The organism is Serratia sp. LTN-2 (assembly GCF_059740205.1).
In genome coordinates, this window is the sequence record NZ_JCAXDO010000016.1 from 1 (window position 1) to 52,383 (window position 52,383).

The 52,383-nt window shown below is 58.9% G+C and carries 51 protein-coding genes and 1 pseudogene; 24 read left to right on the forward strand and 28 right to left on the reverse strand.

The genetic code is table 11. From position 1 onward, the window contains the following. Positions 1-62: 62 nt before the first annotated feature. Positions 63-581, reverse strand: coding sequence for a molybdopterin-guanine dinucleotide biosynthesis protein MobB (gene mobB, locus AC6BYQ_RS22520; protein WP_019452171.1), 519 nt, complete (start codon positions 579-581; stop codon positions 63-65). Next, positions 578-1,168 carry a molybdenum cofactor guanylyltransferase MobA gene (gene mobA, locus AC6BYQ_RS22525; RefSeq protein ID WP_498057559.1) on the reverse strand — a complete coding sequence of 197 codons (591 nt, stop codon included), beginning with the start codon at positions 1,166-1,168 and terminating at the stop codon, positions 578-580. Before mobA ends, mobB begins: the two co-directional genes overlap by 4 nt. Positions 1,169-1,316: 148 nt before the next feature. On the opposite strand from mobA, the gene AC6BYQ_RS22530 reads away from it, so the two are divergent. From AC6BYQ_RS22530 to dsbA, 3 genes are all read left to right on the forward strand, one after another. Beyond that, positions 1,317-1,586 (forward strand): YihD family protein, encoded by a 270-nt coding sequence (locus tag AC6BYQ_RS22530; RefSeq protein ID WP_004931268.1) that lies wholly within the window; start codon positions 1,317-1,319, stop codon positions 1,584-1,586. Between the two features lie 98 nt (positions 1,587-1,684). Then, entirely contained in the window at positions 1,685-2,671 is a 987-nt protein-coding gene (locus tag AC6BYQ_RS22535) for a serine/threonine protein kinase (protein WP_498057560.1), read from the forward strand. A 29-nt stretch (positions 2,672-2,700) separates the two neighbouring features. After that, complete coding sequence (gene dsbA, locus AC6BYQ_RS22540) at positions 2,701-3,324, forward strand: thiol:disulfide interchange protein DsbA (protein WP_004931264.1); 624 nt, start codon at positions 2,701-2,703, stop codon at positions 3,322-3,324. Positions 3,325-3,365: 41 nt separating this feature from the next. Here dsbA and yihG read toward each other — a convergent pair whose 3' ends face one another. Then, a complete protein-coding gene (yihG, locus tag AC6BYQ_RS22545; RefSeq protein WP_015379457.1) occupies positions 3,366-4,262 on the reverse strand; it encodes a 1-acylglycerol-3-phosphate O-acyltransferase, YihG family in 897 nt (298 codons plus the stop codon). Between the two features lie 497 nt (positions 4,263-4,759). On the opposite strand from yihG, the gene polA reads away from it, so the two are divergent. Both polA and spfP read left to right on the forward strand, forming a co-directional pair. Then, positions 4,760-7,558, forward strand: coding sequence for a DNA polymerase I (polA, locus tag AC6BYQ_RS22550; protein ID WP_498057561.1), 2,799 nt, complete (start codon positions 4,760-4,762; stop codon positions 7,556-7,558). A gap of 191 nt (positions 7,559-7,749) precedes the next feature. After that, positions 7,750-7,797 (forward strand): small protein SpfP, encoded by a 48-nt coding sequence (gene spfP, locus AC6BYQ_RS22555; RefSeq protein ID WP_071892919.1) that lies wholly within the window; start codon positions 7,750-7,752, stop codon positions 7,795-7,797. 278 nt (positions 7,798-8,075) lie between these two features. Here spfP and yihA read toward each other — a convergent pair whose 3' ends face one another. After that, positions 8,076-8,720: a ribosome biogenesis GTP-binding protein YihA/YsxC gene (gene yihA / locus AC6BYQ_RS22560; RefSeq protein ID WP_019452177.1), complete on the reverse strand. Its 645-nt coding sequence runs from the start codon at positions 8,718-8,720 to the stop codon at positions 8,076-8,078. 734 nt (positions 8,721-9,454) lie between these two features. On the opposite strand from yihA, the gene yihI reads away from it, so the two are divergent. Together yihI and hemN are read left to right on the forward strand one after the other, a co-directional pair. Beyond that, positions 9,455-10,000 carry a Der GTPase-activating protein YihI gene (gene yihI / locus AC6BYQ_RS22565; protein WP_498057562.1) on the forward strand — a complete coding sequence of 182 codons (546 nt, stop codon included), beginning with the start codon at positions 9,455-9,457 and terminating at the stop codon, positions 9,998-10,000. A gap of 182 nt (positions 10,001-10,182) precedes the next feature. Next, the gene (gene hemN / locus AC6BYQ_RS22570) at positions 10,183-11,556 is read left to right on the forward strand and encodes an oxygen-independent coproporphyrinogen III oxidase (RefSeq protein WP_498057563.1); all 1,374 of its coding nucleotides are present in this window, start codon (positions 10,183-10,185) and stop codon (positions 11,554-11,556) included. A gap of 34 nt (positions 11,557-11,590) precedes the next feature. On the opposite strand, the gene AC6BYQ_RS22575 is transcribed toward hemN, so the two are convergent. The 4 genes from AC6BYQ_RS22575 to glnA all read right to left on the reverse strand — a co-directional run bounded on the left by AC6BYQ_RS22575 (position 11,591) and on the right by glnA (position 15,900). Then, positions 11,591-11,713 (reverse strand): YshB family small membrane protein, encoded by a 123-nt coding sequence (locus tag AC6BYQ_RS22575; RefSeq protein WP_015379453.1) that lies wholly within the window; start codon positions 11,711-11,713, stop codon positions 11,591-11,593. 113 nt (positions 11,714-11,826) lie between these two features. After that, positions 11,827-13,239, reverse strand: a complete 1,413-nt coding sequence (gene glnG, locus AC6BYQ_RS22580; protein ID WP_141971886.1) for a nitrogen regulation protein NR(I) — start codon at positions 13,237-13,239, stop codon at positions 11,827-11,829. A gap of 8 nt (positions 13,240-13,247) precedes the next feature. Beyond that, a complete protein-coding gene (gene glnL / locus AC6BYQ_RS22585; protein WP_072626444.1) occupies positions 13,248-14,297 on the reverse strand; it encodes a nitrogen regulation protein NR(II) in 1,050 nt (349 codons plus the stop codon). A gap of 193 nt (positions 14,298-14,490) precedes the next feature. Continuing rightward, on the reverse strand, positions 14,491-15,900 hold the full coding sequence (glnA, locus tag AC6BYQ_RS22590; RefSeq protein WP_019452181.1) for a glutamate--ammonia ligase: 1,410 nt from the start codon (positions 15,898-15,900) through the stop codon (positions 14,491-14,493). Positions 15,901-16,269: 369 nt separating this feature from the next. On the opposite strand from glnA, the gene typA reads away from it, so the two are divergent. The 5 genes from typA (at position 16,270) to fabY (ending at position 21,198) form a co-directional block, all read left to right on the forward strand. Continuing rightward, positions 16,270-18,093 carry a ribosome-dependent GTPase TypA gene (typA, locus tag AC6BYQ_RS22595; RefSeq protein ID WP_004931243.1) on the forward strand — a complete coding sequence of 608 codons (1,824 nt, stop codon included), beginning with the start codon at positions 16,270-16,272 and terminating at the stop codon, positions 18,091-18,093. A 166-nt stretch (positions 18,094-18,259) separates the two neighbouring features. Next, on the forward strand, positions 18,260-18,850 hold the full coding sequence (gene yihX, locus AC6BYQ_RS22600) for a glucose-1-phosphatase (protein WP_004931242.1): 591 nt from the start codon (positions 18,260-18,262) through the stop codon (positions 18,848-18,850). Positions 18,851-18,901: 51 nt separating this feature from the next. Beyond that, positions 18,902-19,795 (forward strand): virulence factor BrkB family protein, encoded by an 894-nt coding sequence (locus AC6BYQ_RS22605; RefSeq protein ID WP_063918305.1) that lies wholly within the window; start codon positions 18,902-18,904, stop codon positions 19,793-19,795. Next, positions 19,792-20,229, forward strand: a complete 438-nt coding sequence (gene dtd / locus AC6BYQ_RS22610) for a D-aminoacyl-tRNA deacylase (protein ID WP_074053614.1) — start codon at positions 19,792-19,794, stop codon at positions 20,227-20,229. Before AC6BYQ_RS22605 ends, dtd begins: the two co-directional genes overlap by 4 nt. A gap of 21 nt (positions 20,230-20,250) precedes the next feature. Next, positions 20,251-21,198, forward strand: a complete 948-nt coding sequence (gene fabY, locus AC6BYQ_RS22615; protein ID WP_025160304.1) for a fatty acid biosynthesis protein FabY — start codon at positions 20,251-20,253, stop codon at positions 21,196-21,198. A 38-nt stretch (positions 21,199-21,236) separates the two neighbouring features. Here fabY and AC6BYQ_RS22620 read toward each other — a convergent pair whose 3' ends face one another. Continuing rightward, positions 21,237-22,898 (reverse strand): AsmA family protein, encoded by a 1,662-nt coding sequence (locus AC6BYQ_RS22620; RefSeq protein ID WP_063918307.1) that lies wholly within the window; start codon positions 22,896-22,898, stop codon positions 21,237-21,239. A gap of 128 nt (positions 22,899-23,026) precedes the next feature. Continuing rightward, entirely contained in the window at positions 23,027-24,427 is a 1,401-nt protein-coding gene (locus tag AC6BYQ_RS22625) for a nucleobase:cation symporter-2 family protein (protein WP_019452186.1), read from the reverse strand. A gap of 240 nt (positions 24,428-24,667) precedes the next feature. On the opposite strand from AC6BYQ_RS22625, the gene gltS reads away from it, so the two are divergent. Next, a complete protein-coding gene (gene gltS / locus AC6BYQ_RS22630) occupies positions 24,668-25,879 on the forward strand; it encodes a sodium/glutamate symporter (protein WP_019452187.1) in 1,212 nt (403 codons plus the stop codon). A gap of 43 nt (positions 25,880-25,922) precedes the next feature. On the opposite strand, the gene recG is transcribed toward gltS, so the two are convergent. The 6 genes from recG to AC6BYQ_RS22660 all read right to left on the reverse strand — a co-directional run bounded on the left by recG (position 25,923) and on the right by AC6BYQ_RS22660 (position 32,614). Further along, on the reverse strand, positions 25,923-28,004 hold the full coding sequence (recG, locus tag AC6BYQ_RS22635) for an ATP-dependent DNA helicase RecG (RefSeq protein WP_498057564.1): 2,082 nt from the start codon (positions 28,002-28,004) through the stop codon (positions 25,923-25,925). Then, positions 28,001-28,696, reverse strand: a complete 696-nt coding sequence (trmH, locus tag AC6BYQ_RS22640) for a tRNA (guanosine(18)-2'-O)-methyltransferase TrmH (RefSeq protein WP_004931227.1) — start codon at positions 28,694-28,696, stop codon at positions 28,001-28,003. Before trmH ends, recG begins: the two co-directional genes overlap by 4 nt. 5 nt (positions 28,697-28,701) lie before the next feature. Next, entirely contained in the window at positions 28,702-30,813 is a 2,112-nt protein-coding gene (gene spoT, locus AC6BYQ_RS22645) for a bifunctional GTP diphosphokinase/guanosine-3',5'-bis pyrophosphate 3'-pyrophosphohydrolase (RefSeq protein ID WP_019452189.1), read from the reverse strand. Positions 30,814-30,831: 18 nt separating this feature from the next. Then, positions 30,832-31,107: a DNA-directed RNA polymerase subunit omega gene (gene rpoZ, locus AC6BYQ_RS22650; protein ID WP_004931221.1), complete on the reverse strand. Its 276-nt coding sequence runs from the start codon at positions 31,105-31,107 to the stop codon at positions 30,832-30,834. Between the two features lie 54 nt (positions 31,108-31,161). Beyond that, complete coding sequence (gmk, locus tag AC6BYQ_RS22655) at positions 31,162-31,785, reverse strand: guanylate kinase (RefSeq protein ID WP_004931218.1); 624 nt, start codon at positions 31,783-31,785, stop codon at positions 31,162-31,164. A 211-nt stretch (positions 31,786-31,996) separates the two neighbouring features. Further along, the gene (locus tag AC6BYQ_RS22660; protein WP_019452191.1) at positions 31,997-32,614 is read right to left on the reverse strand and encodes a trimeric intracellular cation channel family protein; all 618 of its coding nucleotides are present in this window, start codon (positions 32,612-32,614) and stop codon (positions 31,997-31,999) included. Between the two features lie 253 nt (positions 32,615-32,867). Here AC6BYQ_RS22660 and AC6BYQ_RS22665 point away from each other — a divergent pair, with 253 nt between their 5' ends. Further along, complete coding sequence (locus AC6BYQ_RS22665; RefSeq protein WP_063918310.1) at positions 32,868-33,305, forward strand: DUF3574 domain-containing protein; 438 nt, start codon at positions 32,868-32,870, stop codon at positions 33,303-33,305. 34 nt (positions 33,306-33,339) lie between these two features. On the opposite strand, the gene AC6BYQ_RS22670 is transcribed toward AC6BYQ_RS22665, so the two are convergent. Beyond that, complete coding sequence (locus tag AC6BYQ_RS22670) at positions 33,340-34,524, reverse strand: NupC/NupG family nucleoside CNT transporter (RefSeq protein WP_004931212.1); 1,185 nt, start codon at positions 34,522-34,524, stop codon at positions 33,340-33,342. 362 nt (positions 34,525-34,886) lie between these two features. Here AC6BYQ_RS22670 and AC6BYQ_RS22675 point away from each other — a divergent pair, with 362 nt between their 5' ends. Then, the gene (locus AC6BYQ_RS22675) at positions 34,887-35,276 is read left to right on the forward strand and encodes a hypothetical protein (RefSeq protein WP_498057565.1); all 390 of its coding nucleotides are present in this window, start codon (positions 34,887-34,889) and stop codon (positions 35,274-35,276) included. A gap of 52 nt (positions 35,277-35,328) precedes the next feature. On the opposite strand, the gene AC6BYQ_RS22680 is transcribed toward AC6BYQ_RS22675, so the two are convergent. Beyond that, entirely contained in the window at positions 35,329-36,192 is an 864-nt protein-coding gene (locus AC6BYQ_RS22680; protein WP_015379441.1) for a YicC/YloC family endoribonuclease, read from the reverse strand. Between the two features lie 126 nt (positions 36,193-36,318). On the opposite strand from AC6BYQ_RS22680, the gene rph reads away from it, so the two are divergent. Both rph and pyrE read left to right on the forward strand, forming a co-directional pair. After that, on the forward strand, positions 36,319-37,035 hold the full coding sequence (gene rph, locus AC6BYQ_RS22685) for a ribonuclease PH (protein WP_025160305.1): 717 nt from the start codon (positions 36,319-36,321) through the stop codon (positions 37,033-37,035). A 96-nt stretch (positions 37,036-37,131) separates the two neighbouring features. Next, positions 37,132-37,773: an orotate phosphoribosyltransferase gene (gene pyrE / locus AC6BYQ_RS22690; protein ID WP_063918312.1), complete on the forward strand. Its 642-nt coding sequence runs from the start codon at positions 37,132-37,134 to the stop codon at positions 37,771-37,773. Positions 37,774-37,804: 31 nt separating this feature from the next. On the opposite strand, the gene slmA is transcribed toward pyrE, so the two are convergent. The 3 genes from slmA to coaBC form a co-directional block, all read right to left on the reverse strand. Next, positions 37,805-38,401, reverse strand: coding sequence for a nucleoid occlusion factor SlmA (slmA, locus tag AC6BYQ_RS22695; RefSeq protein WP_004931203.1), 597 nt, complete (start codon positions 38,399-38,401; stop codon positions 37,805-37,807). A gap of 242 nt (positions 38,402-38,643) precedes the next feature. Beyond that, the gene (dut, locus tag AC6BYQ_RS22700; protein WP_015379440.1) at positions 38,644-39,102 is read right to left on the reverse strand and encodes a dUTP diphosphatase; all 459 of its coding nucleotides are present in this window, start codon (positions 39,100-39,102) and stop codon (positions 38,644-38,646) included. Beyond that, entirely contained in the window at positions 39,080-40,297 is a 1,218-nt protein-coding gene (coaBC, locus tag AC6BYQ_RS22705; RefSeq protein WP_043129414.1) for a bifunctional phosphopantothenoylcysteine decarboxylase/phosphopantothenate--cysteine ligase CoaBC, read from the reverse strand. The genes dut and coaBC overlap by 23 nt, the downstream gene beginning before the upstream one ends. 183 nt (positions 40,298-40,480) lie before the next feature. Here coaBC and radC point away from each other — a divergent pair, with 183 nt between their 5' ends. The 4 genes from radC to mutM all read left to right on the forward strand — a co-directional run bounded on the left by radC (position 40,481) and on the right by mutM (position 42,739). After that, the gene (gene radC / locus AC6BYQ_RS22710; RefSeq protein WP_004931197.1) at positions 40,481-41,164 is read left to right on the forward strand and encodes a RadC family protein; all 684 of its coding nucleotides are present in this window, start codon (positions 40,481-40,483) and stop codon (positions 41,162-41,164) included. Positions 41,165-41,426: 262 nt separating this feature from the next. Beyond that, positions 41,427-41,663, forward strand: coding sequence for a 50S ribosomal protein L28 (rpmB, locus tag AC6BYQ_RS22715; RefSeq protein ID WP_004931195.1), 237 nt, complete (start codon positions 41,427-41,429; stop codon positions 41,661-41,663). Positions 41,664-41,674: 11 nt separating this feature from the next. After that, positions 41,675-41,842 (forward strand): 50S ribosomal protein L33, encoded by a 168-nt coding sequence (gene rpmG, locus AC6BYQ_RS22720; protein WP_002442576.1) that lies wholly within the window; start codon positions 41,675-41,677, stop codon positions 41,840-41,842. Positions 41,843-41,923: 81 nt separating this feature from the next. Next, entirely contained in the window at positions 41,924-42,739 is an 816-nt protein-coding gene (mutM, locus tag AC6BYQ_RS22725) for a bifunctional DNA-formamidopyrimidine glycosylase/DNA-(apurinic or apyrimidinic site) lyase (protein ID WP_025160307.1), read from the forward strand. Between the two features lie 3 nt (positions 42,740-42,742). On the opposite strand, the gene coaD is transcribed toward mutM, so the two are convergent. The 3 genes from coaD to waaA are packed head-to-tail and all read right to left on the reverse strand — an operon-like array spanning position 42,743 to position 45,283. Then, positions 42,743-43,228, reverse strand: coding sequence for a pantetheine-phosphate adenylyltransferase (gene coaD / locus AC6BYQ_RS22730; RefSeq protein ID WP_004931181.1), 486 nt, complete (start codon positions 43,226-43,228; stop codon positions 42,743-42,745). Positions 43,229-43,231: 3 nt separating this feature from the next. Next, on the reverse strand, positions 43,232-44,005 hold the full coding sequence (locus AC6BYQ_RS22735; RefSeq protein WP_019452199.1) for a glycosyltransferase family 2 protein: 774 nt from the start codon (positions 44,003-44,005) through the stop codon (positions 43,232-43,234). Next, the gene (waaA, locus tag AC6BYQ_RS22740; RefSeq protein WP_019452200.1) at positions 44,006-45,283 is read right to left on the reverse strand and encodes a lipid IV(A) 3-deoxy-D-manno-octulosonic acid transferase; all 1,278 of its coding nucleotides are present in this window, start codon (positions 45,281-45,283) and stop codon (positions 44,006-44,008) included. Between the two features lie 125 nt (positions 45,284-45,408). Here waaA and AC6BYQ_RS22745 point away from each other — a divergent pair, with 125 nt between their 5' ends. Continuing rightward, a complete protein-coding gene (locus AC6BYQ_RS22745) occupies positions 45,409-46,425 on the forward strand; it encodes a glycosyltransferase family 9 protein (protein WP_498057566.1) in 1,017 nt (338 codons plus the stop codon). 50 nt (positions 46,426-46,475) lie between these two features. On the opposite strand, the gene AC6BYQ_RS22750 is transcribed toward AC6BYQ_RS22745, so the two are convergent. From AC6BYQ_RS22750 to rfaQ, 3 genes are read right to left on the reverse strand one after another with little or no spacing between them, the layout of a single operon-like run. Beyond that, on the reverse strand, positions 46,476-47,576 hold the full coding sequence (locus tag AC6BYQ_RS22750) for a glycosyltransferase (protein ID WP_498057567.1): 1,101 nt from the start codon (positions 47,574-47,576) through the stop codon (positions 46,476-46,478). After that, positions 47,573-48,703: a glycosyltransferase family 4 protein gene (locus tag AC6BYQ_RS22755; RefSeq protein WP_498057568.1), complete on the reverse strand. Its 1,131-nt coding sequence runs from the start codon at positions 48,701-48,703 to the stop codon at positions 47,573-47,575. The genes AC6BYQ_RS22750 and AC6BYQ_RS22755 overlap by 4 nt, the downstream gene beginning before the upstream one ends. Then, positions 48,700-49,782 (reverse strand): putative lipopolysaccharide heptosyltransferase III, encoded by a 1,083-nt coding sequence (gene rfaQ / locus AC6BYQ_RS22760; RefSeq protein WP_074053600.1) that lies wholly within the window; start codon positions 49,780-49,782, stop codon positions 48,700-48,702. Before rfaQ ends, AC6BYQ_RS22755 begins: the two co-directional genes overlap by 4 nt. Positions 49,783-49,992: 210 nt before the next feature. On the opposite strand from rfaQ, the gene AC6BYQ_RS22765 reads away from it, so the two are divergent. Both AC6BYQ_RS22765 and AC6BYQ_RS22770 read left to right on the forward strand, forming a co-directional pair. Then, complete coding sequence (locus AC6BYQ_RS22765) at positions 49,993-50,955, forward strand: polysaccharide deacetylase family protein (protein WP_498057569.1); 963 nt, start codon at positions 49,993-49,995, stop codon at positions 50,953-50,955. Between the two features lie 101 nt (positions 50,956-51,056). After that, complete coding sequence (locus tag AC6BYQ_RS22770; protein WP_175565662.1) at positions 51,057-52,043, forward strand: glycosyltransferase family 9 protein; 987 nt, start codon at positions 51,057-51,059, stop codon at positions 52,041-52,043. Between the two features lie 45 nt (positions 52,044-52,088). Here AC6BYQ_RS22770 and AC6BYQ_RS22775 read toward each other — a convergent pair. Then, positions 52,089-52,383: pseudogene (locus tag AC6BYQ_RS22775) on the reverse strand (UDP-glucose 4-epimerase GalE); the annotation flags it as partial.

Here is a 52,383-nt window from a genome sequence, read left to right on the forward strand (position 1 = left end):
GCCGAAAGCCCTGAACTGACGTTCAGGGCTTTTTGCTATGCGTAAAAAACAAAAAAGCGCAGCTACGCTGCGCCTTTCAACCACTCGACTATAAAGTCGGCGATGCTTTCCGGCTGATTGAGATCCAGCTGCTTAGCCGTGATGGATAACGGTCGGTCGCTGGCTACCGCTATAACAAACTGATCCAGCATATCTTCCAACGCTCTGCCGATCTCAGCGCGATAAAGCAGGATCTTGCTGACAGGCTCATGTTTGAACCCTTCCACCAGGATCAAATCGACCTTATCGGCGTCAAAGCGCCCAGCCAGGTAATGCAGATCCAACGGTTGTTGCTCAGGCGTTTCGGTCATTAATGCCCAACGCCGATCGCTGGCGACCAGCGTTTGGTCTGCGCCCGCTTTACGCAACTCATAGCTGTCTTTACCCGGCGTATCTACATCCATGTCGTGATGCGTATGCTTGATCAGTCCAATCCTCACCTGGCGTTGTTTCAGCAGTGGGATCAGCTGTTTGAGCAGGGTAGTTTTCCCCGTTCCGCTGTAGGCGCCGATGGCCAGTAAGGGGGGCAATAAACGATTCATTTTTTTAGCCCCCGTGCTTGCTGCCAGTTCAGGCAATCTTCCGGCGTATTCAGGTTATGAAATGCCGCTTGTTGCCCGCTGAACACCACGCGTTGCGCGCCGATCTGATGCAAGAACAGCATCAGCTTGTGTTCACCGCGCGCCAGGTAGTCGGCCAGCTGCGGCGCTAGTTGGGTATGCAATAACGCCAGCGTAGGGTGATCTCGCTCGCCATCACTGGCAAAGGCTGCCAGCGCCGCGTCTTTTTGTCGCCATAGCTGCGCGACTAAGTCGGCGGGAAAGTCAGGGACATCACAAGGGACGAAAACCACCCATTCGCTGGGAGCCTGCTTGAGCCCGGCGAGCATCCCGGCCAACGGCCCGGCGAAATCGGACGTCAGATCGCCAATCACCGGCAAACCGCTCGCTTGATAACGTGCCTGATTGCGGTTGGCGCTGATGGCGATGGAAGCCACCTGCGGCCGTAACCTGGCGAGTACCTGTTGATAGAGCGCGACACCGCCAATCGACACCAGGCCTTTGTCCTCGCCACCCATACGCGTGGCCCGCCCGCCGGCCAAAATTACGCCGCTGATTTCTTTATGCATTTCGTTTATCCCGCCTTGTCGATGCGCTGATTGTAGCGCTAAAGCCGGCGTGACATCAGGATTTACCTTTATTGACAAGCCGGTTCTTTCACTGCGTGGGTAAGCCTGTTACTTTGTGAGTTTATTCATGCTATTGGACGATATTGAGATGAAAACGCATCGCGTAAACGAATTGATCGAGCTGCTGCACCCGGCCTGGCAGGAAGATCCCGATCTCAATTTGATGCAGTTTTTGCAAAAGCTGGCGAAGGAAGCGGGTTTTCAGGGTGAGCTGTCCGAGTTGAGCGACGACATTCTTATTTACCATCTGAAAATGCGCGGTAGCGCCGGCACGGATCAGATCCCAGGCCTGAAGAAAGATTACGAAGAAGATTTTAAAACGGCGTTGTTGCGCGCTCGTGGCGTTATCAAGGACTGATCCTCGTGCGGTGCGAGAAAGCATAGCGCGTGAAATGCGCCATTAATGCTACTATTTCTCATTCCCGGCACCGTGCTGTCAGCGATCAAACGAACGTTATGAATAACTCTGCTTTTAATTTCGAAACTCTGTCGCCCGATTTGATAATGGACGCGCTAGAAGGGGTTGGCCTGCGCGTTGATTCCGGCCTGACGGCGTTGAACAGTTATGAGAACCGCGTCTATCAGTTTATGGACGAAGATCGCCGGCGTTACGTGGTGAAGTTTTATCGCCCGGAGCGCTGGAGCGCCGCACAAATCGGTGAGGAGCATCAGTTCGCTCTGGATTTGGCCGGCGCGGAGATCCCTGCGGTGGCGCCCTTGGCGCTGCAAGGCGCCACGCTGCATACGCACGGCGGCTTCTTCTTTGCCCTGTTCCCCAGCGTGGGGGGCCGGCAATATGAGATAGACAATCTGGATCAGCTGGAATGGGTCGGTCGTTTTCTGGGGCGCATCCATCAGGTCGGCGGTGAGCGTTTGTTTACCGAGCGCCCGACGATGGGGATTGAAGAGTACCTCACCGCCCCGCGCCAGGCGCTGGCCAATTGCACGCTACTGCCGGCAGCGCAGCGTGACGCGTTTTTGCAGGCGACGGATAATCTGATTGCGGCGATCAAGCCGCACTGGCATCTGAACTGGCAGCCGCGCCGTTTGCACGGTGATTGCCATCCGGGCAATATTCTGTGGCGCGATGGCCCGCTGTTCGTCGATCTTGATGACGCGCGCAACGGCCCCGCGGTACAGGATTTGTGGATGCTGCTGCACGGCGAGCGTCGCGATCAACTGATGCAGCTGGACGTCTTGCTGGAGGCGTACGGTGAATTTGCCGAGTTCGATCAGCGCGAGCTGGCGTTGATCGAGCCGCTGCGCGCGATGCGCATGGTGTATTACCTGGCCTGGGTCGCCCGTCGTTGGCAGGATCCGGCCTTCCCTAAGAGTTTTCCGTGGATGGTGGAGTCTGATTTCTGGTTGTCTCAGACTGCGGCCTTCACCGAACAGGTTAAGCTGTTGCAGGAGCCCCCTCTGCAGCTGACGCCAATGTATTGAAGCTTTAACACAATGGAGAGTTTAGTCTTATGAAAAAAATATGGTTGGCGCTCGTTGGCATGGTGATGGCATTCAGTGCCTCGGCTGCACAGTTTAGCGATGGCGCTCAGTATGTGACCCTGGACAAACCGGTGACCGGCGAGCCGCAGGTGTTGGAGTTCTTCTCCTTCTACTGCCCGCACTGCTACCAGTTCGAGCAGGTCTATCATGTGTCTGAGAACGTAAAGAAAGCGCTGCCTGCCGGCACCAAAATGACCAAGTACCACGTTGAATTCCTGGGGCCGTTGGGCAAACAGCTGACTCAGGCATGGGCGGTGGCGATGGCGCTGGGCGTGGAAGACAAGGTGAGCCCGCTGATGTTTGAAGCGGTGCAGAAAACCCAGACCGTGCAAACGCCGGACGATATCCGCAATGTCTTCGTGAAAGCGGGCGTGACCGCAGCAGATTATGATGCGGCCTGGAACAGCTTCGTGGTGAAATCCCTGGTGGTTCAACAGGAGAAAGCCGCAGAAGATCTGCAGCTGCGCGGCGTGCCGGCGGTATTCGTGAACGGCAAATATATGGTTAAGAACGATGGCCTGGACACCAGCTCGATGGACGCTTACGTGAAGCAGTTCGCCGACGTGGTTAAATTCCTCAGCCAGCAGAAATAAGCCAGACCCAATGGGAAAACGCCGGCATCGCCGGCGTTTTTTTATCCATATTGCCGTTTCAATTTATCCAGCAACCGATCTTTTTCCTGCCACAGCGTATTCAGCCACAGCTGGAAGCGCCGCTTGAACTGCTTGTCGTTGAAGTAGTCTCCATGCAGGGTTTCATCGATCGGCAGCGTCTCTATTCTCACCACGATACGCGTCAGCCGCCCACACAGCATATCCATAAAAGGCCGTTGGTTATTTTCCGGATAGAGCAGAGTCACGTTCAATACTTTGTCGAACTGATTGCCCAACGCGCTGAGCGTAAACGCGATACCGGCGGCTTTGGGCGCCAGCAAATTGCGATACGGCGAATTGCTTTTAATTTTCTTGGCTTCGGTGAAGCGCGAACCCTCGACGAAATTGACGATAGTGGTTGGACGCTGACGAAACTTTTCGCAGGAACGGCGTGTGGTTTCGATATCCTTGCCGCGTTTCTCCGGATGCTTGAGCAAATAGGCGCGGGAATAACGCTTCATGAACGGCATATCCAGCGCCCAGCAGGCCAGGCCGACAAAAGGCACCCAGGCGAGCTGCTGCTTGAGGAAATACTTATTCATCGGAATATGATTTCTGAACAGCACGCACAGCACGACAATGTCCGACCAACTTTCGTGGTTGCTGATCAGCAGATACCAGTTTTTACGATCCAGGCCTTCCAGCCCTTCAATATCCCAACGCAATTGCCCGTTAATGCGCAATAACAGCGCCAGCCCCTGACACCAACACCACATCATGAAATCGGCGAAAGCTGAGATATACCGCCAGACGGCAGGAATGGGCACCAGGAGTTTCACGATGCCGGCCAGCGTGATGGGAATGGAACACAACACCGTTACCAGAATGGTGAGTATGACGGAAATGATAAAGATAACAGGCGTTAACAATCTTGGCATGGTTATGGGCTGACGGTTGTTGGGAACATCGTTGCATGCCAAAGCGCATGAACAAAAACATATTTTAACAGAAATCGTCGGGTTAAAGCGCCGCTAAAAATCACTGTTTTTCGTCTCGATGGATAACCATTTGCTGAGTTTTCGTGCAACTTGTCCAGCTTGTGCTATGGTAATTGAGGCGCCGAATTTGATTAATAGTGCGATTAAAATCCGGCGAAAGTTATATCCACAAATTCAATAAATGCCAGTAATAAAGCGTCGCCGGAATTCGTTCTTTTAACGCGGTGATTTAAATAGGAATTTTATTCGCCGTTATAACGATAATCGCAGCGTTATAATTCGTTCTCTTTTCTATGCACAAAGTTATCCACAGGTAAGATCTTGCGGATCCTCGCGCACAATCACATCATTTTCGTCCGCAATGCACGCTAAGGTTCGTCTCCGGCGGCTAGCTATGGCATGCTTACCCCTATGTCCGATCACGATAAAGAAACGCTATGGCCCAGATTGCAGAAAACCCACTAATCCTGGTTGACGGTTCCTCCTACCTCTACCGCGCTTACCATGCCTTCCCGCCGCTGACCAACTCGGCGGGTGAGCCGACCGGCGCGATGTACGGCGTGCTGAATATGCTGCGCAGCCTGCTGCTGCAGTATCAACCGAGCCACGTTGCCGTGGTGTTTGATGCCAAAGGGAAGACCTTCCGCGACGAGCTGTTCGCTGAATACAAGTCGCACCGGCCGCCGATGCCGGACGATCTGCGTGCGCAGATCGAGCCGCTGCACAACATGGTCAAGGCGATGGGCCTGCCGCTGCTGGTGACGCCCGGCGTTGAGGCGGACGACGTTATCGGTACGCTGGCGCTGGAGGCCGAGAAGGCCGGCCATGCGGTGCTGATCAGCACCGGCGACAAAGACATGGCGCAGCTGGTGACGCCGAACGTTACCCTGATCAACACCATGAACAACACGATCCTCGGCCCGCAGGAAGTGTGCGACAAGTACGGTATTCCGCCGGAACTGATCATCGACTTCCTGGCGCTGATGGGCGATTCATCGGACAACATTCCCGGCGTGCCGGGCGTGGGCGAGAAAACCGCCCAGGCGTTGCTGCAGGGCATCGGCGGGCTGGATGCGCTGTACGGCAATCTGGAGAGCATCGCCACGCTGAGCTTCCGCGGCGCCAAAACCATGGCGGCCAAGCTGGAGCAGAACAAAGAGGTCGCGTACCTTTCCTATAAGCTGGCGACGATCAAAACCGACGTCGAGCTGGATCTGACCTGCGCTGAGCTGACGGTGTCCGAGCCGGATGTCGATACGCTGCAACAGCTGTTCAAACAGTACGAGTTCAAACGCTGGCTGGCGGACGTGGAAGCCGGCGTATGGCTGGAAAACAAGAAAGGCGCGGGCGCGAAAGCTGCCGGCGTCGCCAAAGCGGCCGTCGCCGCGGAAGCGCCGAAAGCGCTGGCGGAGGCCAAGCTTTCACAGGACGGTTATGTCACTATCCTGGATGAAGCGACCTTTACCGACTGGCTGACGCGGCTGAAAAAGGCCGAGGTATTTGCCTTCGATACTGAAACCGACGGGCTGGATACCCTGACCGCCAACCTGATCGGCCTGTCCTTCGCGATCGCACCGGGCGAAGCGGCTTACTTGCCGGTGGCGCACGATTATCTGGATGCGCCGCCTCAGCTGGATCGCGCCTACGTGCTGGAAGCGCTTAAGCCGCTGCTGGAAGACAAGAAGGCGCTGAAGGTCGGGCAAAACCTGAAGTTCGACATGAGCCTGCTGGCGCGCTACGGCATCGAGATGCGCGGCATTGCCTATGACACCATGCTGGAGTCCTATGTGCTGGACAGCGTCGGCGGCCGCCATGATATGGACAGCCTGGCCGACCGTTATCTTGGCCATAAAACCATCACCTTCGAAGAAATCGCCGGCAAGGGCAAAAACCAGCTGACGTTCAACCAGATCGCGCTGGAGCAGGCGGCACCTTACGCCGCCGAAGACGCCGATGTCACGCTGCAGCTGCACCTGGCGATGTGGCCGCAGCTGAAGCAAAGCGCGGAACTGCTGACGGTATTCAATGAGATTGAAATGCCGCTGTTGCCGGTACTGTCGCATATCGAACGCACCGGGGTGCTGATCGATCCGGCCATTTTGTCGGCCCACTCCCAGGAGCTGGCCAAGCGTCTGGCTGAGCTGGAAGTGCAGGCCCATGAGCTGGCGGAAGAGCCGTTCAACCTGGCGTCGACCAAGCAGTTGCAGGCGATCCTGTACGAAAAACAAAAGCTGCCGGTGCTGAAGAAAACCCCGGGCGGGGCGCCTTCTACCAACGAAGAAGTGCTGGCCGAACTGGCGCTGGACTACCCGCTGCCGAAGGTGATTCTGGAATACCGCGGCCTGGCGAAGCTGAAAACCACCTACACTGACAAGCTGCCGCTGATGATCAATCCGGTCAGCGGCCGGGTGCATACCTCATACCATCAGGCGGTGACTGCCACCGGTCGTCTCTCCTCGAGCGATCCGAACCTGCAGAACATCCCGGTGCGCAACGAAGAAGGGCGGCGTATTCGCCAGGCCTTTATCGCGCCGGAAGGCTACCGCATCGTCGCCGCCGACTACTCGCAGATCGAGTTGCGCATCATGGCGCATCTGTCACAGGATGAAGGGCTGCTGAAGGCCTTCGCCGAAGGGAAAGACATCCACCGTGCCACGGCGTCGGAAGTGTTCGGCGTGCCGTTGGATAAAGTGACCAGCGAGCAGCGCCGTAGCGCCAAAGCGATTAACTTCGGCCTGATTTACGGCATGAGCGCCTTCGGCCTGGCACGCCAGTTGGGGATCCCGCGTGGGGAAGCCCAACGCTATATGGATCTCTACTTCGAGCGTTACCCGGGCGTGCTGGACTATATGGAGCGCACCCGCCAGCAGGCCTCCGAACAGGGCTACGTCAGCACGCTGGACGGGCGCCGCCTGTACCTGCCGGACGTACGCTCCAGCAACGGCATGCGCCGCAAGGCGGCCGAACGCGCCGCCATCAACGCCCCGATGCAGGGCACCGCGGCCGATATCATCAAGCGTGCGATGATCGAGGTCGACGCCTGGCTGCAAGGGCAGGAGAAGCCGTTGGTGCGCGCGATTATGCAGGTGCACGATGAATTGGTGTTTGAGGTGCATGAGTCGGTGATCGACGAAGCCAGCCAACGCATCCGCCAACTGATGGAGGGCAGCATGACGCTGGCGGTGCCGCTGAAGGTTGATGTGGGCGTCGGCATGAACTGGGATGAAGCGCACTGATCGCCGGGTTATCGCCGGATGCGCTAACTGGCGAGAAGCTAAGCACTTTTCGTAATTAAGCTACAAGATGCGGCGATTGTTTCCTCAACTTCGCCGTTCTTGTGTCTCAAATTGTGTAAGTAAACTACAAAAAATTCTTTTGCCCTGCGAAAAAATGATGTAGAGTTACAGGCGTAGGGTACAGAGGTAAGATGTTCTATCTTTCAGACCTTTTACTTCACGTAATCGGATTTGGCTGAATATTTAGCCGCCCCAGTCAGTATTGACTGGGGCGTTTTTTATTGTAAAAACAGCAGCAAACCATACGTTTTTCCTATCACCATGCCCCACTTTTCATGTCAGCTTCCGCCCCCTTAATTCGCGTTATCCGCTGAGATAAGCCCGTTTTGTCGATAAGTTTTTATGATGGCTTTATTTCAAAACTGTAATTAGATAACGAAAAATCCCGCCTGCGGCCGATCTTCGGGCATAAAAAAGCCGATGCGGTGAGGCATCGGCCTAAGCGTTCGGCTCGAGCTTATTCGCCGGCTTCGTCTTCCGGCAGCACTTCCGGCGGGATCTCGTTGAACCAGGTGTCCAGCTTCTGGCGCAGCTTGTCGACGCCGATCTTCTTCAGCGACGAGAAGGCTTCAACCTGGATATCTCCCATAAACGGCAGCACCGCTTCACGCACCATATTGAGCTGCGCCTTGCGTGCGCCGGAGGCCAGTTTGTCGGCCTTGGTCAGCAGCACCAGCACCGGCGTGCCGACGTCGACCGCCCACTGGATCATCTGCTGGTCGAGATCTTTAAGCGGATGGCGAATATCCATCAGCACCACCAGGCCTTTCAGGCTGTTGCGCATCTGCAGGTATTCGCCCAACGCGCGTTGCCATTTGCGTTTCATCTCTTCCGGCACTTCGGCATAGCCGTAACCTGGCAGGTCGACCAGGCGGATGCCGTCTTCCACTTCGAACAGGTTGATCAGCTGGGTGCGCCCTGGCGTCTTACTGGTGCGCGCCAGGCTTTTTTGGTTGGTGAGGGTATTCAGTGCGCTGGATTTACCGGCATTGGAACGGCCGGCAAAGGCGACTTCAATTCCTGCATCCCCCGGCAGATGGCGAATATCGGGTGCGCTGGTGACGAAATGGGTCACATGGTAGTTGTAGTTCTTGCTGGTCAAAATTTTTCGTCTCCGTGAGGATGGCTAACTGGTTGGCGATTATAACTGCATCAGCGGTAAAAATGGCGTGTTTCTCCGTTTTTAAGCGGCGGGACGCGATAAAGCGGCAGTTATGCCAAGCGTGCGTTGTGAGACATTTGCCATTCGAATCGCGGGTAATGTCGCTTTATTCGAAAGTGATATTTCTGTTTTTATTTTAAAAACAATACGTTGTTTTTTCGTTATGTGGAAATGTCGCCCAAAACGGCGTCAGGTACCTTGAGCCTTCGCAACAATAACGTAAAGTACTCGTTAACGCAGGGTTGCGCAGGATTAAGGAACATCCGGGAAGGATGACAAATCTCAGGGAATGCACAGGGCGTGCAATGAGTGCCAGGATGAACGCAAAAGGAAGTGACTGTTTCGCACCGGAATAGGCGACAGGCACATCGGATGGTGAAGTATCGGCAGTTTGGATGCCCGCAGGAAGCTCGCTCGGGAAGGGCGGATGCGAATGGATTGCGCCATGGACGATTTTTCTTTCAGGATGAAGGACGTAGTGGCAGGGAATGCGGTTATAGCAGAGGGAAAAACCGGGATGTTGCATGTACGCAAGGAGCGCGTAACAGGAATACCCTTCGCAAGAAGGTGCGAAATAGGCGGCAGGTTTAACCTGCCGCCTTTTTTCTTTGCCCGCTTTCTGCTAGATTCCGCCGCAATTCTATACTGAATCTACATACCTAAGAGCACACGCTATGAACCAGCCATCAAAAGCACCTCGCAGCAGCGCGGCGAAGTCAAAAACGAAAAAGAAAAGCCGTATGGAGCTCGATCAGGAAGCGCGCGAGCGCAAACGCCTGAAAAAGCGCCGCGGCCACGCTTCCGGTTCGCGCACCCAGGTCGAGTCCGGCAGCCAGAAAAACAAATCGGCGTCTGAAGCCAAAGATCCGCGTATCGGTAGTAAGGTGCCGGTTGCGCTGGTGATCGACGAAACCAAAGTGAAGGCCAAACCGCAGCCGAAGCCAAAGGCCGAAGCGAAACCGCGCCTGTCGCCGGAAGAAGAACTGGCGAAGCTGGAAAATGACGAACGTCTGAACGCGCTGCTGGATCGCATCGACGACGGCGAAACGCTGAATGCGCAAGAGCAGGCGTATGTCGACAAGACGCTGGATCGCATCGATGTGCTGATGGACGTGCTGGGCATCGAGCTGGGCGACGACGAAGACGAAGACGAAGAAGAAGAGAAGCAGGAAGATATTCTGAAGCTGCTGAAAGGCGGCAACCCGAAAGACGCCTTTTAACGCGCCATGTGGCTAATCCCGACAATAGCCCTACTCTTGATGTGTTATCTGCTGTGGTTATTCGGTAAACTATGGCGGCTGTCTAAGCGCAAAGCGCGTTTTCGCAGCGCTTCCGTGGCCAGACAGCGCAGACAACCGCCCCTCTCCCGGCCCGGTAGAAAAAGATATCGGAAGGAGTGAGCATGTCAGAGCAGACGATTGTCTGGGATTTGGCCCTGATCCAAAAATATAACTACTCAGGGCCGCGTTATACCTCATACCCCACGGCGCTGGAGTTTAACCAGAGCTACGACGAAGCGGCGTTTCAACGCGCCGCTGCGCGCTACCCTGAGCGGCCGCTGTCGCTGTACGTGCATATCCCTTTCTGCCACAAGCTGTGCTACTTCTGCGGCTGCAACAAGCTGGTGACGCGTCAGACGCACAAGGCCGACGAATACCTGAACGTCCTGGCGCAAGAGATCGCCGGCCGCGCGCCGCTGTTTGCCGGCCGCAAGGTTGGCCAGATGCACTGGGGCGGCGGTACGCCAACCTACCTGGATAAAGCGCAAATCAGCCGGCTGGTGGCGCTGCTGCGTGAACATTTTGATTTTCTGCCCGATGCGGAGATGTCGATCGAGGTCGATCCGCGTGAGATAGAGCTGGATGTGCTCGATCATTTACGTGCCGAAGGCTTTAACCGCCTGAGCATGGGGGTGCAGGATTTCAACAAGCAGGTGCAGCAGCTGGTCAACCGCGAGCAGGATGAAGCCTTCATTTTCGCCCTGATCGAGCGGGCCAAAGCGCTGGGCTTCCGCTCGACCAATATCGATCTGATCTACGGCCTGCCGAAACAGACGCCGGAAAGCTTCGCTTTCACGCTGCAGCGCGTGGCGGAGCTGAATCCCGATCGCCTCAGCGTATTCAACTACGCGCATATGCCGAACCTGTTCGCTGCCCAGCGTAAAATCAAAGACGCCGATCTGCCCGGTGCGCAGCAGAAGCTGGATATCCTGCAACAGAGCATCGCTTTCCTGACCGACGCCGGCTATCAGTTCATCGGCATGGATCACTTTGCACGTCCGGACGACGAACTGGCGATCGCGCAGCGCGAAGGCAAGCTGCACCGCAACTTCCAGGGCTACACCACCCAGGGCGACAGCGATCTGCTGGGGCTGGGCGTGTCGGCCATCAGCATGCTTGGCGACAGCTATGCGCAGAACCAAAAAGAGCTGAAGCATTACTATGACAGCGTACAGGCGCAGGGCAACGCGCTGTGGCGAGGGTTGGCGCTGACGGACGACGATTGCCTGCGGCGCGATCTGATCAAAACGCTGATCTGCAACTTCCGGTTGGCCTTTCAGCCGCTCGAGCGGCAATACGGCATCGACTTCACCGCTTACTTCGCCGAAGACCTGCAGCTGCTGGCGCCGTTTGAACGCGATGGGCTGGTGGAGCGCGACGAGCAGGGCATCCGCGTTACGCCGCGCGGGCGCTTGCTGATCCGCAATATCTGTATGTGTTTCGATCGCTATCTGCGGCAACAGGCGCGCAGCCAGCAGTTCTCACGGGTGATCTGAGGATGAAAAAACAGCCGCTGATGCGGCTGTTTTTTTAACTGAAGAAGTTAATCAGCGCGGCGCACAACACCGCAGCGACCGCCGCCTGCGGGGTGTGGCTGGCGGCGGAGCCCAGCTCCGCGCCCTGAGAAATGAATACGATGAATGAGTCCAGCATCGTCAACCTCCAGAGTGTGCGACACGATCATACTGCGCCCGCACCGGCTGTAAAGTCTGAGGTTGGCGTTTTTTTGTGCGCTGGGCTGCGTTTTTTATCATCAATCCCGGCACCTATTCCATGCCCAGTTCTTTGAGCTTGCGGGTCAGGGTATTGCGCCCCCAGCCCAGCAGGCGCGCGGCTTCCTGTTTGTGTCCCTGGGTGTGGCGCAGGGCGGTGGTGAGCAGCGTGCGCTCCATTTCCGGCTGCGCTTCCGACAGCAGGTTTTGATGACCGGAACGCAGCGCGCGATCGGCCCACTGCGCCAGCAGCGTGGCCCAGCTGTCCGGCAGACTGTGGCTGGGGCTTTCCGGCGCGGCGGTTTCGAACAGTTCACCCGGCAGATCCTGGATCAGCACTTCCTGCCCGGCGGCCATCACCGTCAGCCAGCGGCAGGTGTTCTCCAACTGACGCACGTTGCCCGGCCAGGGCAGGCGGGTCAGTGCGGTTTCGGTTTCCGGGTGCAGGTTCTTGGCCTCGACACCCAACTCTTTGGCGGCGATCTGCAGGAAGTGGCGCGCCAGCCGCGGGATGTCTTCCCGGCGCTCGCGCAGCGGCGGCAGGTGTACGCGGATCACGTTCAGGCGGTGGAACAGATCCTCGCGGAACTTGCCTTCCTGTACACGCAGCTCCAGGTTCTGGTGCGTGGCGGCGATGATGCGCACGTCGACCTTCACCGGCGCATAGCCGCCGACCCGGTAGAACTGGCCGTCCGCCAGCACCCGCAGCAGGCGCGTTTGCACGTCGAGCGGCATATCGCCGATCTCGTCGAGGAACAGCGTGCCGCCGTCGGCCTGTTCAAAGCGGCCCTGACGGATTTGGTTCGCGCCGGTGAAGGCGCCTTTCTCGTGGCCGAACAGCTCGGACTCGATCAGATCCTTAGGGATGGCGGCCATGTTCAGGGCGATGAACGGCGACTTGGCGCGCGGGCTGTGGCGGTGCAGCGCATGCGCCACCAGCTCCTTGCCGGTGCCGGATTCGCCGTTGATCAACACGCTGATCGACGAACGCGACAGCCGGCCGATGATGCGAAACACGTCCTGCATCGCCGGCGCTTCGCCGATGATGTCCGCCGCCGGATCGCTGGCCGGCTGGCTGCGCACCGGCTGCTGTTGCTCCTGATAATGGCTGATGGCGCGATCGACCAGCGCCACCGCTTCGTCGATGTCGAACGGCTTCGGCAGGTAGTCGAAGGCCCCTTGCTGATAGGCGCTGACGGCGGCGTCCAAATCCGAATGCGCGGTCATGATGATCACCGGCAGCATCGGGTGGCGCTGTTTGATCTGCTTGAGCAGCGCCAGGCCGTCTATACCCGGCATGCGGATATCGGACAGCAGCACGTCGGGGGTTTGCGTGGCCAAGGCTTCCAGCACGTCATTGCCGCCTTCGAAGGTGGCGCAGCTCAGGCCCGCGCCGGTGAGCGCGCGCTCGAGCACCCAGCGGATGGAGCTATCGTCATCGACGATCCAGACTATCCCTCGTTGCATAGCAAACCTCACTGACGAATGGGCAGGTAGACCGAGAATTCGGTATGACCTGGCCAACTGTTGAATTCAATTTTTCCGCAATGCTGATCGATAAGATTGCGGGCGATGGATAAGCCCAGGCCGGTACCGCCTTCACGGCCGCTGACCATCGGGTAGAACAGCGTGTCCTGCAGCTGCGCCGGTACGCCGGGGCCGTCGTCTTCGACGTCGATGCGCGCCGCCAGACGGTAGCGGGTGCCGTGCAACGTAATCTGAAACGCGGTGCGGGTGCGCAGCGTGATGGTACCGCCTGCCTCGCCCAGCGCCTGCAGCGCGTTGCGGGTGATGTTCAGCAGCACCTGTTCAATCTGATCCGGGTCGTGGGCCATTTCCGGCAGGCTCGGATCGTAGTCGCGCACCAGCGTGACGTTATCCGGCATTTCCAGCGACACCAGCTGGCAGACGCGCTCCGCGACCTGATGGATGCTTTGGGTGATATGCTGGCCGGGCCGCTGTGGCCCGAGCAGGCGATCCACCAGATTGCGCAGCCGATCGGCCTGCTCAATGATCACCTTGGTGTATTCGGTCAGCGCCGGATCGGGCAGCGCCTTGGCCAACAGCTGAGCCGCGCCGCGCAGGCCGCCCAGCGGATTTTTAATCTCGTGCGCCAAACCGCGCACCAGATCGCGGGCCGCCACCTGTTGGGCATGCTGCAGCTGTTCCTGGCTCAGGCGGCGCTGATTGTCCATCGGCGCCAGCTCGACCAGGATATAGCCTTCCGGCAGCGCCTGAGCGGTCAGGGAAAGGATATGCGCGCGGCCGTCGACCACCAGGGTCACTTCGTTGTCGGTGAAGCCCTGACCGGCGCACAGGCTTTCACGCATCAAAGAGACGTTCAGCGAAAAATAACCGAGCAAATCGGGTAGCGGCGTGCCGAACAGCTTGCGGGAGCTTTGCGCCAGCAGCTGCTGTGCCGCCGGGTTGGCGTAGTGAACCGCCAGTGAGTCATCCAACAGCAGGATGCTGTTGATGAGTGAATTGAGGATCTGCCCAGCATCGGGCAGCTTGCCAGTTGCCATACAGCAGACTCCTGCACCTTTTTAGTGCATCTATCCTACTCCATCCGGGATCGGCGTGGTATGGAATAGTTTTGCAGAAAATACGGTGGAGAAAAAAACCCATCCGAAGATGGGCTGAAAGTTTCCACGGCAACAAAAAAGCGATAACAAAAATGTGGGCGCCGTCCGCCTCTGCAGACGGCGCGGGTCGGGCTTAGACGCTGTAGTACAGTTCGAACTCAACCGGGTGTGGCGTCATGCGAACGCGGTCCATCTCTTCTTTGCGCAGTTCGATGTAGGCATCGATCGCATCGTCGGTGAACACGCCGCCGCGGGTCAGGAACTCGCGGTCTTCGTTCAGTGCGGCCATCGCCTCGTCCAGCGAGCCGGCCACTTTTGGAATCTCGGCTTCTTCTTCCGGCGGCAGGTCGTACAGGTTTTTGTCCATGGCGTCGCCAGGGTGGATCTTGTTGATGATGCCGTCCAGGCCGGCCATCAGCAGTGCGGCGAAGCACAGGTATGGGTTAGCCGCCGGATCCGGGAAGCGGGCTTCGATGCGGCGCGCTTTCGGGCTGGAAACCACTGGAATGCGGATAGACGCAGAGCGGTTACGGGCGGAGTAAGCCAGCATCACCGGCGCTTCGTAGCCCGGCACCAGACGTTTGTAGGAGTTGGTGGTCGGGTTGGCCAGGGCGTTGATCGCCTTGGCGTGCTTGATGATGCCACCGATGTAGAACAGCGCGGTTTCAGACAGGCCGCCGTATTTGTCGCCGGCGAACAGGTTGGTACCGTTCTTGGACAGCGACATGTGGCAGTGCATGCCGGAACCGTTGTCGCCGAACATTGGCTTCGGCATGAAGGTCGCGGTTTTGCCGAAGGCGTGCGCTACGTTGTGCACCACGTATTTGTAGATCTGAATTTCGTCGGCTTTCTTGGTCATGGTGTTGAAGCGGGTTGCCACTTCGTTCTGACCGGCGGTCGCCACTTCATGGTGGTGCGCTTCAACCACCAGGCCCATCTCTTCCATGGTCAGACACATGGTAGAACGCAGATCCTGCGAAGAGTCGACCGGTGGAACCGGGAAGTAACCGCCTTTCACCGCCGGACGGTGGCCTTTGTTGCCGCCGTCGTATTTTGTGCCGGAGTTCCAGGCGCCTTCGATGTCGTCGATGGCCACGTGGGAACCGCGGATGCTGCTGCCGAAGCGGATGTCGTCGAACAGGAAGAATTCAGGCTCTGGCCCGAACAGCACGGTGTCCGCGATGCCGGAAGAGCGCAGGAAGTCTTCGGCGCGTTTAGAGATGGAGCGCGGGTCGCGATCGTAGCCTTGCATGGTGCCCGGCTCGAGAATGTCGCAGCGAATGATCAGCGTAGGTTCTTCGAAGAACGGATCCAGAACCGCCGTGCTGGCGTCCGGCATCAGTACCATGTCAGATTCGTTGATGCCCTTCCAACCACCGATAGAGGAGCCGTCAAACATTTTACCTTCTTCGAAGAAGTCGGCGTTTACCTGGTGAGCCGGGATAGTCACGTGTTGTTCCTTACCCTTGGTGTCAGTGAAACGCAGGTCTACGAATTTCACTTCATGCTCATTCAGCATCGTCAAAACGTGTTCAGCGGACATACTTAACTCTCCCGGTTTATCATTGTCGTCGTCGTGGAACGAATCTGTGGAACTGGCTTTTTTTCGCCTTGAAAAGACTAAAGCGAAAAGCGTGCCAACTTTTAAAAAAGGCTTTCATCGCCTTTCTGCGCGGGTTTTACCCAGCCACAGTATGCACCATCAGCGATAATTTGCACTGTTATGGTGCAATTGGGGTGGCGTGGGCACCGAAATGGTGCAAAAGTGCAACGATTGCGGCTTTTTGCACCGTGAAAGGGATCACAAACTGACCGGTATGCGGTTGTTTATAAGAGATGGTTGTGATCTTGTTTAGTCCCTCGCTTAATACGTGTACAATAGCGCGCTATTTCTAATGCCCGAGGCAAAGCTGTGATCGAAAATTTGCGTAACATCGCCATTATTGCCCACGTTGACCATGGTAAAACCACCCTGGTTGATAAGCTGCTGCAACAATCCGGTACTTTCGGAGAGCGTGCGGAAGCCACCGAACGCGTAATGGACTCCAACGATTTGGAGAAAGAGCGTGGGATTACCATCCTCGCAAAAAACACCGCCATTAATTGGAATGGTTACCGTATCAACATCGTGGATACCCCAGGACACGCCGACTTCGGCGGTGAGGTAGAGCGCGTGATGTCGATGGTTGACTCGGTGCTGCTGGTTGTGGATGCAATGGATGGCCCTATGCCGCAAACCCGCTTCGTGACCAAGAAGGCCTTCGCCAACGGTCTGAAGCCGATCGTGGTTATCAACAAGGTTGACCGTCCTGGCGCGCGCCCTGACTGGGTTGTGGATCAGGTGTTCGACCTGTTCGTGAACCTCGACGCGACCGACGAGCAGCTCGACTTCCCGATCATCTACGCTTCTGCGCTGAACGGTATCGCCGGCGTCGATCACACCGACATGGCGGAAGACATGACCCCGCTGTATCAGGCGATCGTCGACCACGTGTCTGCGCCGCAGGTTGAGCTGGAAGCGCCATTCCAGATGCAGATCTCCCAGTTGGACTACAACAACTACCTGGGCGTTATCGGCATCGGCCGCATCAAGCGCGGTAAAGTGAAGCCGAACCAGCAGGTCACCATCATCGACAGCGAAGGCAAAACTCGCAACGGTAAAGTGGGCAAAGTGCTGGGCCACCTGGGTCTGGAGCGTATCGACAGCACCCTGGCGGAAGCGGGCGACATCATCGCCATCACCGGCCTGGGCGAGCTGAACATCTCCGACACCATCTGCGACACCAACGCCGTAGAAGCGCTGCCGGCGCTGTCCGTCGACGAACCGACCGTAACCATGTTCTTCAACGTCAACACCTCGCCGTTCTGCGGTAAAGAAGGTAAGTACGTGACCTCGCGTCAGATCCTTGATCGTCTGAACAAAGAGCTGGTGCACAACGTGGCGCTGCGCGTCGAAGAAACCGACGATGCGGACGCTTTCCGCGTATCCGGTCGTGGCGAGCTGCACCTGTCGGTGCTGATCGAAAACATGCGTCGTGAAGGTTTCGAGCTGGCGGTTTCCCGTCCGAAAGTTATCTTCCGCGAAATCGATGGCCGCAAGCAGGAGCCATTCGAGAACGTGACGCTGGATATCGAAGAGCAGCATCAGGGTTCCGTGATGCAGGCGATGGGCGAGCGTAAAGCCGACCTGAAAAACATGGATCCGGACGGTAAGGGCCGCGTGCGTCTCGACTACGTGATCCCAAGCCGCGGTCTGATCGGCTTCCGTAACGAATTCATGACTATGACTTCGGGTACCGGTCTGCTGTACTCCACCTTCAGCCACTACGACGACGTGCGTCCGGGTGAAGTGGGCCAACGTCAGAACGGCGTGCTGATCTCCAACGGCCAGGGCAAAGCGGTCGCGTTCGCGCTGTTCGGCCTGCAGGATCGCGGTAAGCTGTTCCTGGGCCACGGTGCGGAAGTGTATGAAGGCCAGATCATCGGTATTCACTCACGTTCCAACGACCTGACCGTAAACTGCCTGACCGGTAAGAAGCTGACCAACATGCGTGCTTCCGGTACTGACGAAGCGACTACCTTGGTTCCGGCCATCAAAATGACCCTGGAGCAAGCTCTGGAGTTCATCGATGACGACGAACTGGTAGAAGTGACGCCGACCTCGATCCGTATCCGTAAGCGTCACCTGACGGAAAACGATCGTAAGCGTGCCAGCCGCGGTCCTAAAGACGCTTAATCGCTGATTGAGTGTCCCATGCTTAGGGCGCGGTTCTCGCGCCCTGAGTTTTTTCCTCTGTTGTTCCCCGTTTGTGCGGCGCGCTATGCGCTTTTCCGTTCGCTCCCTGTTCAGCTGTTCCTTTTCCCGCTACAGTGAAATCTCACCGGCCCATCAGGAGAGGACTATGCTGTATATCTTTGATTTAGGTAATGTGATCGTCGATATCGATTTCAAGCGTGTGCTGGGCGTGTGGAGCAATTTGAGCGGCACGCCGTTGGCGGTGCTGTCCGATCGTTTCGCCATGGGTGAGGTGTTCCAGCAACATGAACGCGGTGAAATCAGCGACGAAGACTTCGCCGGCAAGCTGTGCGATGAAATGGGCATCGCGCTCAGCTTCGAGCAGTTCGCCACCGGCTGGCAGGCGGTATTCGTCGCGCTGCGTCCGGAAGTGATCGACATCATGCAGCGCCTGCGCAACGAAGGCCACCGGGTGGTGGTGCTGTCGAACACCAACCGTTTGCACTGCAACTACTGGCCGCAGCACTATCCTGAAGTGGCCGCCGCCGCCGATCATCTCTACCTGTCGCAAGATCTCGGCATGCGCAAGCCGGAAGCCGATATCTATCAACATGTGCTGGCCGCGGAAAACACCGCCGCCGCCGACGCGGTGTTCTTCGACGATCACCCGGCGAACGTCCTCGCCGCGCAGGCGCTGGGGATCAAGACGGTGCACGTCACCGATCGCGACGTGGTGCCGGCCTATTTTGCCCAATGAGCGCAGGGCGCGTTAAGCTTAAGGCGTATCAACTGGCATCAAGGAGTGACCATGTCGTTTTTCCGCCGCAAGAAGCTGCCCCCTGCAATTAAGCCCGGCGTTACCTTCGGACGTTTGCTGTACCAGCGCATCGACAACGATGGCCTGACGATGCTGGCGGGCCATCTCGCCTATGTTTCCCTGCTGTCGCTGGTGCCGCTGGTCACCGTGGTGTTCGCGCTGTTCGCCGCTTTCCCGATGTTTGCCGACATCAGCGAACAGCTGAAGAGCTTTGTTTTTGCCAATTTCGTGCCGGCCGCCGGCAACGTGATCCAGAACTACCTGGAGCAGTTCGTTGCCAATTCCAACAAGATGACCGCCGTCGGCACCTGCGGGCTGATCGTCACCGCGCTGCTGCTGATCTCCTCGGTGGACAGCGTGCTGAACACCATCTGGCGCAGCAAGAACAAGCGGCCGATCGTCTTCTCCTTCGCCGTGTACTGGATGGTGCTGACGCTGGGGCCGCTGCTGGTGGGCGCCAGCATGGCCATCAGCTCCTACCTGCTGTCGCTCAACTGGCTGACTCAGACCGGGGTCAACGGTCTGGTGGATCAGGTGCTGCGCATCTTTCCGCTGATTTTGTCGTGTATCTCCTTCTGGCTGCTGTATTGCATCGTGCCGACGGTGCGGGTGCCGCCCAAAGACGCGCTGATTGGCGCGGTGGTGGCCGGGTTGCTGTTCGAGCTGGGTAAGAAGGGGTTCGCGCTGTACGTCACCATGTTCCCCTCCTATCAGCTGATTTACGGCGTGCTGGCAGTGATCCCGATTTTATTCCTGTGGGTCTACTGGAGCTGGTGTATCGTGTTACTCGGTGCGGAAATCACCGCGACCATCGGCGAATACCGCGACTACCGCCGGCAGAAGGCGGAGCAACAGGAACCAAAACCAGAAGGGCAGCAGGAATGATTGCGTTGATTCAACGGGTGTTAAACGCCAGCGTCACGGTAGGTGGCGAGACGGTAGGCAAGATTGGCCCCGGTTTGTTAGTGTTATTGGGCGTGGAGCAGGGCGATAACGAGCAAAAAGCGCAGCGCCTGTGCGAACGCGTGTTGGGATACCGCATTTTCGGCGACGAGAACGACAAGATGAACCTCAACGTCCAGCAGGCCGGGGGCAGCGTGCTGGTCGTCTCGCAGTTCACCCTGGCGGCGGACACCCAAAAGGGCATGCGCCCCAGCTTCTCGCGCGGCGCCGCGCCGCAGGAAGCCGATCGGTTGTATCAATATTTTGTTGGCCAGTGCCGCGAGCGCGGCATAGAGACCCAGACCGGCGAGTTCGCCGCCGACATGCAGGTGGCGCTGGTCAACGATGGTCCGGTGACATTCTGGCTACAGGTCTAAGCATTCGGAGAACAGGCGTCTATGTATCACCTACGAGTACCCGTAACAGAGCAAGAACTGAAGGAGTATTACCAGTTTCGCTGGGAAATGCTGCGCAAGCCGCTGCACCAGCCGGTGGGTTCGGAAAAGGATGCCTATGACGCCATGGCCCATCACCAAATGGTGGTGGACGAGGTCGGTAAAATCGTCGCCATTGGGCGGCTGTATATCAATGCCGACAATGAGGCGGCGATTCGTTTTCTGGCGGTAGACCCGACGCTGCAGGATAAAGGGTTGGGGACGCTGGTGGCGATGACGCTGGAATCCGTTGCGCGGCAGGAAGGCGTGAAGCGGGTGGTGTGCAGCGCCCGTGAAGACGCGGTGGATTTCTTCGCCAAGCTGGGGTTCGTCAATCAGGGGGAGATCACCGCGCCGCAAACCACCCCGATCCGCCACTTTCTGATGATCAAACCGGTGGCGACGCTGGACGATATCCTGCATCGCCCCGACTGGTGCGGCCAACTGCAGCAGGCCTGGTATGAACACATCCCGCTGAGCGAAAAGATGGGCGTGCGCATCAGCCAGTACACCGGCCAGCGCTTCGTCACCACCATGCCGGAGATCGGCAACCAGAACCCGCACCATACCCTGTTCGCCGGCAGCCTGTTCTCACTGGCGACGCTGACCGCCTGGGGGCTGATTTGGCTGCTGCTGCGCGAGCGCCATCTGGGCGGCACCATCATTCTGGCGGACGCGCACATTCGCTACAGCAAACCGATCACCGGCAGACCGCGGGCGGTGGCGGATCTCGGTTCGCTGAGCGGCGATTTGGCGCGTCTGGCGCGCGGCCGCCGTGCGCGCGTGCACGCCGAAGTGCATCTGTTCGGCGATGAGGATAAGGGCGCGGTGTTCGAAGGCACCTACATGGTGTTGCCGGCCGAGCCGGATGTGCCGCTGGATCAGGGCGGTTCCGAAGCGCTGGAAGAGTAAAACGGCGGCCCTGCCCTGATGGCGGGCCGCGCGATAGATTACGGCAGCTGTTGGTTCACCGTTTGGCCATCGCCGGCGGTGGCCTGCAGATTGCCCTTCAATGAAGCTTTGAACGGCCCGTCGCTGTTCAACAGCCCTTTCAACTGCAGTTCGAGGTTGCCGTCGCCCGTCAGCGGCACCGGCTGCCATCCCCATTGCTGCAAGGTATTGAGCGGTACCGAGCGGCCGTGCAGCGTCAGCTGGAACGGTTTGCCCGGCAGCTGATCGACGCTCGCTTTGGCCTCCAGCAGCCCATTCGGCATAAAGGCGCTGAGCTCGGTGACGTTGATCTGGCTGGCGTCGGCGTTCAGCGCCAGCGAAGGGCGTCGCACGTCGATTTTGTTGAAGGTGGCCTCGCTGCCGTTCAGGTTCAGCGAGCCGGACCACACGCCCCACTGGTGGTCGCGCGCCAGCAGCAGGTTGCTGCCGTAGCCGTCCAGCGCGGTGATCTGGAACGGGAACGCCGGGTTGATGTCGATGATCAGATTGCGGTTGGTGGTCAGCTTGGTGACGTACACCTCGTTCAGCCAATCCGGCAGCGGTTTCAGCCACAGCTCGCGCCAGTCGATCGGCAGAGTGTATTCCAGCGCCGCCATGGCCACTTCATCCAGCTGCAGGCGTTTGCCGGCGCGCAGCCAGCTGCCGGAGGCGCGCAACAGGCCGCCTTCCCAGCGGGTGGTGAACTGCTGAATGGCGATGCCGGCGGAAGAGAGCCGCAGGGTGGCGATCGGGTCGATCAGGTGGAAGCCGCCGTTGATCACATCGCCGGCGTTGAAGTTGAGCGAGCCGTCCTCGCTGCGCCAGTCGCCCTTTTCGACGCTGACGTTTTGCAGCGACAGATCGAGATCGTTAAACGCCCACGCTTTGCCCTCCAGGCGCGCGTCGATCAGATCGAACCGCTTGAGGGTGACCGGTGGCAAGGTGGTGAAGCGCTGCATGAACTCCGCCAGCGTCAACGGGGTTTGCAGGCGTACGCCGCTCAGCCGCAGGCGATCCACCTGCCAGCTGCCGTCGACGGCGCGGCTGGCCACGCCGGTCAGGTCGCCCTGCGCCAGGTCGGCGCCAAAGTTGTTCAACAGCAGCTGACCCTGCTTTTGCTCTCCCTGCACCAATACCTTCGAGGCGGGAATGCCGTTCAGCGTCATCGAGCCGGCGCTGAACTGGAACTGGTTGTTGTCCCCCAGCAGATGGCCGGCCAGCGGGCGCCATGGCGTGATGCCGGCGTTGACCTGCTGCGCGTTGAGCTGCCACTCGTTATCGTTGGACTGCAACGCCATGTTGCTCAGCTGCAGTACGTCAGCCTGTACAGGCAGCGCCGCCGCCTGCGGCTGCACGTTCAGCGTGCCGTCGCGCAGCGTGACGCTGTGGAAATAGCGCGGTTCGGTGATTTGGCGTAGGCTGAGGCCGAGATCGACGCGTTTGGCGACCAGCGCCTGCGGCTGGCCGTTGCGCGCCAGCTGCACCTCTTCCAGAGCGATCTGGTCCGGCTGGCTCCACGAATGGGTGATTTTTCCTATCGACAGGCGGTATTCGCTGTTGCCACTGATCCAGGCGCTCAGGCGGCCTGCCGCCCAGCGGGTTTGCCCCACCAGATACAGCACCACCGCCGCCAGCACCATCAGCAGCAGCAACGTCAGCAACAGCTTTCCGATAAATTTCATCGTCTACATCCGCATCGGTCAAAAAAGATACCCTGTTTATGCCGCAATTGGCCGGGCATCTCAAGGGCAATGGTCTGATAGACAATAAAAAACGGCCGCAGGCGGCCGTTTGAACGTCAAGGGACGGGTTACTTTTTCTCGTGTTCCTGCGGGAACACCAGGTTCAGCACGATGGCGGTAATACCACCGGCGGCGATACCGGAAGAGAGCAGGGTTTTCAGCCAGTCCGGCGCGAACTGCAGGATCAGCGGCTGCTGGGAGACGCCCATGCCGACGGCCAGCGACAGCGCCATGATCATGATGGCGCGGCGGTTCAGGCGCTCGCGCGACACGATGCGCACGCCGGAGGCGGCGATGGTGCCGAACATCACGATGGTCGCGCCGCCTAGCACCGGCTCAGGGATGTGCTGCACGAAGCCGGCAACCGCCGGGAACAGCCCCAGCGCGATCAGCATCAGCGCCACCACGAAGCCGACGTAGCGGCTGGCGACGCCGGTCAGCTGGATCACGCCGTTGTTCTGGCCGAAGCAGGAGTTGGGGAAGGTGTTGAACACCGCCGACAGCATCGAGTTCAGGCCGTTGGCCAGCACGCCGCCCTTCAGGCGCTTCATGTACAGCGGCCCGCTGACCGGCTGTTCGGAGACGTCGGAAGTGGCGGTGATGTCGCCGATGGTTTCCAGCGAGGTGACCATAAAGATCAGCATCAGCGGCAGCAGCAGGTTCCAGTCGAAGCCCAGACCGTAATAGAGCGGCGTGGGGATGGTGATCGCCGCCGTGGGCGCCGCCGGCGCGTCGGCGGGCAGCATGTCCATCGCCCAGGCCAACAGATAGCCGACCGCCATGGCGATCACCAGCGAAGCCACGCGCAGGTAAGGGTTGCGCTGGCGGTTCAGCAGGATGATTACCGCCAGCACCGCGCCGGCCAGCAGCAGGTTTTTCGGCGAGCCGAAGCTGTGATCGTTCATCGCGGCATAGCCGCCGCCGATCGAAGTCAGGCCGACCTGAATCAGCGACAGGCCGATGATCATCACCACGATGCCGGAAACCAGCGGGGTGATGATGCGGCGCGCCAGATGCAGCACGCGCGACAGCAGAATTTCGGTACAGGAGGCGACCATCAGGGTGCCGAACAGCGCGGCCATCATGGTCGGCACGTCGGCGCCGCCGTTTTTCAGCGCCAGACCGCCCATGATCAGCGGCGAAACGAAGTTGAAGCTGGTGCCCTGAATCGACAGCAGCCCGGAGCCCACCGGCCCCCAGGTTTTGATTTGCAGAATGGAAGCCAGACCGGAGGCGAACAGCGACATGCTGATGATGTGCTGAGTATCCTGCGCCGGCAGGCCCAGCGCCTGGCAGATCAGCAGGGCCGGAGTGATCACCGCGACGAACATCGCCAGCAGATGCTGGCCGGCGGCAAACAGCGTTTGTGGCAGCGGCGGGCGATCTTCCAGGCGATAAATCAGTTCACTGGCGCGGGGTTCTGAGGCGGCTTGGCGCGCGGCATCAAGCTCGGAGGATGACATGCTCATGGTGTGGCGTTTCCAGATACGGCAAAGCAGGCATTTTAATGCTCCGCCCCGCAAAAGCAAACGGTTGCGCGTAAATATTATGTTGCCGACTTTCTCGTTTATGTCGCATTTTCATTCATTTTTTCTTGTCATCTCAGCGTTTTTTACTTCTAATCCTGCACTCATCAAGTTTAAAAACTCAGTGGTTTTCTATAACTTATTATTTTTATTTGGATCTTTTCCCTTACATGGAGTACCTGGATGTTTCATCTTGATACTTATGGCACGTTAGTCGCGGCGACGCTGGTTTTGCTCCTCGGGGGCAAGTGCGTCAGGACCATTCCCCTGCTGCGAAAATATACCATTCCTGCTCCCGTCGCCGGCGGTTTGCTGGTGGCACTCCTGCTGTTAGCCCTGAAAAAGCTCGTCAACTGGGAAATCAGTTTTGACATGTCGCTGAAGGACCCGCTGATGCTGGCCTTCTTCGCCACCATCGGTCTGAACGCCAACCTGGCGCGTTTGCGCGCCGGCGGCAAGGTGCTGGTGGTGTTCCTGTTCGTGGTGCTGGGTTTGCTTATCGTGCAGAACGCCATCGGCATCGGCATGGCGAAAATGCTGGGGCTGGATCCGCTGATGGGCCTGATCGCCGGGTCGATCACCCTGTCGGGCGGGCACGGCACCGGGGCGGCCTGGAGCAAGCTGTTCATCGAGCGCTACGGTTTTGAAAACGCGACGGAAGTTGCCATGGCCTGCGCCACCTTCGGCCTGGTGCTGGGCGGCCTGATCGGCGGCCCGGTGGCGCGCTATCTGGTCAAACACTCCTCTACGCCGGAAGGCTCGCCGGAAGACAGCGTGCAGCCGAGCGGCTTCGAGAAGCCGGAAAGCGGCCGTCTCATCACCTCGCTGGTGATGATCGAAACCATCGCCATGATCGCCATCTGTCTGAGCCTGGGGCAGTTGATTGCCGGCCTGCTGAGCGGCACGGTGTTTGAACTGCCGAACTTCGTCTGCGTGCTGTTCGTCGGGGTTATCCTCAGCAACACGCTGGCCTTCACCGGTTTTTATACCGTGTTCGAGCGGGCGGTATCGGTGCTGGGCAACGTCAGCCTGTCGCTGTTCCTGGCGATGGCGTTGATGAGCCTGCGCCTGTGGGAGCTGGCCTCGCTGGCGCTGCCGATGCTGGCGATCCTGGCGGTGCAGACGTTGGTCATGGCGCTGTACGCGATCTTCGTTACCTACCGGGTGATGGGCAAAAACTACGACGCGGCGGTGCTGGCTGCCGGCCATTGCGGCTTCGGCATGGGCGCCACGCCGACGGCGATCGCCAACATGCAGGCGATCACCGACCGTTTCGGCCCGTCGCACGTGGCGTTTTTGGTGGTACCGATGGTGGGGGCGTTCTTTATCGATATCGCCAATGCCATCGTCATCAAGCTGTATCTGCTGCTGCCGGTGTTCCCGGCGGTGGGGTGATATCGCGAGCCAGAAAAGAAGAGGGCGCCGTCGGCGCCCTTTTTTATGCGTTGGAGTAGCGCGCCTTCTCCGGCAGCCAGCGCTCGATCAGCGCCTGGGCATGTTCGGGATAGTGCTGGTGGAGGTGGCGAGCGACGCGTTGCACTTCGGGGATCATCGCCTGGTCGCGCAGCAGGTCTGCCACTTTGAATTCGGCGCTGCCGGTCTGGCGGGTGCCGAGCAGCTCGCCCGGACCGCGGATCTCCAGATCGCGCTGCGCGATGACGAAGCCGTCATTGCTGTCGCGCAGCACCTGCAGGCGCGTTTGCGCGGTTTTGCTCAGCGGCGTTTTGTACAGCAGCACGCAGTGTGAGGCCACCGCACCGCGCCCCACGCGGCCGCGCAGCTGGTGCAGTTGCGCCAGACCCAGCCGCTCCGGGTTCTCGATAATCATCAGGCTGGCGTTCGGCACGTCGACGCCGACTTCGATCACCGTGGTGGCGACCAACAGCTGCAGCTCGCCCTGTTTAAACGCCTGCATCACCGCCTGCTTCTCCTGAGCTTTCATGCGGCCGTGCACCAGCGCCACCTTCAGCTCCGGCAGCGCGGTTTTCAATTCTTCCCAGGTGGCTTCCGCCGCCTGCGCTTCCAGCAGCTCGGACTCTTCGATCAACGTGCACACCCAGTAAGCCTGCCGGCCCTCTTCCAGGCAGGCGCTCTTCACTCGTTGAATGATATCGGCGCGGCGGGTATCGGGAATGGCGACGGTGGTCACCGGCGTGCGGCCCGGCGGCAACTCGTCGATGACCGAGGTATCGAGATCGGCATAGGCGGTCATTGCCAGCGTGCGCGGGATCGGCGTGGCGGTCATGATCAGCTGATGGGCGTGGAAGCCCTGTTCTTCGCCTTTCTCCCACAGCGCCAGCCGCTGATGCACCCCGAAGCGGTGCTGCTCATCGATGATCACCAGTGCCAGGCCGTTGAACTGCACCTGTTCCTGGAAGATGGCGTGGGTGCCGACCACTATCGACACCTGGCCGCTGGCGATGGCTTCCTGCTGCGCGATGCGTGCCTTGCCTTTCTGTTTGCCGGCCAGCCAGCCGACCTCCAGCCCCAGCGGTTCGAACCACTGACGAAAATTGTTGGCGTGCTGCTCGGCCAGCAGCTCGGTTGGCGCCATCAGTGCTACCTGCTTGCCGTGCGCGATGGCGCGCAGCGCCGCCAGCGCCGCCACCAGCGTTTTGCCGGAGCCGACGTCGCCCTGCACCAGCCGCATCATTGGGAAGTCTTTTTGCATATCGGCTTCGATGTCGGCCACCACGCGCGTTTGCGCGCCGGTCGGCGAGAACGGCAGCTGGGCGAGAAAACGGTTTTTCAGCCGATCGTCCGGCAGCAGCGGCTGCGCCCGGTAACTCTGGGCACCGGCGCGCACCGCCAGCATGCTGAGGTTATGCGCCAACAGCTCTTCGAGGATCAGGCGTTTTTGCGCCGGGTGTTTGCCCAGCTCCAGATCCGCCAGCTGGATGTCCGGCGGCGGGCGGTGCAGGGTGTGCAGCGCCTGCGGCAGGCTCATCAGGCCGCCGCTCAGCTCCGGCGGCAGCAGTTCGGCAATGGCGCAGGTATCCAGCAGCTCCAGCGCCTGGTCGGTCAATTTGCGCAGCGTGGCCTGCCGCACCCCCTCGGTGGTGGGGTAGACCGGCGTCAGCGACTCCTGCAGCTCAACCTCGCTGGTTTCGCCCTGAATGCGGTATTCCGGATGGATGATCTCCGCGCCGTGGTTGCCGCGTTTGATCTCGCCGTAGGCGGTCACGCGGCGGCCGGTGGCCAGGCTGTTCTTCATCGCGGCGTTGAAGTTGAAGAACCGCATGGTGAGGATGCCGGTACCGTCGCTGATCTGGCAGGTCAGCATGCGGCGGCGGCCGAAGCTGATGTCGCTGCGCAGCACTTCCCCTTCTACCGTGGCGTAGATGCCCGGCAGCAGATCGTTGATCGGATAGAGGCGGGTGCGGTCTTCGTAGCGCAGCGGCAGGTGCAGCAGCAGGTCCTGAATGGTATCGAGGCCAAGCTTGGCCAATTTGCCCGCCTGGCTGGCGCCAACCCCGGAAAGCGTGGTGAGTGGGACAGCATCCAGCAGGCGGCCTTTCATTTGCGCACCGTCGCCTGCATGGCCGCCCACCATTCGGCGCTGGCGACCACTTGGCCCTGTTCATCGATCTGCGGGCGCGGCAGCCCTTTGCGCTTGGCCACGTTGGCCAACACCGGGTAGCCGCCTTCGAACAGCAGGCGCTGCTGCTCTTCTTCGTCCAGCATGCTGTTATCGCGGCGATACAGGCCGGCGTTTTGCCGTTGGCGCTGCGCCTCATACAGGATCAGCGCGGAGGCTACGGAGACGTTGAGCGATTGCACCATGCCGATCATCGGAATGACGATGTCCTGATCGGCCAGCGCCAGCGCTTCTTCGGTGATGCCGGTTTTTTCCTGGCCGAGCAGCACGCAGGTTGGCCGGGTGTAGTCCACCTCGCGGAAATCGACCGCGCGCGCAGACAGGTTGGTGGCCAGAATTTGCATGCCCTGCGCTTTCAGGTGACCGACCGCGTCGCCGATGGTGCGGTGGGTTTTAACGCTGACCCAGCTGTTGCTGCCGGCGGCGGAGGAAACCAGGGTGCGCATGCGGGTGGTGGGCCACACGGCGTGGACCTGATGCACGCCGACGGCGTCGGCGGTACGGATAATGGCGGAGACGTTATGCGGTTTGTGCACCTGCTCCAGGCAAACCGTCAAATCCGGCTGCCGGGTCGCGAGCATTTCACAAATCCGCGCATAGCGTTCAGGACTCATAAGCGCTAGTTTCGGTTGCGGTTAACTTTGATCACATCCGGCATGATACGGATTTTACGCATAATGTTTGCCAAATGGATGCGATCGCGGGTGGTCAAGCGGATAAAGGCGCTATAAACCCGACCGTCTTTCTCTTCGGTGTTCAGGCTCTGAATATTGGACTCGGCCGCGTTGATCGCCGCCGTCAGGTTGGCCAGCGCGCCCTGGTGGTTAAACATATCCACCTTAATTTCGGCGATGAACTCCTGCTCGGTCTCTTTATCCCACTCGACCGCCATGAACTTCTCAGGCTCTTTCTGATAGCCGCGAATATTGCGGCAGGATTCATGGTGGATCACCAGCCCTTTGCCCGGGCTGACGTGAGCGATAATCGGGTCGCCCGGAATCGGACGGCAGCACTTGGCGAAGGTGATCAACACCCCGTCGGCGCCCTTGATGGCCAGGTTGCGCACGCCGGAGGACGCGCCCAGGCTGGACTGATCGCCCTGCAGGTTCTTCGCCACCACCACGCTCATGGCGTTGCCGAGGCCGATTTCCGCCAGCAGATCGTCCAGCGTCGCCAGCTTCATGCGGTCCAGCTCGTGCTGAATGTTTTCCTGCGGGATTTCGGCCAGCTTGCGGCTGCCACCCAGCGCGTGGTTGAGCAGACGGCGGCCGAGGCCGACGGAGTCGTCGCGCTTGAGATTCTTCAGCATCTGGCGAATTTTGGCGCGCGCTTTCGAGCTGACCACGAAGTTCAGCCAGGCGGCGTTAGGCCGCGCGCCCGGTGCGGTGATGATCTCGACGGTCTGGCCGCTGGTCAGCGACTGCGACAGCGGGTAGGGCTGACGATCGACGCGCGCGCCGACGCAGGCATGGCCTATATCGGTATGCACCGCATAGGCGAAGTCGACCGGCGTGGCGCCGGCGGGCAGCTCGACGATGCGGCCTTCCGGGGTGAAAACGTAAATCTCATCCGGGAACAGATCGGATTTGACGCTCTCGATAAATTCAAACGAGCTGCCGGCGCTTTGCTGCAGCTCCAGCAGGCTTTGCATCCAGCGCTGGGCGCGGATCTGCGCCGTGGTGCCGGTTTCGCCCTGTTCTCTTTCCTTGTAAGCCCAGTGCGCGGCCACCCCCATCTCAGCCATCTGGTCCATGTCTTCGGTGCGGATCTGCACTTCGACCGGCACGCCGTGCGGGCCGATCAGCGAGGTATGCAGCGATTGATAGCCGTTGGCCTTGGGAATGGCGATGTAATCTTTCACCCGCCCCGGACGCGGCTTGTACAGGCTGTGCACCTGGCCGAGCACGCGGTAGCAGGTATCGACCTCTTTGACGATCACCCGGAACGCGTAGATATCCATGATGGAATGGAACCGCTGTTCTTTCAGGTGCATCTTGAGGTAGATGGAATAGAGGTGTTTTTCCCGCCCGCTGACGCGGCAGGCGATGCCGGCTTCCGTCAGCCGCCCTTCGATCTCGGAGAGGATTTTTTGAATCATCTCTTTGCGGTTGCCGCGCGCGGCTTTCACCACTTCCTTGATCACGCGATAACGGTTCGGGTACAGCGCCTCGAAGCCCAGCTCTTCCAGCTCGGTTTTCAGGTGATGAATACCCAGACGGTGGGCGAGCGGGCTGTAGATTTCCAGGGTTTCACGCGCGATGCGCCGGCGTTTGTCGGGGCGCAGCGAACCGAGGGTGCGCATGTTGTGCGTACGGTCGGCCAGCTTGATCAGCACGACGCGGATATCCTGCACCATCGCCATGATCATCTTGCGGAAGTTTTCCGCCTGCGCTTCTTTCTTGTCCTGGAATTTCAGCTTATCGAGCTTGGAGACGCCCTCGACCAGTTCGGCGACGCTCTTGCCGAACAGCTGTTCCATATCCTGATAGGTAGCCGGGGTGTCTTCGATGACGTCGTGCAACAATGCCGCCATCAGCGTCTCGTGGTCGAGACGCATTTCCGCCAGGATGCAGGCCACGGCGACCGGGTGAGTAATGTAGGGCTCACCGCTGGAGCGTGTCTGGCCCTCGTGCGCGTCGCGCGCGACGAGGTATGCCTGTTTGAGGCGCTTAATCTGCTCCTCGGGCAGGTAACGTTGAATCAGCAGATTCAGGCTTTCAAACAGGTACAAGGCGGACTCGCAGTCTAATTAACGACGACCTTCAGCAATCGCGGTAACCGCTTGAATCTCTGCGGCTTCCTGCTCTTGCTGCTCCTGGCGCTCACGCACGTCGAGGATCTGGCTGGTGATCAGGCCTTCTTCGATTTCGCGCAGGGCGATAACGGTGTACTTGTCGTTCTCTTCCGGAACCAGTGCATCTTTGCCGCCGGTCTGGATCTGACGCGCCCGACGAGCAGCGACCAACACCAGGTCAAAACGGTTACCAATTTTCTCTACAGCGTCTTGAACAGTTACGCGTGCCATATTTGTGCTACTCCACAGGTGACGAAAAGACTGGGCATGATACTGAAACTGCCTTCAGTCTGCCAATAGTTTGCTGATTAAAGCGTCATGCCGCAGCAACTGGCGGCCCAAACGCAGGCGTTCGGCGCGAATGATGGTCTTCAGATCGGACAGCGCCAGATCGAAATCATCGTTCACGATCAGGTAATCGTACTCCGCGTAATGCGTCATTTCCGCCACGGCCTGAGCCATGCGCTTGGCGATCACCTCTTCGGAATCCTGCCCGCGCCCGCGCAGGCGGCGGCCCAGTTCTTCCTTCGACGGCGGCAGAATGAAGATGCTGCGCGCCTGCGGCATTTTGGCGCGGATTTGCTGCGCGCCCTGCCAGTCGATATCCAGAAACACGTCTACGCCGGTCGCCAACACTTGTTCGATGGCGGCGCGCGAGGTGCCGTAATAGTTGCCGAACACTTCGGCATGCTCAAGAAACGCGTCCTGCTCGATCATCCGGCGGAATTCGTCTTTCGAGACGAAGAAATAGTGCTCGCCGTGATTTTCACCCGGGCGGCTGTCGCGCGTGGTGTGCGAAACCGAAACCTGCGTGTCGTACAGCGGTTGCGTCTTTAACAAAGCCTGAATCAGACTTGATTTACCTGCGCCACTGGGAGCAGAGACAATATAAAGCGTGCCTTGAGCCATGATGATGTTCGTTGATAACGGTTGATATGCCAATAACAGCGGATGTGTATTTTCTCCGCACAGTATACACGGCTAACGCGCCGGGTGCAGCGTTAGCTCGCATTTTGCCCGCGGCTTTGCGCGGAAAAAGCGGTGAATGCGCGAATTTGCGCGTTGAAGGGCGACATTTCTGCAGTTTTGGCCTCGGCGGCGGCGCGTTGCCGCCCCGACATCAATGATCCGGATGCTGGTAGTTGAACACCGGCAGGCCGAGGCGGAAGCGCAGGGCGATCAGGCGCGCGCTCAGGCCGGCGACCAGCGTGATGATCACCACCAGATTGTGTGGCAGGCTGAGGTGCTGCAGGCCGATATACAGCCAGGCGGCGCTGAAGGAGATGCCGGCGTAGATCTCCTTCTGGAACACCAGCGGGATACGGTTGCAGAACATGTCGCGCAGCACCCCGCCGAAGACGCCGGTGATCACCGCGGCGATGGCGGCGATAATCGCGCTGTGCCCCATATCCAGCGCCACCTGCGCGCCGATGATGGAGAAGACGATCAGGCCGACGGCGTCGAGCACCAGGAACAGGCGGCGCAGATGGCGCATCAGGGGGGCCACCCAGGTGGTGACGATCGCCGCTATCGCGACGATGACGATGTATTCCGGGTGTTTGACCCAGCCCAACGGAAAATGCCCGAGCAGCATATCGCGCACCGACCCGCCGCCGATCGCCGTGACCGAGGCGATGATGATCACGCCGAACATGTCCATTTGGCGGCGGCCGGCCGCCAGCGCGCCGGTCATGGCTTCGGCGGTGATGCCGATGATATAAAGGATGCTCAGTAACATAAGGGGTTCACAGCGTACTTGCGTCAGAATGATGGACGGCAGGGTAATCGCCGCCGAGGGTGCGCGCTACTGAGTTTTTTTCACCGATGGCGTTTCGGATTAATTTAGCTAATCCAAACTGCGTTTTTATTGCCGATAACCAGCCTTTTTTAACATCTGGCTGCTGATAAAAGCATTAGAAATTTCGCGCTGGTTTCCATCGCTGACTATGCTTTTTGCAGCTAATCCTTCAACTGAGAAACCGAGACTGCAGATGAAAAATTCCCCGAAACTGGCCGCCTGCGCCGTGGTGGCTGCCGCCCTGCTGTTGAGCGGCTGCGTGGCGCCAGGTCACCAGACAACGTCCCCCGCCCCGGTTTGCCGCACCGGCGATCCGCTGGTGCAGACAACGCTCTATTTTGGCCTGAATCGTCCGGCGGGGCCGGCGATCACCGCCGCCGAGTGGCAAACCTTCGTCGACAGCCAGGTGACGCCGCGCTTTAAAGACGGGCTGACGGTGTTTGACGCCAAAGGGCAGTGGCTGGGCCACGACGGCAAACTGGCGCGCGAGAACAGCAAGGCGCTGCTGCTGATCCATGCGCCGGGCAAAGAGAGCGAGACAAATATCGAGGCGCTGCGCAGCGGCTATAAGCAGCAGTTTGCGCAGGATTCGGTGATGCGGGTGGATGCGCCGGTGTGCGTGGCGTTTTAAAGCGAACTCCCGGCCCTGCGGCCGGGAATAAGGATTACAGCACCAGGCCGGCGATGGCCGCCGACAGCAGGCTCACCAGCGTCGAGCCATAAACCAGCTTCAGGCCAAAACGGGAAACCACGTTGCCTTGCTGCTCGTTCAGCCCCTTGATGGCGCCGGCGACGATGCCGATGGAGGCGAAGTTGGCGAACGACACCAGGAACACCGACAGAATGCCCAGCCCGCGCGGCGACAGCTCCGCCGCGATCTTCTTCAGCTCAATCATCGCCACGAATTCGTTGGCCACCAGTTTGGTTGCCATGATGCTGCCCGCCTTCAAGGCCTCTTCCGCCGGGATGCCGATCAGCCAGGCCAGCGGATAGAACACGTAGCCGAGGATCTGCTGGAAGCTGATGCCGAGCACCGCCGAGAACAGCGCGTTGACGGCGGAGATCAGCGCGATAAAGCCGATCAGCATCGCCGCGATGATCATCGCAATCTTGAAGCCGGCCAGAATGTACTCGCCCAGCATTTCGAAGAAGCTCTGGTCTTCATGCAGTTTGTTCAGCTTCAGCTCCGGCTCGTCTTCAACCTGATACGGGTTGATGATCGACAGGATGATGAAGGTACTGAACATATTAAGGATCAATGCCGCCACCACGTACTGCGCGTCGATCATCGACATGTAGGCGCCAACGATGGAGAGCGATACCGTCGACATGGCGGTGGCGGCCATGGTGTACATGCGGCGCGGCGAGATATCGCCGATGATGCCTTTATAGGCGATGAAGTTTTCCGACTGCCCCAGCACCAGCGTGCTGACGGCGTTGAACGACTCCAGCTTGCCCATGCCGTTGACCTTGGACAGCAGGGTGCCCACCAGACGGATGATCAGCGGCAGGATGCGGAAATGCTGCAAAATGCCGATCAGGGCGGAAATAAAGATGATAGGGCATAAAACGCCGAGGAAGATGAACGCCAGGCCATCCTTGCTCATGCCGCCGAACACGAACTCCGATCCTTGTGCCGCGTAGGCGAGCAGGGTGTCGAAGAAGCCGGCGACGTGTTTGATCACGCTGAGCCCGCTGGCGGAGTGCAGGAAGAAATAGGCCAGCGCACCTTCGATCACCAGTAGCTGGATGATATAGCGCAGGCGGATTTTCTTGCGATTATTGCTGACCAGCAGCGCCAGGGCGATGATCACCACCAGGGCCATAATAAATTGCAGAATTTGTGGCATAAACGGTCCGTACGGTTCACGGGCAGGAAAAAAACACATTTAGCCACAGCATCGCCGTCCTTTCATTACCTTGCGTGATAATTAGAACAAAATACTTATGGCGTGCGGGATATCTTGCCGAATGTCATCCACACGCGCTGCTCGGCAGTTTTTCATAAGCTTCCCGGTGAGCCGGTTCCCCAGGGGCCTGCCGGCTCGCAACCTGATGCAATCACCGTCACTCGCGTGCAAACGCCTGGAATCTGGCTCGCAATGGGGGATTTTTCCCGGCGCAAAACGTGGTTTTCTCGGCTAAGACGGAGAAACATGCTTGAGCAGGGCGCCGCGACCGGCGCGCATTTTCTCAAGTCAGGAGGCGAACGATGAATACCGGCATGTTGCTCAGGGCGCTGGCCAATGGCGTTAATCCCGACACCGGCGAGCTGTTGAAACCGGCTTCAGCGGCCTGTGCGCCGGAGGCTATCCGCCTGCTGTTCGCGTTGGCCAACGAGTTCGACGGTGAATCCGCACTGCAGAAAAAAGCCCGGCTGACGCCGGAAGAGAAGCGGCAGAAGAATCTGGCCGAGGGCCGGCAGGCCAATGCCTATCTCCTCTGGCCGGAAGAGGAAAAACTGCGGCTGCGCGAGAGTCATGCGGCCGGGGCGACGCTGGAAGCGTTGAGCGATGAGTTTGAGCGCTCAACCTGGAGCATTGCGGTGCAGCTGCAGAAAATGGGGTTGATCGGTGAGGAGCAGGCGGCCGCCTATCGCTGATCTGCAGCCATCAAGCCCGCGTGCCGCGGGCTTGATGGCGTGCGGAGCGGGATCACTCGATGTTCTGGATCTGCTCGCGCATCTGCTCGATCAGCACCTTCAGCTCGATGGCGGAGGCGGTGACGTCGGCATTGATCGACTTGGAGGCCAGGGTGTTCGATTCGCGGTTGAACTCCTGCATCATAAAGTCGAGGCGGCGGCCGACGGCTTCTTTCTTCTTCAGGATGTTGTGCGTCTCTTTCACGTGCGCTTCCAGACGGTCCAGCTCTTCGGCGACGTCGATGCGCTGCGCCATCAGCACCAGCTCCTGCTCCAGGCGGGTGTTTTCCAGCTGCACCTGCGCCTCTTCCAGCTTGCTGACCAGGCGCTCGCGCTGCCATTGCAGGATGTTCGGCATCTGGGCGCGCACTTTGACCACTTCGGCGCTGACGCCGTCGAGGCGCTGTTCGATCAGCGTTTTCAGCGCGGCGCCTTCGCTTTCGCGTGCGACGATAAAGTCATCCAGCGCGCCGTCCAGCGCCTGCATCAGCTCGGCGCTGATGGCGTCCAGATCCTGCTCCTGCGCGGACATGACGCCCGGCCAGCGCAGCACGTCGATCGGGTTGATTTCCCCTTCGTCGCTCTGCATTTTCACCCAGTTGGCGGCTTCGACCAGCTGTTTGGCCAGCTTTTCGTTCAGGATCAGCGAGCTTTGCGCGCTTGGGTCCAGTTCGAAACGCAGGTTGCATTCGACTTTGCCGCGGGTCAGGCGGCCACGGATACGTTCACGGATCACCGGCTCCAGGCTGCGGAATTGTTCCGGCAGGCGGATGTAGGTTTCTAAGTAGCGCTGGTTAACGGAACGCAGCTCCCAGGCTGCGCTGCCCCATTCACCCTTGATTTCACGCCGGGCGTAGGCGGTCATGCTGCGGATCATTGATGCGTACCCGTAATAGGAAAAGATGGGGCGATTATAGCGTCGCGGCTGCGGGCAGGATAGGCATTACGTCACGAAGCCCGTATAATGCGCAGCCAATAGTTGATTTGAAGCCGGAGAGAGCCCATGCGTCCTGCAGGCAGAGCACCACAGCAAGTTCGCCCACTGACACTGACCCGTCACTATACCAAACACGCTGAAGGTTCAGTGCTGGTTGAGTTTGGCGATACCAAAGTCTTGTGCACCGCCACGGTAGAAGAGGGCGTTCCGCGCTTCCTGAAAGGCCAGGGGCAAGGTTGGATCACCGCCGAGTACGGTATGCTGCCGCGCTCCACCCATAGCCGCAATGCCCGTGAAGCCGCCAAAGGCAAGCAGGGCGGCCGCACGCTGGAAATCCAGCGTCTGATCGCCCGCTCGCTGCGCGCCGCGGTGGATCTGAAAAAGCTCGGTGAATTCACCATCACCCTCGACTGCGACGTACTGCAGGCCGACGGCGGTACCCGCACCGCCTCCATCTCCGGCGCCTGCGTGGCGCTGGCCGACGCGCTGAACACGCTGGTGGCCAACGGCAAGCTGAAAGCCAACCCGATGAAGGGCATGGTGGCGGCGGTTTCCGTCGGTATCGTCAATGGCGAAGCGCTGTGCGATCTGGAGTATGTGGAAGATTCCGCCGCGGAAACCGACATGAACGTGGTGATGATGGAAGACGGCCGCATGATTGAAGTGCAAGGCACCGCCGAAGGCGAGCCGTTCAGCCACGATGAGCTGTTGGCGCTATTGGCGCTGGCCCGAGGGGGCATCGAAACCATCTTCCAGGCGCAGAAAGCGGCGCTGGCGGATTGATTTTTTAAGGCGACTGAGAAGTCGCCTTTTTTATGCCCGACGATCGGGCGGCAGTAATGACAAGACCCAAACAGATTCAGACGAGGAGAAGCAGTAATGAAAGCCTATCAGCGCCAGTTTATCGAGTTCGCGCTTAACAAGCAGGTATTGAAGTTCGGCGAGTTCACCCTGAAATCCGGCCGCACCAGCCCGTATTTCTTCAATGCCGGCCTGTTTAATACCGGGCGCGATCTTGCGCTGTTGGGGCGCTTCTACGCCGAAGCCCTGATGGATTCCGGCATCGATTTCGACCTGCTGTTTGGCCCGGCTTATAAAGGCATTCCTATCGCCACCACCACGGCGGTGGCGCTGGCGGAACACCATGAGCGCGACGTGCCTTACTGCTTTAACCGCAAGGAAGCCAAAACCCATGGCGAAGGTGGTTCGCTGGTGGGCAGCCCGCTGCAGGGGCGCGTGATGCTGGTGGACGATGTGATCACCGCCGGCACCGCGATCCGCGAGTCGATGGAAATCATCGGCGCCAGCGGCGCTTCGCTGGCGGGTGTGCTGATCTCCCTCGACCGTCAGGAACGCGGCCGCGCGGATATCTCCGCCATTCAGGAAGTGGAACGCGACTATCACTGCAAGGTGATTTCGATCGTGACGCTGAAAGACCTGATTGCCTACCTGGAAGAGAAACCGGAGATGGCGGACCACCTGGCGGCGGTGCGCACTTACCGCGAGCAGTATGGCGTCTAAATAACAACGCCGGGCATGCCCGGCGTTTTCGTTATTGCAGCTGTGCCGCTAATAGCGGCCAGCGGGCGTCGAATTCCTGCGTGGGGCGATAGCGGAATTCCGAACGCACATAGCGCGACAACATACCTTCGCAGAAGGCCAGCAGTTGGCTGGCCAGCAGCGTTTCATCGACGATAAAGCCTTTGCCTTCGCGCAATTTGCGCTCTTTCAGCACCTGGCGCAGCTGCGCCTCGATGCGCTCGAACAGCTGGTTGATGCGGCCCTGCAGGCGATCCTGTTCAAACATCAGCGCGTGGCCGGTCATGATGCGCGTCAGCCCTGGGTTGCGTTCCGCAAAGCCCAGAATCAGCAGCAAAATCAGGCGCAGACGATTAAACGTCTCTTTCTCGTCCTGCAAGATCAGATTGATACGGGTGATCAGGCTGTCTTCAATAAACTCGATCAGACTGTCGAACATCCGTGTCTTGCTGGGGAAATGCCGGTACAGCGCAGCTTCAGAAACACCCACGTTCGCGGCGAGCTTGGCGGTGGTGATGCGTTGGCTGCCGTCGCTGGACTCCAGCATCTGGGCTAACGCCTGCAATATTTCCTCGCGCCGATTCCTTTTCGTCTTTTCTTTTTCTGCCATGTCTGATTAGACCCTTGCTAAAACTTAACTGACGGAAACCCGCGCACCGGCCGCTGCAGAGCAGGCTCTGTGCGGCTTATGTGATAGCTTTTTTACGATGCTGGGGTCAGCGGCCTTAACGGCCTTTTTCCGCGCTGCCTGGTGTGCGCTGCAATTGTCGCGGTAAAACCTTGCCGCAGAGACATCCTTCTCCCCGGAAAGGCAAGGTTCAGGCGACGCGGCCATCGTACATTGGGTAGCGCTTAGTGGCGCCCCGAGTGGCCGAAGCCGCCTTCGCCGCGTTCGCTGCTGTCGAACTCTTCCACCAGGTTGAATTCGGCCTGCACCACCGGCACGAAGACCATCTGCGCGATGCGTTCGCCCGGCTCGATGGTGAAGTGCTTCTGGCCGCGGTTCCACACGGACACCATCAGCTGGCCCTGGTAATCGGAGTCGATCAGGCCGACCAGGTTGCCCAGCACGACGCCGTGCTTATGGCCCAGGCCCGAGCGCGGCAGGATCACCGCCGCCAGGCTAGCGTCGGCGATGTGGATCGCGAGGCCGGTAGGCAGCAGCGTGGTTTCACCCGGCGCCAGCTCCACCGCGCTGTCCAGGCAGGCGCGCAGGTCGAGACCGGCAGAGCCCGGAGTAGCGTAGGTCGGTAGCGGGAAATCCTGACCGATGCGTGGGTCGAGGATCTTAACGTCGATTTTTTTCATCATAACGGCTGACTATCTCGTCTATTAAACGTTGGCCAAGGAGTGCCTTGTCGCTCAGCGCCAGGCGTTTCTCTCCATCCTGCCAAAAAAGGTGCAGGGCATTGGTGTCGCTGTTGAACCCGTGCTCTGCAAGCGATACATCGTTAGCGCAAATTAAATCCAGCTTCTTACGCGCCAGTTTTTGCCGCGCGTATTCTTCCACATTCTGGGTTTCGGCGGCAAACCCCACGACAAAGGGGCGATTTTTGGTCATCGCCGCCACGCCGGCGACGATATCGGGGTTTTTTACCATCTTGAGGACGATTTCATCACCCTGTTTTTTTATTTTTTCATCGGCGATCCGCTCGGGGCGATAGTCGGCCACGGCGGCGCAGGAGATGAAAATCTGCTGCTGCGCGGCGCGTTGCTGCACCGCCTGCTCCATCTCCAGTGCGCTGGTGACGTCGACTCGGGTGACTGATGGCGGCGTCGGCAAATTGACCGGCCCGGCGATCAGCGTCACCTGCGCGCCGCGAGCGGCGGCGGCGCGGGCAATGGCGAAGCCCATTTTGCCTGAGCTGTGATTGCTGATGAAACGTACCGGATCCAGCGCTTCACGCGTCGGGCCGGCGGTGATCATAACCTGCAAATGTTGCAGATCCTGCGTGACAGAGAAATGGCCGTTCGCCAGTTCGACGATGTCCAGCGGATCCAGCATGCGGCCCGGGCCGACGTCGCCGCAGGCCTGGCTGCCGCTGTCCGGCCCCCAGAGCAGCATGCCGCGTGCCTGCAGTGTTTGCAGGTTGGCCTGCGTGGCGGCGGCGCGATACATCTGCTGGTTCATGGCGGGCGCGGCGGCGATAGGTGCGTCGGTCGCCAGGCAGACGGTGGTCAGCAGATCGTTGGCCATGCCGGCGGCGACGCGCGCCAGCAGATCGGCGGTCGCCGGCGCCAGAATCACCAGGTCCGCCCATTTGCCGAGTTCGATGTGGCCCATGGCGGCTTCGGCGGCGGGATCCAACAGATCGTCGGACACCGGATAGCCGGAAACGGCCTGCAGCGTCAGCGGCGTAATGAACGCCTTGGCGGCGTGGGTCATCACCACGCGCACTTCTGCGCCTCTGTCGCGCAGGCGGCGCACCAGCTCTGGGCATTTGTAGGCGGCGATGCCGCCGCTGATGCCAAGCACAATATGTTTGCCGGAAAGTCCCGTCATCATCATTGTCCGATTGAAAGCCGAAAGATGCGCCATTTTAGCATATCCGCCGTTCAGGTGAGCGATTCCGCAATGGCTGCAGGGCGTTACATTGTGCTTTGCGAAACACTTCGCAATGTTATCAAACACCTGTCGAACGCGCCGGGTGGCACATGGCATGCTGTAGCCCTTTCAGGGAGGAACACGATGAGCAACCCGATTGTGGCGTGCTGGCCGGGCGCGTTGGCGCCGCGTGAAAAGCTGCTGATGCAAGGAGCGGCGTCGCTGTCCGACGCAGAGCTGTTGGCCATTTTCTTGCGCACCGGATTGCCCGGCGTGCATGTGATGCAGTTGGCGGAACAACTGCTGCGCCGATTCGGCTCGCTTTATCACCTGATGTCGGCCGATCATCAGGCTTTTTGTAGCCAAAAAGGCCTGGGCGACGCCAGCTATACCCAACTGCAGGCGATTGCCGAACTGGCGCTGCGCTTCTTTTCCAGCCACTTGTCGCAGGAAAATGCCATGCTCAACCCGCGCGTCACCCAGCATTACCTGCAAAGTCTGCTGGCGCATCGCGAGCGAGAGGTCTTTTTGGTATTGTTTTTAGACAATCAGCACCGGGTTATTCGCCATCAGGAGATGTTTGCTGGTACCATCAGCAGCGTCGTCGTCTACCCGAGAGAAATTGTGCGTGAAGCGCTGAAGGCTAATGCAGCCGCGCTGATTCTCGCGCATAATCACCCCTCGGGTAAGGCTGAACCCAGTCACGCCGACCGTTTGATAACCGAGCAAGTGGTGAAAGCCTGCCAGTTATTGGAGATCCGAGTGCTTGATCATTTGGTGATCGGTCGGGGTGAATGCGTCTCTTTTGCCGAGCGCGGATGGCTTTAAGCGATTTTTTCGCGATCCTTGTGGGATCTTTAGCTGTTCGGGACTTGAGCACTTACGCTTCAGAGCGTATACTACGCCACCTTTGAGAATCTTGGGTTTGGCGCAAGAGCCTATCTCAGCAGGTTTCTGACCTGATGTGTGGTTTCTACCTGATGACGAGAGTCTCCTCAGTATGAAGTTTGCTGAGATGGGCTCTAAAAGCCTGACGAGGCGGCCATACCCTATACGAAGCTCGAGCTGATTTGATTTTTGGAGAATAGACATGTCCCGAGTCTGCCAAGTTACTGGCAAGCGCCCGGTGAGCGGTAACAACCGTTCCCACGCAATGAACGCGACCAAACGCCGTTTTCTGCCTAACCTGCACTCACACCGTTTTTGGGTTGAGGCTGAGAAGCGCTTTGTAACTCTGCGTGTATCTGCTAAAGGTATGCGTGTTATCGATAAGAAGGGTATTGAGACGGTTCTGGCCGATCTGCGTGCCCGTGGTGAGAAGTATTAAGGAACTGAATCATGGCTAAAGGTGTTCGCGAGAAGATCAAGCTGGTTTCTTCTGCTGGTACTGGTCACTTCTATACCACCACGAAGAACAAGCGTACTAAGCCGGAAAAATTGGAACTGAAGAAATTCGATCCAGTTGTCCGTCAGCACGTAGTATACAAAGAAGCTAAAATTAAATAATTTTAGTGGATTAATGAAAAACCCGGCCTTGGCCGGGTTTTTTGTTTTATAAAGGGTAGAAAACGTCGGAGGGGAAGCCAGATGCCTGAATTACCGGAAGTTGAGACGAGCAGACGCGGTATAGAGCCTTATCTTGTCGGCCACAGCATTCAGTATGCGGTGGTGCGCAACGCGCGCCTGCGCTGGCCGGTTTCCGAGCAGATCCTGACGCTGAGCGATCAGCCGGTGCTCAGCGTGCAGCGTCGGGCCAAATACCTGCTGATCGAACTGCAGCGCGGTTGGATTATCGTGCATCTGGGCATGTCGGGCAGCCTGCGCATGCTGCGCGAGGAAAACGAAGACGAGGCAGGCAAACATGACCACGTTGATCTGGTGATCAATAACGGCATGATCCTGCGCTATACCGATCCGCGCCGTTTCGGCGCCTGGCTGTGGTGCGAAGATTTGGCGACCAGCAGCGTGTTGGCTCACCTGGGGCCGGAACCGCTGAGCGAAGCGTTCAACGGCGACTACCTGTATGAAAAATCACGCAATAAGCGCACGTTAATCAAACCGTGGCTGATGGATAACAAGCTGGTGGTCGGGGTCGGTAACATTTACGCCAGCGAATCGCTGTTCAGCGCCGGGATCCTGCCCGATCGTCCGGCGGGATCCTTGAGCAAAGCCGAAGCGGCATTGTTGGCGCAGACCATCAAGGCGGTGTTGCAACGTTCCATCGAGCAGGGCGGCACGACATTGCGCGACTTTTTGCAGTCGGACGGCAAACCGGGGTATTTCGCGCAGGAGTTGCAGGTTTACGGGCGGGCGGGAGAACCGTGCCGCGCATGCGGCACGCCGATTGAATCCGCCAAACATGGGCAGCGCAGCACCTTCTTTTGCCGCCGCTGCCAGCGCTGAGCATCACTCGGCGGCGAGCTTGGCCATCAGCGCCTGGGTGACCACATCGGGCAGGAAAGGCGCGATATCGCCGCCGTGGCGGGCGACCTCCTTCACCAGTGAGGAGGAGATGAACGACCACTCTTCGGAAGGCATCAGAAATACGCTTTCCAGCGTTGGCATCAAGTGACGGTTCATGTTCGCCAGCTGCAATTCGTATTCAAAGTCAGACACTGCACGCAGCCCGCGCACCAGGATATTGGCGTTCTGGTGGGCGGCGAAGTGCGCCATCAGTTCACTGAAGCCCAGCACTTCCACATTGTCCAGATGCGAGGTGACCTGCGTCGCCAACGCCACGCGTTCATCCAGGCTGAACAGCGGTTTTTTGCTCGGGCTGGCGGCGATGGCCAGAATCACGTGATCGAACATCAGTGACGCGCGCGTCACTAAATCCAGGTGGCCGTTGGTCATGGGATCGAAGGTCCCGGGATAGATGGCTTTGCTGGTCATGATTCACTTCTCTGAGTAGTTGCGGCCCAATGCCCATAATGCGGCATATTTATTGAAGGTATATTGCGCGTTGACCACCGCTAACAGCAACCCCTGTTTACCGTCCAGGAAGCCGGCGCGCAGCAGCCAGGTTTTGACGAAGGCGCCGAGCGTGTGGGTCAGGATAGACAGGTAGCCGCAGCGCTTGCCGGCCCGGTGGCGCTGGGTGGCCCACTCTTCGGCGTAGCGCAGCTGTTTACGCTGGAAGGCGAAGAAATCGCGGCAGGTCAGGTGCAGCATATCGCCGCTGAGGGGGATGACTTTAGCGTCGCCGATGTTCAGCGATTCGTGCACCAGATCGTCGTTATAGCGATAGCGTTGGTTGGCGTACAGGCGGTTGACGCGGTCGGGATACCAGCCGCTGTGGCGCATGAAGCGGCCAAGGAACAGATTGCGCCGCGCGCAGCTGTAGACGGCGCCGTCGTCCGGCGCGTTCAACACCTGTTCGATAGATTGCCGCAGCTCGGGCGTGACGCGTTCGTCGGCGTCGATCATCAAAACGTAGTCATGGCTGGCGTAGCTTTGCGCCAGCTGACGCTGCTTGCCAAACCCTTGCCAGTCGGTGTGCGTGAAGACTTTGGCACCCAGGCTTTCGGCGACGGTGACGCTGTCGTCTTCGCTGCCGGAGTCCAGCACAATGATTTCATCGGCCCACTCGACCGAGCGCAGACAGTCCGGCAACAGCCCGGCTTCGTTTTTGGCGATCATCACCACCGACAGGCTTTTGCGGCTGCTCATTCAGTGACTCCGGGGCGGCAGGTGCGGTTCCAGCAGCTGCAGCAGGCGCTGCAACGCTCCCTGATTCTGATACAACACTTCCACCGCATGGCGGCCGTAGTAGCGGCGGTAGTCTTCGTCGGTCAGCAGGGTTTCCACTTCCTTCACCAGCGAATCGACATCGGTCACGGTGATCAGGCCTTCAGCCTGCGAAAGCTTGGCGCAAATGTCTTTAAAGTTGAAGGTGTGCGGACCCATCAGCACCGGGATGGCGTGCGCGGCAGCTTCCAGCGGGTTGTGCCCGCCACGTTCCACCAGGCTGCCGCCGACAAAGGCCAGATCGGCGATGCCGTACAGCAGCATCAGCTCGCCCATGGTATCGCCGATCACCACCTGAGTGCTGCCGGATGGGATTTCGCCGCTGCTGCGCAGGGTGTAGCTGAAGCCGGCTTTCTGCACCAGCTCTTTGGCGGTCGGGAAGCGTTCCGGGTGACGCGGCACCAGGATCAGCAGCAGGTCGGGGTGTTTTTCCAGCAGTTTGCGATGCGCTTCCAGCAGGATGGTTTCTTCACCCTCATGGGTGCTGGTGGCGATCCACACCGGGCGGCGCGGCGCCCATTGGCGGCGCAGCGTAACGGCGCGGGCGGCCAGCTCCGGGGTGACGGAGATATCGAATTTCAGGCTGCCGGTGACGGCCAACTGAGAGCGTTTCAGGCCCAGTTCGATAAACCGATCGCCGTCTTCCTGGTTCTGTGCGGCGATCAGCGTAATGCGGCGCAGCATATCGCGCATGAACCCGCCAATTTTCTTATAGCCAGCGGCGGAGCGTGCCGACAGACGCGCATTGGCGATCACCAGGGGGATCTGCCGCTGATGCAGCGCGTTGATCAGGTTAGGCCATAGCTCGGTTTCCATAATGATCACCAGCTTGGGATTCACCTGGTCGAGGAAGCGGTTCATGGAACCGGGCAGATCGTAGGGCAGATAGACATGATGCACGTCTTTGCCGAAAGCGGACTGGACGCGTTCTGAACCTGTTGGGGTCATTGTGGTCACAGTTATCGGCAAAGCGGGGTAACGGTGGCGCAGTGCCCGCACCAGCGGGATGGCCGCCAGCGTTTCGCCGACGGAGACGGAATGCAGCATGATGCCGCCTGGCACGACTTTCCCGGCGCAGAAGCCATAGCGTTCCGCCCAGCGTTTACGGTAGGCTGGAGCTTTGCGGCTGCGCAGCAGTAAGCGGAGCCAGATCAGGGGTTGGATGAGGTAGAGTAGTACCTGATATAAACGCAGCAACATTCTATCAATTTCATTTATATGGGTTATTCGGAATAGTACCATAACTGGAAGGGAAAGGCGCTAATTTGGTAACCTTGGGTGTCAGTTTCAGACAACCGGCGAGCGATTTCGCCGATAGGCTCGGAATGAAGAATATTTTAATTATTCGCCGCGATAACATCGGCGATCTTGTTTGCACCACACCTCTGATCGAAGGGGTGAAAATTGCCTATCCAGACGCTAAAGTTTATCTGCTGATCAATAAAGTCAGCCAGGACGTTGTTAAAAACAACCCTCATCTCGAGAAAGTTTTTGTCTATAAAAAGGCCAAGCATAAGGCGAAAAATGAAACGACGTTGGGCGTTTATTTCGAACGTCTGATGATCTTCCTGAAGCTGCGCAAAATAAAGTTCGATGCGGTCATTCTGGCCAACCCGGTACCTTGCAAATACAGCCTGCGTTTAGCGAAAATGGCCGGCGCAACCCATATTATCGGCGCCGATTTGGGCACGAAAGATATTGATCGCCCGTTTCGCAAGGACGATTTCCGCGGCCAACATCAGGTCGAACACACTTATAGCTACTTATCGGCGATAACCGATCAATCCATTCCAATCCCTCCGGTGCGGGTGTTTCTGACGCCGGAAGAGCGGCAGCTGGCGGCGCAGCGGCTGCAGGAACGTCTGCCGCCGGTCGAACGAGTCTGCGCCGTGCATATCAGCAGCCGCAGCCCGAAAAGGCGCTGGCCGGTTGAGCGCTATGCCGAAATCATCAACCGTCTGACTGCCGATCCCCACACCGGCGTGCTGATTTTCTGGTCGCCGCAGGGCACGCTGGCACCGGACGACATCGGTGACCAGCAGCGCGCAGAACAGCTGTTGGCGCTGTGCCAAAACGAACGCGTCGCGCTTTATCCGACGGCCTCGGTGCGTGAGCTGTTGGGCGGGTTTGATTTATGCGATCGGGTGTTGTGCAGCGATGGCGGGCAGATGCATCTTGCCGCTGCGTTGAATAAAAAAATGGTCGTGTTCTTTGGCGATACAAATAAGGAACAATGGCATCCGTGGATGAATGATTATCATATTTTACAAAGCGAATCCGGAGACTGTGTAGATGTTTCTGTTGAAGATGTCTGGGGCTGCATAAAATATAACAATGCCTGACCGTCATTTACCCGCCGCCATCATTATGGCGGTGGGTAATGTAATAGACGTCACTCCGCCAACGATAAATATTTATCGAGAATCTTTTCGTAATCGAATTTACTGTACATCTCTGCTGTGATTTGCGGCGGCGTTTGCCATGCCAGACGCATTTTTTCCGCCAGCGCCTGTTCGTTCATTTCCGCCAGATAAGGCTGCAATGCTCCCGACATGATTTCGGCCACGCCGCCCGGACAGGCGGTGCTGACGATCGGCGTATGGCAAATCAGCGCTTCGATCAAGACGGTTGGCAAACCTTCGCTGTCAGAGCTGAGCGCGACCATTTTGGCGCCTTTGATCGCCGGCAGCGGATTGGCGTGGAACCCCGCGAGCACGACTTTGTCCTGCAAGTTAAGGGCCGTAATTTTTTCCTGAATAGCGTGGGTAACGGCGGCCTCTCCCTGGCCTATCAACACCAGCTTTGCGGGCAGGTCAGCCAGTGCAAACGCCGCCAGCAGCCGATCGTGGCGTTTTACCTGATGGAAACGGCCGACGTGCAGGATGTAATCTTCGCCGGCGAAGGGGTTTTCCTGCGCGGCGCGATTTTCTATTTCTTTGATATTAAAAGGGTTGTAAATGGTGATGAGCTTTTCAGGGCGAATCCCGCTCTGCTCGATCAGGTCGGTGCCGATGGCTTCGGAAACGGTGATGACCTTGCGATTTCTGTAGACCTTCTGCACTTTTTTCTGCTTTAACCAGCGACTGAACCCTGTTTTGTTGCCAAGGTAAGTGCGGGAGAACATGCCGTGGACGCAGTACCAGACATTGCACTCTCTCAGCACGCGGGAGCGAACGACAATACGGTCGGTTTTGTGCAGATGGGAAATCACCAGTGCGGGTTTGCCAAACTCGGCGAATAAGCCAGGCAGCAAACGGTCCATCGAGGCGGCGCGGCGCGACAATTCATGGGTTTTGCGAAACGGTCCGCTGTTGGTGTCATGATCGACAATATAGTTCACCCCGGCAGGGATCTCATAGTCGAGACGATCACTGAGCGACAGCAATGTGACCGCGCAGTCTCGCTGCTGCAAGCCCTTGGCCAGCGTCAGAGTGACGTTTTCCGCACCGCCGCCCGGCAGGCCGTCGATAATCAGCAAGATGTGTTTTTTCATGGTTTCAACAACTTTTGATATAGGCTGAACAACTGCTGGGAAAGATGTTCGGCGTCGTGCGGCAAAATGGTGGCACGCGCGGCTGCCCCCATCTGTGAACCCAGCGCCTGGCGCGGCAGCGCACGGATAGCTTCCGTGATGGCCGGCACGTCGAGCGCATCGGTGACGAAGCCGTTTTCGCCAGGGGTGATAAATTCGGCGCCACCGCAGGTGGTGCTGGTGACAACCGGCAGGCCGCATGACATCGCTTCCAAAATCACGTTGGGGAACGGATCGTACAGCGTCGGCAGCAGCAGCGCGTCCGCCGCCTGGTAGAACGGCAAGGTCTGCTTCTGCACGCCCATAAAGTGAATGCGATCGCTGCAGCCCAGCGACTGCGCCAACGCACGGTAGCGTTTTTCGGCCTTGTCTTTGCCGACCACCAAGAGATGGCTGTCGGTCGCCGCCACGGCGCGGATGGCGGCGGCCAGCCCTTTACGCTCGAAGCCGGAGCCGACGAAGATCAGGCAGTGCGCCTGTTGCGGGATCTGATATTGCTCGCGCAGGCCGCGGCGCAGAGCCTCGTCGGCGGGTGGGAATTTCTGATTGTCGATGGCGTTATAGATCACCGTGATTTTGTCGGCGGGCACGCCAAAGTCGGCGATGATCTCCTGCTTGATCATCTCGGCGTTGCAGATGACGGCTTTCAGCTCCGGCGCAGCGTACATGGCGCGTTCGGCGCACATCACGTAGCGGTGATAGCGGTTTGAAAACAGCCATTTACGCCGCCATTCCGGCAGCAGACGCGCGCGTTGCAGCAGCCAGCGGCGATGTACGCCGTCGCCGGCGCGGTAGATGTCGCAGCCGGGAATGCGTTCATGGCTTTGCACCAGATCGAAGCGCTCTTTCTGCCACAGCGCCCTGGCCGCCACGGCGAACCCCCGCTCGCGGCTGATGCGGCCAAGCTTTAACGGGTTGCACAGGTGGATGTGCCAGTTGGGATTGGCGTCACCCTGCCATTCGCGAGTGATGACGTTCAGATCGAGATCCTGTTGCTCCAGCGCCTCCAGGGCGCGGGAAACGAAACGTTCGGCTCCGCCGTCCGGGCGGTATTTTTGGCGAACGATCGCCAAACGAAATGCTTTCATGCCAGCGTGCTCCGCGCGGCTGCAATCACCGCGTCTGTAGGAATAAGGTCGAGATACCGTTCGTCGGTGCCGGTATCGATGGCGTCCGGATCGGGCAGTTCACCGAAGTCACCGGCCCAGATCACGGCGCCGGTAGCCTGCCATGGCCGCCAGAAGGTCAGCTTGGAAGGGCCGAACAGCGCCACGCATGGCGTTTGCAGCGCGGCGGCCATGTGCATCGGCACCGAATCCACGCCGATAAACAGTTTGGCGTGATCGATCAGGGCGGCCAATTGGCGCAGCGTCAGTTGCCCGGCCAACGAGATCACGCCCTGCGGCGGGCTGAGCGCCAAAATGCGCTCCACCATGGCTTTTTCTCTGGCGTCGGGGCCGGAGGTGATCACCAACTGGTGGCCGTCCGCCTGCAAGGCGGTGAGGGTGGCGGCCATTTTCTCTTCGCTCCAGCATTTGAAGAACCAGCGCGACGTGGGCTGCACCACAATATAACCGCCGGCGACGCCCTGTTTCTGCAACAGTTGCTCACAAGCCTGCCAATCCTTTGGATCATAACTCATGGTCACACGTTCATTGAGCGCGGGCAGGTTCAGCGGCGCCAGCAATGAGAGATTCTGTTCGACGGTATGCAGTCGGGCGTGATTGTCTACCGGCACCAGCTGCGTGTGACAGTGGCGCCACACAAAGCCGCGGCGTTTGGGAAAATCGAAGCCCAGACGGATGCGCGCGCCGGTCAGGCGCGTGAGGATGGCGCTGCGCCACTGATCGGCCAGGTTGACCACCAGATCGTAGCGCTGCGCCTTCAGGCGGCGCAGCAGCGCCAGTTCGTGCCCCAGGTGCGCGCGGGTGCCCTGTTTTTTCCATTGGCGATCGATGGCGAACAGGGTCGACAGCTCCGGATTACTGGCCAGCATCTCCCGCGTTTCCTGATACAGCAGCACATCGATCTGCGCCTGCGGGTAGTTTTGCCGCAGGCTGCTGATGACCGGCGTGACCAGCAGCATATCGCCGTGGTGGCGCAGTTTTATGATCAGAATACGCTGTACGGATGGGGCGGAAGTTAGGGCTGGCGCGTCGTTCATCATGAGTCGCTTTCTGGGAAACCAATCTTTGATTCTAAATGACCCGATCGCATGTGGCTACTGTTGCACGGTTTTCTTGCCGGGCGGCAAAAAAATCGCCGGGTCGGGGACGAATGCGTCTCAACGTTGTCCAAACCAGGCAGCAAAGTCGTTTGCCCTGGCGAAACGGCCTGCGTAACATAGTGCATTCTGTTGATATCAGGCTCGATATTCATGACTAAACCGGCGTTTCTCATCACCATTGATACCGAAGGCGATAATCTGTGGCAAAACCACGATCGCATCGCGACCGAAAACACGCGTTTCTTGCCGCGCTTTCAGGCGCTGTGCGAAAAATACGCCTTCAAACCGGTTTATCTCACCAACTATGAAATGGCGATGGACCCGGCTTACGTCGAGTTCGCGCGCGACGTGATCGCCCGCAACGCCGGCGAGGTGGGGATGCACCTGCACGCCTGGAACAGCCCGCCGCTGACGCCGCTGACCGACGATGACTGGCGCCACAAACCTTATTTGATCGAGTATCCCGCCGATCAGATACGCGCCAAGGTCGATCACATGACCAAGCTGCTGGAAGATGCTTTCCAGACAAAAATGCTCAGCCATCGCGCCGGTCGCTGGGCGTTCAACGAATATTATGCCTCGCTGCTGCTGGAATACGGCTATCAGGTGGACTGTTCGGTCACGCCGCGGGTCAACTGGCAGTTTTCGCCGGGCAATCCGCAGGGCAACGGCGGCACCGATTACAGCCGCTTCCCGTCGCAGGCCTATTTCATCGATCCGCAGAACATCGCCAAACCGGGCGCGTCGTCGCTGCTGGAAGTGCCGATGAGCATTCAGTACAAGCACTCGGCGCTGATGAATGCGTTCAAGCAGGGTTATGACCGGCTGCGCGGCAAGCGGCGCTCTCCATCCGTCAACTGGCTGCGCCCGAGCGGCGACAATCTGATGCAAATGAAAAAAGTGGCGGAGATGTCCTTGGCCCAAGGGCACGACTACGTCGAGTTTATGCTGCATTCTTCAGAATTTATGCCTGGCGGCAGCCCGACGTTTAAAACGGAACAGGACATAGAAAGACTCTATGCCGAGCTGGAACAACTGTTTGACTGGCTGCAGGGCATGACGGTCGGCAAAACCCTGGCGGAATATTATTTGGACAAAGTCAGTACGCGATGAGAGAAAAGAAAAAATTTAAGATTGGGCTGTGTGATTTTTTTCTCAGCCTGTTTTTCCGCCAGGCAAAAAGCACGCCAGAGAAAAAAAATGCTCTGGCCACGATGACGTTCGACAGCATCCTGGTCTATTCCACTACGGCGTTGGGCGACTACATGTTCAATTCGCCGGCGCTGCGCGCTATTCGTCTGCGTTATCCGCAGGCGCACATTACGCTGGTCGCACATCCCAAATATCAAAACTTGCTGACACAGCGCGATTTCTACGATGACGTACTGTTCTGGACCAATAAAGTCAGCGATATGTCGGCGTTGGTGAAGCAGGCGAAACGCCATAAGCCGCAGTTGGCCATTTTATTGCATTCTCATCTGCCTTATGACATCACCAGTGCCGCCATGGCCGGCTGCCAATATATCGTGCGCGACAATTACGCCAAGCCGGTGGGTAAAATGGCCCGTTGGTTGACCTATGGGTTGGATGATTACGACGAGCACGTCATCGCGCGCAAAATGAAGCTGGTGGCGGCATTAGGGTGTGCGACCGACAATGTCGATATGGCGTTGCCATGCCGTTACGAGGTGCAACCTAAGCCGGAAGGAACGGTGCGCGTGGGGTTCCAGCTTGGCGCTTCGACGTTGATACGCTGTTGGCCGCCGGAATATTACGCCGCTCTTGCACAGCGTTTATTGGCTGCGAACGAACGCATTGAAATCGTGTTGATTGGCTCGCCGCAGGAAACGCCTTTGGCTGAGGCGCTGATGAAACATCTTGATGCGGCGTTTGCCGGCAAAATCGTCAGTTTCGTGGGAAAAACCACGTTGCCGCAGCTATTGGGGGTGATTGCCTCGATGGATCTGCTGGTGACAGGCGATACCGGCCCCTTCCACCTGGCTATCTCGCTGCATGTGCCGACCCTGAGCCTGTTCGTGACCGAAGATCCGCGCCGCAGCGGCCCCTATCAGGACCGCGAGCTGCATCAGAATATTTATCTACCGTTGAGCGATCCGCGCGTCACCGACCAGGAAGCGCCTCTGCGGGCTATCGCTGTCGATGATGTTTACCTGCGCGTGATGGCGATGCTTGCGGCGTAAGGATAAACCAAGAGCGTGCATGCACGCTCTTTGATCTTTGCCGCTTTATTCCGCGTAGCCGCGCGGGTTGCTGTGCTGCCAGCGCCAGGCGTCCTGCATCATGTCTTCCAATCCGCGACGTGCTTTCCAGCCCAGTTTTTCTGCGGCTAACGAAGCGTCCGACCAGCATTCGGCAATGTCGCCAGGGCGGCGCGGCGCAATGTGGTAGGCGATTTTCCGGCCGCAGGCCCGTTCAAAGGCGTGCAGCATTTGCAGCACGGAGTAACCGACGCCGGTGCCCAGGTTGTAAACCGCCACGCCCTGAGAATCGCGGATGTGTTCCAGCGCCTGCAGGTGGCCT

Bases quoted from the DNA above. Each gene is read 5' to 3' on its own strand.
- mobB (WP_019452171.1), bottom strand. From the start codon at position 581: ATGAATCGTTTATTGCCCCCCTTACTGGCCATCGGCGCCTACAGCGGA.
- mobA (WP_498057559.1), bottom strand. From the start codon at position 1,168: ATGCATAAAGAAATCAGCGGCGTAATTTTGGCCGGCGGGCGGGCCACG.
- AC6BYQ_RS22530 (WP_004931268.1), top strand. From the start codon at position 1,317: ATGAAAACGCATCGCGTAAACGAATTGATCGAGCTGCTGCACCCGGCC.
- AC6BYQ_RS22535 (WP_498057560.1), top strand. From the start codon at position 1,685: ATGAATAACTCTGCTTTTAATTTCGAAACTCTGTCGCCCGATTTGATA.
- dsbA (WP_004931264.1), top strand. From the start codon at position 2,701: ATGAAAAAAATATGGTTGGCGCTCGTTGGCATGGTGATGGCATTCAGT.
- yihG (WP_015379457.1), bottom strand. From the start codon at position 4,262: ATGCCAAGATTGTTAACGCCTGTTATCTTTATCATTTCCGTCATACTC.
- polA (WP_498057561.1), top strand. From the start codon at position 4,760: ATGGCCCAGATTGCAGAAAACCCACTAATCCTGGTTGACGGTTCCTCC.
- yihI (WP_498057562.1), top strand. From the start codon at position 9,455: ATGAACCAGCCATCAAAAGCACCTCGCAGCAGCGCGGCGAAGTCAAAA.
- hemN (WP_498057563.1), top strand. From the start codon at position 10,183: ATGTCAGAGCAGACGATTGTCTGGGATTTGGCCCTGATCCAAAAATAT.
- AC6BYQ_RS22575 (WP_015379453.1), bottom strand. From the start codon at position 11,713: ATGCTGGACTCATTCATCGTATTCATTTCTCAGGGCGCGGAGCTGGGC.
- glnG (WP_141971886.1), bottom strand. From the start codon at position 13,239: ATGCAACGAGGGATAGTCTGGATCGTCGATGACGATAGCTCCATCCGC.
- glnL (WP_072626444.1), bottom strand. From the start codon at position 14,297: ATGGCAACTGGCAAGCTGCCCGATGCTGGGCAGATCCTCAATTCACTC.
- glnA (WP_019452181.1), bottom strand. From the start codon at position 15,900: ATGTCCGCTGAACACGTTTTGACGATGCTGAATGAGCATGAAGTGAAA.
- yihX (WP_004931242.1), top strand. From the start codon at position 18,260: ATGCTGTATATCTTTGATTTAGGTAATGTGATCGTCGATATCGATTTC.
- AC6BYQ_RS22605 (WP_063918305.1), top strand. From the start codon at position 18,902: ATGTCGTTTTTCCGCCGCAAGAAGCTGCCCCCTGCAATTAAGCCCGGC.
- dtd (WP_074053614.1), top strand. From the start codon at position 19,792: ATGATTGCGTTGATTCAACGGGTGTTAAACGCCAGCGTCACGGTAGGT.
- fabY (WP_025160304.1), top strand. From the start codon at position 20,251: ATGTATCACCTACGAGTACCCGTAACAGAGCAAGAACTGAAGGAGTAT.
- AC6BYQ_RS22620 (WP_063918307.1), bottom strand. From the start codon at position 22,898: ATGAAATTTATCGGAAAGCTGTTGCTGACGTTGCTGCTGCTGATGGTG.
- AC6BYQ_RS22625 (WP_019452186.1), bottom strand. From the start codon at position 24,427: ATGAGCATGTCATCCTCCGAGCTTGATGCCGCGCGCCAAGCCGCCTCA.
- gltS (WP_019452187.1), top strand. From the start codon at position 24,668: ATGTTTCATCTTGATACTTATGGCACGTTAGTCGCGGCGACGCTGGTT.
- recG (WP_498057564.1), bottom strand. From the start codon at position 28,004: ATGAAAGGCCGCCTGCTGGATGCTGTCCCACTCACCACGCTTTCCGGG.
- trmH (WP_004931227.1), bottom strand. From the start codon at position 28,696: ATGAGTCCTGAACGCTATGCGCGGATTTGTGAAATGCTCGCGACCCGG.
- rpoZ (WP_004931221.1), bottom strand. From the start codon at position 31,107: ATGGCACGCGTAACTGTTCAAGACGCTGTAGAGAAAATTGGTAACCGT.
- gmk (WP_004931218.1), bottom strand. From the start codon at position 31,785: ATGGCTCAAGGCACGCTTTATATTGTCTCTGCTCCCAGTGGCGCAGGT.
- AC6BYQ_RS22660 (WP_019452191.1), bottom strand. From the start codon at position 32,614: ATGTTACTGAGCATCCTTTATATCATCGGCATCACCGCCGAAGCCATG.
- AC6BYQ_RS22665 (WP_063918310.1), top strand. From the start codon at position 32,868: ATGAAAAATTCCCCGAAACTGGCCGCCTGCGCCGTGGTGGCTGCCGCC.
- AC6BYQ_RS22670 (WP_004931212.1), bottom strand. From the start codon at position 34,524: ATGCCACAAATTCTGCAATTTATTATGGCCCTGGTGGTGATCATCGCC.
- AC6BYQ_RS22675 (WP_498057565.1), top strand. From the start codon at position 34,887: ATGAATACCGGCATGTTGCTCAGGGCGCTGGCCAATGGCGTTAATCCC.
- AC6BYQ_RS22680 (WP_015379441.1), bottom strand. From the start codon at position 36,192: ATGATCCGCAGCATGACCGCCTACGCCCGGCGTGAAATCAAGGGTGAA.
- rph (WP_025160305.1), top strand. From the start codon at position 36,319: ATGCGTCCTGCAGGCAGAGCACCACAGCAAGTTCGCCCACTGACACTG.
- pyrE (WP_063918312.1), top strand. From the start codon at position 37,132: ATGAAAGCCTATCAGCGCCAGTTTATCGAGTTCGCGCTTAACAAGCAG.
- slmA (WP_004931203.1), bottom strand. From the start codon at position 38,401: ATGGCAGAAAAAGAAAAGACGAAAAGGAATCGGCGCGAGGAAATATTG.
- dut (WP_015379440.1), bottom strand. From the start codon at position 39,102: ATGATGAAAAAAATCGACGTTAAGATCCTCGACCCACGCATCGGTCAG.
- coaBC (WP_043129414.1), bottom strand. From the start codon at position 40,297: ATGATGACGGGACTTTCCGGCAAACATATTGTGCTTGGCATCAGCGGC.
- radC (WP_004931197.1), top strand. From the start codon at position 40,481: ATGAGCAACCCGATTGTGGCGTGCTGGCCGGGCGCGTTGGCGCCGCGT.
- rpmB (WP_004931195.1), top strand. From the start codon at position 41,427: ATGTCCCGAGTCTGCCAAGTTACTGGCAAGCGCCCGGTGAGCGGTAAC.
- rpmG (WP_002442576.1), top strand. From the start codon at position 41,675: ATGGCTAAAGGTGTTCGCGAGAAGATCAAGCTGGTTTCTTCTGCTGGT.
- mutM (WP_025160307.1), top strand. From the start codon at position 41,924: ATGCCTGAATTACCGGAAGTTGAGACGAGCAGACGCGGTATAGAGCCT.
- coaD (WP_004931181.1), bottom strand. From the start codon at position 43,228: ATGACCAGCAAAGCCATCTATCCCGGGACCTTCGATCCCATGACCAAC.
- AC6BYQ_RS22735 (WP_019452199.1), bottom strand. From the start codon at position 44,005: ATGAGCAGCCGCAAAAGCCTGTCGGTGGTGATGATCGCCAAAAACGAA.
- waaA (WP_019452200.1), bottom strand. From the start codon at position 45,283: ATGTTGCTGCGTTTATATCAGGTACTACTCTACCTCATCCAACCCCTG.
- AC6BYQ_RS22745 (WP_498057566.1), top strand. From the start codon at position 45,409: ATGAAGAATATTTTAATTATTCGCCGCGATAACATCGGCGATCTTGTT.
- AC6BYQ_RS22750 (WP_498057567.1), bottom strand. From the start codon at position 47,576: ATGAAAAAACACATCTTGCTGATTATCGACGGCCTGCCGGGCGGCGGT.
- AC6BYQ_RS22755 (WP_498057568.1), bottom strand. From the start codon at position 48,703: ATGAAAGCATTTCGTTTGGCGATCGTTCGCCAAAAATACCGCCCGGAC.
- rfaQ (WP_074053600.1), bottom strand. From the start codon at position 49,782: ATGATGAACGACGCGCCAGCCCTAACTTCCGCCCCATCCGTACAGCGT.
- AC6BYQ_RS22765 (WP_498057569.1), top strand. From the start codon at position 49,993: ATGACTAAACCGGCGTTTCTCATCACCATTGATACCGAAGGCGATAAT.
- AC6BYQ_RS22770 (WP_175565662.1), top strand. From the start codon at position 51,057: ATGACGTTCGACAGCATCCTGGTCTATTCCACTACGGCGTTGGGCGAC.